Source organism: Streptomonospora nanhaiensis, assembly GCF_026642255.1.
Taxonomy (GTDB): Bacteria; Actinomycetota; Actinomycetes; order Streptosporangiales; family Streptosporangiaceae; genus Nocardiopsis; species Nocardiopsis tropica.
Genome location: NZ_CP113264.1, coordinates 400,281 through 456,242, shown reverse-complemented (window position 1 = coordinate 456,242; position 55,962 = coordinate 400,281). Strand labels below are relative to the sequence as shown.

The 55,962-nt window shown below is 73.1% G+C and carries 55 protein-coding genes (2 of these 55 running past the window's edge); 17 read left to right on the top strand and 38 right to left on the bottom strand.

Going from position 1 to position 55,962, the window contains the following annotated elements:
• The 8 genes from OUQ99_RS02065 to OUQ99_RS02030 all read right to left on the bottom strand — a co-directional run.
• Positions 1–958: the 5' end (the start) of a PEP/pyruvate-binding domain-containing protein gene (locus tag OUQ99_RS02065; protein ID WP_267947716.1), read on the bottom strand. The gene continues 1,493 nt to the left of window position 1, outside the view; the window shows 958 of its 2,451 coding nt (coding positions 1–958); it begins with the start codon at positions 956–958; its stop codon lies beyond the left edge, outside the window.
• 291 nt (positions 959–1,249) lie between these two features.
• Positions 1,250–1,582, bottom strand: coding sequence for a thioredoxin family protein (locus tag OUQ99_RS02060; protein ID WP_276567183.1), 333 nt, complete (start codon positions 1,580–1,582; stop codon positions 1,250–1,252).
• A complete protein-coding gene (locus tag OUQ99_RS02055; protein WP_267947715.1) occupies positions 1,579–1,977 on the bottom strand; it encodes a MerR family transcriptional regulator in 399 nt (132 codons plus the stop codon). Before OUQ99_RS02055 ends, OUQ99_RS02060 begins: the two co-directional genes overlap by 4 nt.
• Before the next feature lie 153 nt (positions 1,978–2,130).
• On the bottom strand, positions 2,131–2,850 hold the full coding sequence (locus OUQ99_RS02050) for a class I SAM-dependent methyltransferase (RefSeq protein ID WP_267947714.1): 720 nt from the start codon (positions 2,848–2,850) through the stop codon (positions 2,131–2,133).
• Between the two features lie 11 nt (positions 2,851–2,861).
• Positions 2,862–3,233, bottom strand: coding sequence for an STAS domain-containing protein (locus OUQ99_RS02045; protein WP_267947713.1), 372 nt, complete (start codon positions 3,231–3,233; stop codon positions 2,862–2,864).
• Positions 3,234–3,583: 350 nt separating this feature from the next.
• A complete protein-coding gene (meaB, locus tag OUQ99_RS02040) occupies positions 3,584–4,627 on the bottom strand; it encodes a methylmalonyl Co-A mutase-associated GTPase MeaB (protein ID WP_267947712.1) in 1,044 nt (347 codons plus the stop codon).
• Positions 4,628–4,689: 62 nt separating this feature from the next.
• Complete coding sequence (gene scpA / locus OUQ99_RS02035; RefSeq protein ID WP_267947711.1) at positions 4,690–6,915, bottom strand: methylmalonyl-CoA mutase; 2,226 nt, start codon at positions 6,913–6,915, stop codon at positions 4,690–4,692.
• Positions 6,912–8,837 (bottom strand): methylmalonyl-CoA mutase subunit beta, encoded by a 1,926-nt coding sequence (locus OUQ99_RS02030; protein ID WP_267947710.1) that lies wholly within the window; start codon positions 8,835–8,837, stop codon positions 6,912–6,914. The genes scpA and OUQ99_RS02030 overlap by 4 nt, the downstream gene beginning before the upstream one ends.
• Positions 8,838–9,145: 308 nt before the next feature.
• Here OUQ99_RS02030 and OUQ99_RS02025 point away from each other — a divergent pair, with 308 nt between their 5' ends.
• Together OUQ99_RS02025 and OUQ99_RS02020 are read left to right on the top strand one after the other, a co-directional pair.
• Complete coding sequence (locus tag OUQ99_RS02025; protein WP_267947709.1) at positions 9,146–9,976, top strand: transporter substrate-binding domain-containing protein; 831 nt, start codon at positions 9,146–9,148, stop codon at positions 9,974–9,976.
• Between the two features lie 136 nt (positions 9,977–10,112).
• Positions 10,113–10,901, top strand: a complete 789-nt coding sequence (locus OUQ99_RS02020) for a DUF4184 family protein (protein WP_267947708.1) — start codon at positions 10,113–10,115, stop codon at positions 10,899–10,901.
• Positions 10,902–10,955: 54 nt separating this feature from the next.
• Here OUQ99_RS02020 and OUQ99_RS02015 read toward each other — a convergent pair whose 3' ends face one another.
• Positions 10,956–11,819: a serine/threonine-protein kinase gene (locus OUQ99_RS02015; RefSeq protein ID WP_346660230.1), complete on the bottom strand. Its 864-nt coding sequence runs from the start codon at positions 11,817–11,819 to the stop codon at positions 10,956–10,958.
• Complete coding sequence (locus OUQ99_RS31555; protein ID WP_346660229.1) at positions 11,771–12,118, bottom strand: hypothetical protein; 348 nt, start codon at positions 12,116–12,118, stop codon at positions 11,771–11,773. Before OUQ99_RS31555 ends, OUQ99_RS02015 begins: the two co-directional genes overlap by 49 nt.
• A gap of 354 nt (positions 12,119–12,472) precedes the next feature.
• On the opposite strand from OUQ99_RS31555, the gene OUQ99_RS02010 reads away from it, so the two are divergent.
• Together OUQ99_RS02010 and OUQ99_RS02005 are read left to right on the top strand one after the other, a co-directional pair.
• Positions 12,473–12,664 (top strand): hypothetical protein, encoded by a 192-nt coding sequence (locus OUQ99_RS02010; RefSeq protein ID WP_267947707.1) that lies wholly within the window; start codon positions 12,473–12,475, stop codon positions 12,662–12,664.
• 261 nt (positions 12,665–12,925) lie between these two features.
• Positions 12,926–15,277, top strand: coding sequence for a protein kinase domain-containing protein (locus tag OUQ99_RS02005; protein ID WP_267947706.1), 2,352 nt, complete (start codon positions 12,926–12,928; stop codon positions 15,275–15,277).
• Between the two features lie 147 nt (positions 15,278–15,424).
• Here OUQ99_RS02005 and OUQ99_RS02000 read toward each other — a convergent pair whose 3' ends face one another.
• Entirely contained in the window at positions 15,425–15,598 is a 174-nt protein-coding gene (locus tag OUQ99_RS02000; protein ID WP_267947705.1) for a hypothetical protein, read from the bottom strand.
• A gap of 582 nt (positions 15,599–16,180) precedes the next feature.
• On the opposite strand from OUQ99_RS02000, the gene OUQ99_RS01995 reads away from it, so the two are divergent.
• The 4 genes from OUQ99_RS01995 to OUQ99_RS01980 are packed head-to-tail and all read left to right on the top strand — an operon-like array spanning position 16,181 to position 18,615.
• Positions 16,181–16,759 carry a hypothetical protein gene (locus OUQ99_RS01995; RefSeq protein ID WP_267947704.1) on the top strand — a complete coding sequence of 193 codons (579 nt, stop codon included), beginning with the start codon at positions 16,181–16,183 and terminating at the stop codon, positions 16,757–16,759.
• Positions 16,760–16,810: 51 nt separating this feature from the next.
• Entirely contained in the window at positions 16,811–17,230 is a 420-nt protein-coding gene (locus OUQ99_RS01990; RefSeq protein WP_267947703.1) for a hypothetical protein, read from the top strand.
• A gap of 14 nt (positions 17,231–17,244) precedes the next feature.
• On the top strand, positions 17,245–18,156 hold the full coding sequence (locus OUQ99_RS01985) for a hypothetical protein (protein ID WP_267947702.1): 912 nt from the start codon (positions 17,245–17,247) through the stop codon (positions 18,154–18,156).
• A 24-nt stretch (positions 18,157–18,180) separates the two neighbouring features.
• Positions 18,181–18,615, top strand: a complete 435-nt coding sequence (locus tag OUQ99_RS01980) for a hypothetical protein (protein WP_267947701.1) — start codon at positions 18,181–18,183, stop codon at positions 18,613–18,615.
• A 161-nt stretch (positions 18,616–18,776) separates the two neighbouring features.
• Here the strand turns inward: OUQ99_RS01980 and OUQ99_RS01975 are convergent, their stop codons facing one another.
• The 17 genes from OUQ99_RS01975 to OUQ99_RS01895 all read right to left on the bottom strand — a co-directional run bounded on the left by OUQ99_RS01975 (position 18,777) and on the right by OUQ99_RS01895 (position 34,795).
• Positions 18,777–19,289, bottom strand: coding sequence for a hypothetical protein (locus OUQ99_RS01975; RefSeq protein WP_267947700.1), 513 nt, complete (start codon positions 19,287–19,289; stop codon positions 18,777–18,779).
• Positions 19,267–20,058, bottom strand: coding sequence for a hypothetical protein (locus OUQ99_RS01970; protein ID WP_267947699.1), 792 nt, complete (start codon positions 20,056–20,058; stop codon positions 19,267–19,269). The genes OUQ99_RS01975 and OUQ99_RS01970 overlap by 23 nt, the downstream gene beginning before the upstream one ends.
• The gene (locus OUQ99_RS01965) at positions 20,046–20,450 is read right to left on the bottom strand and encodes a hypothetical protein (protein ID WP_267947698.1); all 405 of its coding nucleotides are present in this window, start codon (positions 20,448–20,450) and stop codon (positions 20,046–20,048) included. The genes OUQ99_RS01970 and OUQ99_RS01965 overlap by 13 nt, the downstream gene beginning before the upstream one ends.
• A complete protein-coding gene (locus OUQ99_RS01960) occupies positions 20,447–20,911 on the bottom strand; it encodes a hypothetical protein (RefSeq protein WP_267947697.1) in 465 nt (154 codons plus the stop codon). The genes OUQ99_RS01965 and OUQ99_RS01960 overlap by 4 nt, the downstream gene beginning before the upstream one ends.
• Before the next feature lie 212 nt (positions 20,912–21,123).
• Entirely contained in the window at positions 21,124–21,618 is a 495-nt protein-coding gene (locus tag OUQ99_RS01955) for a DUF4913 domain-containing protein (protein ID WP_267947696.1), read from the bottom strand.
• 83 nt (positions 21,619–21,701) lie between these two features.
• Positions 21,702–23,300 carry a hypothetical protein gene (locus OUQ99_RS01950; RefSeq protein ID WP_267947695.1) on the bottom strand — a complete coding sequence of 533 codons (1,599 nt, stop codon included), beginning with the start codon at positions 23,298–23,300 and terminating at the stop codon, positions 21,702–21,704.
• Between the two features lie 22 nt (positions 23,301–23,322).
• Positions 23,323–24,693 (bottom strand): hypothetical protein, encoded by a 1,371-nt coding sequence (locus OUQ99_RS01945; RefSeq protein WP_267947694.1) that lies wholly within the window; start codon positions 24,691–24,693, stop codon positions 23,323–23,325.
• A gap of 68 nt (positions 24,694–24,761) precedes the next feature.
• Positions 24,762–25,415 carry a hypothetical protein gene (locus tag OUQ99_RS01940; RefSeq protein WP_267947693.1) on the bottom strand — a complete coding sequence of 218 codons (654 nt, stop codon included), beginning with the start codon at positions 25,413–25,415 and terminating at the stop codon, positions 24,762–24,764.
• Positions 25,416–25,493: 78 nt separating this feature from the next.
• Positions 25,494–26,144 (bottom strand): hypothetical protein, encoded by a 651-nt coding sequence (locus OUQ99_RS01935; protein ID WP_267947692.1) that lies wholly within the window; start codon positions 26,142–26,144, stop codon positions 25,494–25,496.
• Positions 26,145–26,200: 56 nt separating this feature from the next.
• On the bottom strand, positions 26,201–28,015 hold the full coding sequence (locus OUQ99_RS01930) for a type IV secretory system conjugative DNA transfer family protein (protein ID WP_267947691.1): 1,815 nt from the start codon (positions 28,013–28,015) through the stop codon (positions 26,201–26,203).
• 8 nt (positions 28,016–28,023) lie between these two features.
• On the bottom strand, positions 28,024–29,577 hold the full coding sequence (locus OUQ99_RS01925; protein ID WP_267947690.1) for a hypothetical protein: 1,554 nt from the start codon (positions 29,575–29,577) through the stop codon (positions 28,024–28,026).
• 12 nt (positions 29,578–29,589) lie between these two features.
• Positions 29,590–31,059, bottom strand: a complete 1,470-nt coding sequence (locus OUQ99_RS01920) for an SCO6880 family protein (RefSeq protein ID WP_267947689.1) — start codon at positions 31,057–31,059, stop codon at positions 29,590–29,592.
• Positions 31,060–32,622, bottom strand: a complete 1,563-nt coding sequence (locus tag OUQ99_RS01915; protein ID WP_267947688.1) for a hypothetical protein — start codon at positions 32,620–32,622, stop codon at positions 31,060–31,062. It lies immediately after the preceding gene.
• A gap of 28 nt (positions 32,623–32,650) precedes the next feature.
• Complete coding sequence (locus OUQ99_RS01910; protein ID WP_267947687.1) at positions 32,651–33,529, bottom strand: pilin; 879 nt, start codon at positions 33,527–33,529, stop codon at positions 32,651–32,653.
• A gap of 33 nt (positions 33,530–33,562) precedes the next feature.
• Positions 33,563–33,907 (bottom strand): hypothetical protein, encoded by a 345-nt coding sequence (locus tag OUQ99_RS01905; protein WP_267947686.1) that lies wholly within the window; start codon positions 33,905–33,907, stop codon positions 33,563–33,565.
• A gap of 2 nt (positions 33,908–33,909) precedes the next feature.
• On the bottom strand, positions 33,910–34,245 hold the full coding sequence (locus OUQ99_RS01900) for a hypothetical protein (protein WP_267947685.1): 336 nt from the start codon (positions 34,243–34,245) through the stop codon (positions 33,910–33,912).
• Between the two features lie 16 nt (positions 34,246–34,261).
• Positions 34,262–34,795 (bottom strand): hypothetical protein, encoded by a 534-nt coding sequence (locus tag OUQ99_RS01895; protein ID WP_267947684.1) that lies wholly within the window; start codon positions 34,793–34,795, stop codon positions 34,262–34,264.
• Between the two features lie 602 nt (positions 34,796–35,397).
• Between OUQ99_RS01895 and OUQ99_RS01890 the strand changes: the two genes are divergently transcribed.
• From OUQ99_RS01890 to OUQ99_RS01860, 7 genes are all read left to right on the top strand, one after another.
• Positions 35,398–36,018, top strand: coding sequence for a hypothetical protein (locus OUQ99_RS01890; protein ID WP_267947683.1), 621 nt, complete (start codon positions 35,398–35,400; stop codon positions 36,016–36,018).
• Positions 36,015–37,481, top strand: coding sequence for an NlpC/P60 family protein (locus tag OUQ99_RS01885; RefSeq protein ID WP_267947682.1), 1,467 nt, complete (start codon positions 36,015–36,017; stop codon positions 37,479–37,481). Before OUQ99_RS01890 ends, OUQ99_RS01885 begins: the two co-directional genes overlap by 4 nt.
• A gap of 45 nt (positions 37,482–37,526) precedes the next feature.
• Positions 37,527–37,922 (top strand): hypothetical protein, encoded by a 396-nt coding sequence (locus OUQ99_RS01880; protein ID WP_267947681.1) that lies wholly within the window; start codon positions 37,527–37,529, stop codon positions 37,920–37,922.
• Positions 37,923–38,124: 202 nt separating this feature from the next.
• The gene (locus OUQ99_RS01875) at positions 38,125–39,138 is read left to right on the top strand and encodes an AAA family ATPase (RefSeq protein ID WP_267947680.1); all 1,014 of its coding nucleotides are present in this window, start codon (positions 38,125–38,127) and stop codon (positions 39,136–39,138) included.
• Entirely contained in the window at positions 39,138–40,265 is a 1,128-nt protein-coding gene (locus OUQ99_RS01870) for a DUF58 domain-containing protein (protein WP_267947679.1), read from the top strand. Before OUQ99_RS01875 ends, OUQ99_RS01870 begins: the two co-directional genes overlap by 1 nt.
• A complete protein-coding gene (locus OUQ99_RS01865) occupies positions 40,253–42,508 on the top strand; it encodes a transglutaminase-like domain-containing protein (protein WP_267947678.1) in 2,256 nt (751 codons plus the stop codon). The genes OUQ99_RS01870 and OUQ99_RS01865 overlap by 13 nt, the downstream gene beginning before the upstream one ends.
• Before the next feature lie 48 nt (positions 42,509–42,556).
• Positions 42,557–44,572 carry a serine/threonine protein kinase gene (locus tag OUQ99_RS01860; protein WP_267947677.1) on the top strand — a complete coding sequence of 672 codons (2,016 nt, stop codon included), beginning with the start codon at positions 42,557–42,559 and terminating at the stop codon, positions 44,570–44,572.
• Positions 44,573–44,653: 81 nt separating this feature from the next.
• Here the strand turns inward: OUQ99_RS01860 and OUQ99_RS01855 are convergent, their stop codons facing one another.
• The 5 genes from OUQ99_RS01855 to OUQ99_RS01835 form a co-directional block, all read right to left on the bottom strand.
• On the bottom strand, positions 44,654–45,091 hold the full coding sequence (locus OUQ99_RS01855) for a spore-associated protein (protein WP_267947676.1): 438 nt from the start codon (positions 45,089–45,091) through the stop codon (positions 44,654–44,656).
• Positions 45,088–47,298, bottom strand: coding sequence for a fibronectin type III domain-containing protein (locus OUQ99_RS01850; protein WP_267947675.1), 2,211 nt, complete (start codon positions 47,296–47,298; stop codon positions 45,088–45,090). The genes OUQ99_RS01855 and OUQ99_RS01850 overlap by 4 nt, the downstream gene beginning before the upstream one ends.
• Positions 47,299–47,590: 292 nt before the next feature.
• Positions 47,591–49,102: a PQQ-binding-like beta-propeller repeat protein gene (locus OUQ99_RS01845; protein ID WP_267947674.1), complete on the bottom strand. Its 1,512-nt coding sequence runs from the start codon at positions 49,100–49,102 to the stop codon at positions 47,591–47,593.
• A 116-nt stretch (positions 49,103–49,218) separates the two neighbouring features.
• Positions 49,219–49,839 carry a YigZ family protein gene (locus OUQ99_RS01840; protein ID WP_267947673.1) on the bottom strand — a complete coding sequence of 207 codons (621 nt, stop codon included), beginning with the start codon at positions 49,837–49,839 and terminating at the stop codon, positions 49,219–49,221.
• Positions 49,840–49,965: 126 nt separating this feature from the next.
• A complete protein-coding gene (locus OUQ99_RS01835) occupies positions 49,966–51,552 on the bottom strand; it encodes an SLC13 family permease (protein ID WP_267947672.1) in 1,587 nt (528 codons plus the stop codon).
• A gap of 403 nt (positions 51,553–51,955) precedes the next feature.
• Between OUQ99_RS01835 and OUQ99_RS01830 the strand changes: the two genes are divergently transcribed.
• Complete coding sequence (locus tag OUQ99_RS01830; RefSeq protein WP_267947671.1) at positions 51,956–52,573, top strand: superoxide dismutase family protein; 618 nt, start codon at positions 51,956–51,958, stop codon at positions 52,571–52,573.
• Positions 52,574–52,595: 22 nt separating this feature from the next.
• Here the strand turns inward: OUQ99_RS01830 and OUQ99_RS01825 are convergent, their stop codons facing one another.
• Positions 52,596–53,315 (bottom strand): YidC/Oxa1 family membrane protein insertase, encoded by a 720-nt coding sequence (locus OUQ99_RS01825; RefSeq protein WP_267947670.1) that lies wholly within the window; start codon positions 53,313–53,315, stop codon positions 52,596–52,598.
• A 111-nt stretch (positions 53,316–53,426) separates the two neighbouring features.
• Positions 53,427–53,717, bottom strand: coding sequence for a DUF6412 domain-containing protein (locus tag OUQ99_RS01820; protein WP_267947669.1), 291 nt, complete (start codon positions 53,715–53,717; stop codon positions 53,427–53,429).
• A gap of 225 nt (positions 53,718–53,942) precedes the next feature.
• Here OUQ99_RS01820 and OUQ99_RS01815 point away from each other — a divergent pair, with 225 nt between their 5' ends.
• The gene (locus OUQ99_RS01815; RefSeq protein ID WP_267947668.1) at positions 53,943–54,260 is read left to right on the top strand and encodes a hypothetical protein; all 318 of its coding nucleotides are present in this window, start codon (positions 53,943–53,945) and stop codon (positions 54,258–54,260) included.
• Positions 54,261–54,384: 124 nt separating this feature from the next.
• Here OUQ99_RS01815 and OUQ99_RS01810 read toward each other — a convergent pair whose 3' ends face one another.
• The 3 genes from OUQ99_RS01810 to OUQ99_RS01800 form a co-directional block, all read right to left on the bottom strand.
• Positions 54,385–54,618 carry a helix-turn-helix domain-containing protein gene (locus OUQ99_RS01810; protein ID WP_267947667.1) on the bottom strand — a complete coding sequence of 78 codons (234 nt, stop codon included), beginning with the start codon at positions 54,616–54,618 and terminating at the stop codon, positions 54,385–54,387.
• Positions 54,618–55,115, bottom strand: coding sequence for a DUF2975 domain-containing protein (locus OUQ99_RS01805; RefSeq protein ID WP_267947666.1), 498 nt, complete (start codon positions 55,113–55,115; stop codon positions 54,618–54,620). The genes OUQ99_RS01810 and OUQ99_RS01805 overlap by 1 nt, the downstream gene beginning before the upstream one ends.
• 208 nt (positions 55,116–55,323) lie before the next feature.
• Positions 55,324–55,962, bottom strand: partial view of a sugar kinase gene (locus tag OUQ99_RS01800; RefSeq protein WP_267950218.1) — the 3' portion only. 303 nt of this gene lie beyond the right edge of the window; the window shows 639 of its 942 coding nt (coding positions 304–942); the start codon falls outside the window, past its right edge — the gene reads right to left on this strand; its stop codon occupies positions 55,324–55,326.

Here is a 55,962-nt window from a genome sequence, read left to right as displayed (position 1 = left end):
CCCGGTTGCGCAGGAACGGCGTGAGGTCGAGGTAGAACCTCCCGCCCACCTCGGCGACCGACCGCTCCCACGCGCCGCCCCTCGACGCCCCCACCGCGCGGAACCACGCGAGGCCGGCCACCCGGAGCCCGGAGAACCCCATGGGGGTGAAGGGCCGCAGCATGCCCTGCATGTTGCCGGACTCGAGGTAGGCGCGCGGCCCGTCGGAGGGCGGGGGGAGGGGGAACAGGGTGGTGATCGGGCGGGACTGGAGGATCCAGGCGGTCCCGTCGTGGTCGACGGCCCACTCGACGTCCTGCGGAGCGCCGAAGTGGGCCTGGAGCCGTGTGCCCGCGGCCCGGAGCCCGTCCACCTCCCCGGGGGAGAGGCAGCCGTCCGGGGGCCCGTCGGTGCTCCCGTCGGGGCGGACGACGTAGTGGTCGGGCTCGGCCCTGCCGTCCACGACGGCCGTGCCGAGCCCCGGCACGGCGTCGAGGACCGTCTCCCCGCGGGTGCCGGTGACCGGGTTGGCGGTGAACAGCACCCCGGCCGCCCGGGGGCGCACCATGCGCTGGACGATGACGGCCATGCGCACGGAGGCGTCGTCGATGCCGAGGTCGCGCCGGTAGGCGACGGCGCGGTCCGTCCACAGGGAGTCCCGGCACCGCCTGACGGCGTCGAGCACGTCCTCGACGCCCTCGACGTCGAGGTAGGTGTCCTGCTGTCCGGCGAAGGAGGCTTCCGGCAGGTCCTCGGCGGTGGCGCTCGACCGGACGGCCACGGGCCCGCCGCCGAGTGCCGTGTAAGCGGCGGCCACCTCGTCCTCGGGCACCGCCCCGGAGGCGTGCGCCGCGGCGGTCACGCAGAAGCCGGGTGGAACCCTCTCACCCGCCCTGATCACCTCGCCGAGCCCGGCGGCCTTGCCGCCGACCGGCCCGGCCGGGTCCGCGTCGATCCGATCCAGTGGAATCACCGGCACGGCCGTCACCTCCGTCTTCCCGTCCTCCTCCATCCTTCCCCGCGGGAGGGGGGTGCACCGGGTTTTCCACAGGACGGGTTCGGGTCGTCGCCCCCTCCCCCGTCGCCGGGCGGGCCGGGACGGGAGGGGAGGGCCCCGCCCCCGGCTCCCCGGGGAGGGGGCGGCTCCGCCGCGCACGGCGAGGGGAGGGCGGCGGCCCGGAAGGCACGGCACCGCGGAATCCATGGAAGCCGCGGGAGCCGCGGACGGACCGGGGCCGCCCGTACCGGAGGGGATACGGGCGGCCCGGCCTCACCGCACGTCCTCCAGCTCCTGGAGGAGGCGGCGCCTGGAACGGGCCCCGACCATCGTCATCACGGGCGCGCCGTCGCGGAAGACGAGCATCGTGGGCGTCCCCATCACCCGGTAGGCGCGCGTGGTCCCGGGGTTGGCGCCGACGTCCAGCCTGACCACCCTGATCCGGCCGGCCGTCTCGGCGGCGACCGCGTCCAGCACGGGCACCATCTGCCTGCACGGCGGGCAGTGGTCGGAGGTGAACTCCACCAGGACCGGCCGGTCCGCCCCCAGCACCTCGTCGTCGAAGGTCGCGTCCGTGACCTCGTCCAGCCCGGTCGTACCGTTCATCCGTGTCCCCTCGTCTGGCACAGCGGCTCGGGCGCGGCGGACCTGTCCGCCTCGGCCCGGGCCAGCTGTGCGCCCACCTGGGCGCGTACCGCCCCCAGCCGTCCGATCAGCGCGTCGAGCTCGGCCAGTTTGTCGCGGTAGACGTCGAGCGAGGCGGGGCAGGAATCCCCTGTCGGGTTGCCCTCCCGCAGGCACTCCACGAACGGCCGGGTCTCCTCCAGTCCGAAGCCGAAGTCCTGGAGCGTGCGGATCTGCTCGACCAGCCGCAGGTCCTCGTCGTCGTAGACGCGGTAGCCGTTGACCGCGCGGCGGGTGGGGAGCAGCCCCCGGGACTCGTAGTACCGCAGGGTCCTCGTGCTGACCCCCGCGCGTTCCGCGAACTCTCCGATGCGCATGGACGCCACGCTAGACCTTGACGTCCGCGTCAGGGCAAGGGAGTTCGGGGCCGGTCCGCCCTGCCGCGGCCGGGGCGGGGACGGGAGGAGGACCGGGGACAGGACCGGGGCGGGCGCCGGGACGGGAGGAGGGCCGGGGGCGGGACCCCGGGTTCAGGCGGGGCGGTGGTACACCAGCGAGTACCGCCAGAACAGCAGCCTGCGCAGCCGGGCCCCGGGCAGGTGCCTGTCGACCGCCTCGGCGATCTGGCCCATGTCCATGTCGGGCTCGCGGACGGGCATCTCGGCCGTGGGCCCCACCTTGTGCAGGTCGGGCGTGCCGGTGAGGACGCGCGCCAGTCCCAGGCCGACGCCGATCGCCCACTGCGGGCCGAGCGCGGCCAGGCCCACGGCCGCGTCGGTCCCGCCGCGCTCCCGGTAGTGGCCGAGGACGGCCAGGGTCCCGCCGGGGGCGAGGGCGGACGCCATCCGTTCGAGGGACGGCCCGAACGGCATGTGGTGGATGCTGGAGACCGCGCTGACGAACCCGTACCCCGCCGGGTCCAGTTCGGCCTCCTCCAGGGAGGCCACCCTGTAGTCGACCGGCAGCCGGGGCGGTGTCAGCGTCCGTGCGAGGTCGATCATCCGGCTCGCCGGGTCGATGGCGTCCACGGCGAACCCCCGGGTCGCGAGGACCCGGGCGAACCTGCCGCCGCCGCAACCGACGTCGAGGGCCCGGGGCCGCGCGCGGAGCGCGTCGCGCGAGGGCCCCGGGGCGCCCCGGCGGCCGGCGGGCGGGCCGTGCCCGGGCACCTGGCGCAGGAGGTGATCGTGGTAGTGGCTGTTGTGGTCCCACGAGAAGTCGACGGGACCCAGGGGGAGAAACCGGCTCATGCGGCCGGAGACTACCCGGCCTGCCGCTTGGCCTCCAGTGCCTCCATGGCAGCGACGGCGGTGGCCACGGTCTGGTGGACCGGGACCTGGCGGTGCAGGCCGACCAGGCGGACGACCTTGGTGACGCGTTCGTTGAGGGCGGCCAGTGCCAGCGATCCGCCCATCTCGCGAACGGTCCGGTAGGCGTTGATGATGACGTTCAGGCCGCTCGAGTCCATGAAGTCCAGACCGGACAGGTCCAGGATCAGCCACGGACCGTGGTCCTTGACGGCGGACTGGACGTGTTCCTGGAGGTCGGCGGCGGTCGCGATGTCGAGTTCTCCCTCGATCGCGACGATGACGCTGCGGCTCTCTACCCGCGTGCTCAGCCCAAGCCTGTGCACGTTCACTCCTCCCGGCCCCACATTGAGATGGTGAGGGGTCCCTCGCTTAACCATACGCAGACAGGCGAGTCGCGCCCACCCGGCCCGGCGCCACTCCCACAGAACCGGACCACCGGGGGCAGGACGCTTGCGCGTCCGCGAGTCTGGTAGGTCGTTGGACACACACGGTATAAGCGAACCGCCCGTTCGGGAATGGCATAGGGCAAGAAATTTTCGCCTCGTGGGCACGAACCTCCCTCCGGCCAGGTGGTATCACCCGTTTACGCTGGGTCATTTCACGACATGGAGCCCCTGCGGCCGCACCCGCGTCGAGCACCGGCGCCGAGACCCCCGATCCGGTCACCGTGTGTTCACCCCTTCGGGGAAGCGTCACCCTGGGTGAAGGCCTCCAGCAGGGTGAGCGCCGCGAGGGTCGCCGTCGTCTCCCCCGAGCGCACCCCCTCCTCCGTCCCCGGGATGAGGGAACTCACCCCCGGGTCCCTCAGGAACGAGTCCATCAGCCTGTCCCGCACCTGGTCCCACATCCAGCTGACGCCCTGGTCCCGGCGGCGCTCCCCGAGGGCGCCGTCGGCCTCCAGCGTCCGGCGGTGCCGCAGGACCGCCTCCCACACCTCGTCCAACCCGTCCCCGGTGAGGCCGCTGCACGTCAGCACCGGCGGGCGCCACCCCGGGTGCACCGGCTGGAGCAGGCGCAGCGCGCGCGACAGCTCGCGGGCCGCCTTGCGGGCGTCGTCGGCGTGGGGTCCGTCGGCCTTGTTGACCGCGGCCACGTCGACCAGTTCGAGCACGCCCTTCTTGATGCCCTGGAGCTGGTCGCCCGTGCGGGCCAGGGTGAGGAAGAGGAAGCAGTCCACCATGGCGGCCACGGCCACCTCGGACTGGCCGACGCCCACCGTCTCGACGAGGACCACGTCGAACCCGGCCGCCTCCATCAGCAGCATGGTCTCCCGGGTCGCCCGGGCGACGCCGCCCAGCGTCCCCGCCGTGGGCGAGGGCCGGATGAACGCGTTCGGGTCGACCGCCAGGCGGGCCATCCGGGTCTTGTCCCCCAGGATGCTCCCGCCCGACCGCGTGGACGACGGGTCGACGGCGAGGACGGCCACGCGGTGCCCGGCGCCGGTCAGCCGGGTGCCCAGCGTGTCGACGAAGGTGGACTTGCCCACGCCCGGCACCCCGGTGATCCCCACGCGGTGGGCCTTCCCGGTGTGCGGGAGCAGCCGGACGAGGAGTTCCTGGGCGGACCGGGCGTGGTCCGGACGGCGTGACTCCACCAGGGTGATCGCCCGTGCCAGCGTCGGCCGGTGCCCGGACAGGACCCCCTCGGCGAGGGCGGCCACGTCGACCGGCCGCCTCCCGCCTCCGCGCGCCCCCGGTGCGGATCCCTCGTCGCCCACGCCTTCTCCCCTTCCGGCCCCTCGGCCCCCGTCGCCGTGCCGCCCGCGCTGCCGACGGCCCGCTACAGCTCCTCCCCGTGGCCCCCCAGCCGCTCCTCCAACTGGTCGAGCAGGTCGACGGCGGCCTCCGCGATGACCGTCCCCGGGGGGAAGATCGCCGCCGCGCCCGCCTCGCGCAGGGCCGAGAAGTCCTGCGGGGGGACGACCCCGCCGACCACGACCATGATGTCCTCCCGCTCCAGGGCGGCCAGCTCCTCGCGCAGGGCCGGCACCAGGGTCAGGTGCCCCGCCGCCAGCGAGGACACGCCGACCACGTGCACGTCGGCCTCCGCGGCCTGGGCGGCGACCTCGGCCGGGGTCTGGAACAGCGGACCGACGTCCACGTCGAAGCCCAGGTCGGCGAACGCGGTCGCGATGACCTTCTGGCCGCGGTCGTGGCCGTCCTGCCCCATCTTGGCGACCAGGATCCGGGGGCGGCGGCCCTCCGCCTCCGTGAACTCGTCCACCCTCCGGCTCACGCGCTCCATGAGCCCGGCCGCGTCCGCGCTGCCGGCGGCCTCGTTCCTGTACACACCCTGAATCGTACGGATCTGCCCCGAGTGGCGGTCGAAGACCTTCTCCATGGCGTCGGAGATCTCGCCGACGGTGGCCTTGGCGCGTGCCGCGTCCACGGCCGCGGCCAGGAGGTTGTTCGTCAGGGACTCGTCCGCCCTGGACTCGCGTCCCGCCGCCTCCGTGAGGGCGGCCAGGGCGCGGCGCACCCCGTCCTCGTCCCGCTCCTCGCGCAGGCGGCGCAGCTTGTCCAGCTGCTGGGCGCGCACGCTGGAGTTGTCGACCTTGAGGACGTCGATCTCGTCGGCCGTGTCGGGGCGGTACTTGTTGACGCCGATCACGGGCTGGCGGCCCGAGTCGATGCGCGCCTGGGTGCGTGCGGCGGCCTCCTCGATGCGCATCTTGGGCAGACCGGCGTCGATCGCGGCGGCCATGCCGCCCGCGCCCTCCACCTCGCGGATGTGCGCCCACGCCTTCGCCGCCAGCTCCTGGGTGAGGCGTTCGACGTAGTAGCTGCCGCCCCACGGGTCCACGACCCGCGTGGTGCCGGACTCCTGCTGGAGCAGCAGCTGGGTGTTGCGGGCGATCCGCGCGGAGAAGTCCGTGGGCAGGGCCAGGGCCTCGTCCAGGGCGTTGGTGTGCAGCGACTGGGTGTGCCCCTGGGTGGCGGCCATCGCCTCCACGCACGTGCGGGCCACGTTGTTGAACACGTCCTGGGCGGTGAGCGACCAGCCCGAGGTCTGGGAGTGGGTGCGCAGGCTCAGCGACTTGTCCCCGGTCGCGCCGAGGTCCCTGACCAGGCGCGCCCACAGCAGGCGCGCGGCGCGGAGCTTGGCGACCTCCATGAAGAAGTTCATGCCGATCGCCCAGAAGAACGAGAGGCGCGGGGCGAAGGCGTCCACGTCCAGCCCGGACCTCCGGCCGGCGCGGATGTACTCGACGCCGTCCGCGAGGGTGTACGCCAGTTCCAGGTCGGCCGTGGCCCCGGCCTCCTGCATGTGGTAGCCGGAGATGGAGATGGAGTTGAAGCGCGGCATCCGCTGCGACGTGAACGCGAAGATGTCGGAGATGATCCGCATCGAGGGCTGCGGCGGGTAGATGTAGGTGTTGCGGACCATGAACTCCTTGAGGATGTCGTTCTGGATGGTCCCGGACAGCTTCTCCGGGGGGACGCCCTGCTCCTCCGCGGCGACGATGTACAGCGCCAGGACGGGCAGCACCGCCCCGTTCATCGTCATGGACACGCTCATCCGGTCCAACGGGATGCCGTCGAACAGCTGGCGCATGTCGTAGATGGAGTCGATGGCCACGCCCGCCATGCCGACGTCGCCCGCCACCCGGGGGTGGTCGGAGTCGTAGCCGCGGTGGGTGGCCAGGTCGAAGGCGACGGAGAGCCCCTTCTGCCCGGCGGCGAGGTTGCGCCGGTAGAAGGCGTTGGACTCCTGGGCGGTGGAGAAGCCGGCGTACTGGCGGATGGTCCAGGGCTGGTTGACGTACATGGTCGGATACGGGCCGCGCAGGTACGGCGGGATGCCGGGGAGGCCGTCCACGAACTCCAGGCCCGCGCGGTCCGCGGAGGTGTACAGGGGTTTGACGGCGATGCCCTCGGGGGTCTCCCACTCCAGGGCGTCCGCGGCCTTGCCGGTGGCGGACTCGACGGCCTCCCGCCAGGCGGCGGGAGCGGTGGGGACGGCGCCGGACGGTTCCGGGGCGACGGCGGAGAAGTCGGGGATCATGCGTGCGCCCCCTGGGCTTTCGCGGGTGGAACGGGCGGCTCGGTGGCCAGGACGTCGACCAGGTCCGTGAGCAGGGCGACCGCGTCGCAGCCCCGGTGGGCGAAGGCGTCCACCCCGGCCTCGCGGTAGGCGTCGCGCGGCGGTCCCGCGAGCAGCACCCTGCGGGCCCCGGCGCCCTTCAGCGCCCGCGCGACCGCCTCGGCCTGCTCGCCGTACACCCTGTCCGAGGAGCAGATCACCGCGACCCTGCACCCGGAGGCGGCGAACGCCCCGGCGGCGGCGTCGGCGTCGGCCAGCGGTCCGGGTTCATGCACCCCCACGCCGCCCGCGGCGAGGAGGTTCGCGGTGAACGACGCGCGGGCCGTGTGCGCCGCGACGGGCCCGAGCGTGGCCAGGAACGCCGTCGGACGCGTCCCCGTCCTCGCCTCCTGGGCATCGCCGCGGTCCCGCAGCGCCTCGAAGTCCGCGGCGTACCGGCGGACCGGGAACCAGGTCCCGGCCACCGCGGCCGGGTCGGGCTCGCGGACCAGGCGCTTCTCGGCCGGGTCGGGGTACTCGCTGACCCCTGTCAGCGGCGCCCTCCGGTGCGCGAGGTCGCGGCGGCGGCGCTCCCACACCTGGTCGACGCGCTCGCGCAGCGAGCCGTCCGCGACGGCCTCGGCCGCGCCGCCCGCCGCCTCGAGCTCCTGGAAGAACTCCCAGCCCGTCCGGTACAGGTCTCCGGTCAGGGCCTCCACGTAGAACGAGCCCCCGGCCGGGTCGATCACCCGCGCCAGGTGCGACTCCTCGATCAGGAGCGACTGGGTGTTGCGGGCGATGCGGCGGGCGAAGTCGTCCGGCAGGCCCACGGCCGAGTCGAACGGGGCGACGGTGACCGCGTCCGCGCCGCCGACCCCGGCCGCGAAACACGCCACGGTGGTGCGCAGCATGTTCACGTGCGCGTCGCGGCGGGTCATCATCGCCGCGGACGTGGCGGCGTGCAGGCTCATGGAGCGCCGGCCGGCGGGCACCCCGCTGGCGGCGAGCACCTGGTTCCACATGCCGCGGACCGCCCTCAGCTTGGCGATGACGCTGAACTGGTCGGCGTTCGCAGCCAGGCGGAAGCCGATCCGGGAGGCCGCCTCGGCGACGTCCAGCCCGGCCGCGTGCAGGGCCCGCAGGTAGGCGGTGCCCGCGGCGATCGCGAACCCCAGCTCCTGCGCGTCCGAGCCGCCCGCGTTGTGGACGAGGGTGCCGTCCGCGACGAACAGGCCCAGGCCGGGACGCTCCCGGGAGAGTTCGGCGGCGAGGCGGGCCGGGTCCATGACGTCGGGCCGCTCGCCCGCGCGCGCCGCCACGGTCAGGGGGTCGATACCGAGGTGGGAGACGATCCGGCCGTCGGGCACCCCCGCGTCCGCGTGCGCGCCGAGCAGCGCCGCCGCGGCGTCGGCGTGGTCGGCGCCGGGTTCCAGGACGACGGGCGCGAGGTCGAGGTGGACGTCGGCGAGGGCCTCCCCGAGCGCCGGGGGCGGCAGGCCCGCGCCGCCGACGGCGATCCACAGCGAGCCGACACCGTTCATGAGGTCGGCGTGCAGCCGGCGGCGGAGGACGGCCGGGTCGGCGTCGGTGTGGCGGGCGCGGATGTCCCAGCCGTCGGGCCCACTGCCGCCGGGCCGGTAGCCGCGGGTGAAGGGGGGCAGTCCCGGGAAGCCCGGGTCCGCGGCCGGGGGCTCCGAGGTGTAGAGGGGCTCGATGTCGAACCCGTCGTAGGTGTGCGTGGCCAGCGCCGACTCGGGTGCGTCGGCGAGCTTCTCCTCGGGGACACCGCTCTTGCGCAGCACCCCCGCGACGAGTTCCCGCCACCTTTGTGGGGTGGCGTCGGGAAACCCTTCGGCCAGGTTCGGGGCGCCGGTTCCGGCGGCCCCGCTCTCAGGGACGTCCATACACCGGATGGTAGAGAACCGCGTTCGGTCGCGGGGCCCCGGGGCCCGTGCCGGGCGTGTCCGCGCGGCGGCCGGGTGCTGTGCCCGCGCCCGCACAGCTGGCGGGCGAGGAAGCGCCCGGCCCCGCGGCGGAACGCACCCCTGTTCGCGGGGCCGACGGCGGCGCCCCCTCGGGGGCCGAATGCCCGGCGCGGGCTCCGCGGGCGGGCGGCCGGGAGGAGACCGCCGTCGGTAGCATGACGCGCGTCACACGGCGTCCCGCGCGGCCGCCCCCCGCGGTCCGCGGGACGGAACACGGAGGAGACCCAGTGAAGACCCGCGCCACCACCCTCACCGCCCTCGCGGCCGTCGCACTCGCCACGGGATGCTCCGCCGCCGACACCGGCGGCGCCGGGAACGCCCCCGACGGGGAACAGGTCTCCGGTAGCCGGCTCGACGAGATCCTGGAGAGCGGCACGCTGCGCGTGTGCACCACCGGCGACTACCGGCCCTTCACCTACCTCGACCCCGCGACGGACGATTTCACCGGGATCGACGTCGACATGGCACGCGATCTCGCCGACGACATGGGCGTGGAGGTCGAGTGGGTCCGGACCAGCTGGGACGACCTGATGGGCGACTTCCTCAGCTCCTGCGACATCGCCGCGGGCGGCATCTCGATCAGCACAGAACGCGCCCGGCAGGTGTACTTCTCCGCGGCGCTCATGGAGGACGGCAAGACGCCCATCACCCTGTGCGAGAACGTCGACGACTACCGGACGATCGAGCAGATCAACCAGCCGGGCGTCCGCTCGATCATGCCCAGCGGGGGGACCAACGAGGTCTTCGCCGAGGAGCACTACCCCGAGGGGGAGCTCATCCGCCACGACAACAACACCGTCTTCGAGGAGATCATCGCGGGCAACGCCGACGTCATGACCACCGACGCGTCCGAGACGCTCTGGGCGGCCAACGAGCACGAGGAACTGTGCGCGGTCCACCCGGACGAGCCCTTCGACTACTTCGAGAAGGCCTTCATGCTGCCCCTCGGCGACGAGGTCCTGAAGCACTACGTCGACCAGTGGCTGAACATCGCCCTCAACGACGGCACCTGGGACGGGATCGTCGAACCGTGGTTCGGCGAGGACGTGGAGCTCTGACCCCGGCGGCCGGGGCAGCGCGCCCGCGCCCGGCCCCAGGGGCGCCGGAACGCCGGGTCCCACGCCCTCGGCCGCCCCTCCGGAGGCCCGGTCGTCCCGCCCCGGACCCTGTGCGGGAGCCCGGTAGCCTACCCCCGTGCCCTTCACCCTCAGCCACGTCGCGGCCGTGCTGCCCCTGGCCCGCACCCGGCTCCCCCCGGCCGCGCTGGTGGTCGGTTCGGTCGTGCCCGACCTGCCCTACTACCTGCCGCTGCCCCTTGCCGCGACGACCACGCACGCGCCCGCCGGGCTGTGGCTGGACGTCCTGCTCGGCGGCGCCGTGCTGGCGGTGTACACGTATGCCCTCCGGCCCCCTCTGCACGCCCTGGCGGGCCGGGGACCCGCGCCGGGGCCCGGCGGGACCGGAGCCGGGCGGCCGGTACACGCGGCGGCCCTCGCCGCGGCCGCCCTCGCCGTGGGCACGGCCACCCACATGGCCTGGGACTCCTTCACCCAGACCGGGGGCGCCCTCGTCCGGGCCTGGCCGGTGCTGAGCGCACAGGTCGTGGGTCCGCACCTGCTCTACAACGTGCTCATGTACGCGAGTTCCGCCCTGGGCCTGGCGGTCCTGGCGTGGTGGGCGTGGCGGAGGCGCGGTCGGGTCGGGAAGGGGGACGCCTCCCCCGGAGCGTGCGGCCCCGGCACGGAACGCACACGTGGCCTTCCCGCACCGCGGGTGCGCACTGCCGCGCTCGCCGCCGTCGCCGTGTGCGCGGTGGCGTGCGCCGCACTGAACGGCCTGTCCGAGCGGGCGGCGGTGAGCGGCTACGACCTGGTGCGCTGTCTGCTCGTCGGCGCGGTCACGGGCACCGCGCTCGGTCTCACCGCGTGGACGGCCGCGTGGTGGGGGCGGTTCGTCCCGGCGACACGGGCGGGAGGCCCCTGACACGGGAACCGCCCCTCGTGCGGAAGCCCGTTCGGGGGAGCCGCCGTGCCGGGGTCAGCCGCAGTTGGTGCCGGTGCGGACGCCCCAGCTCCCGGTCGCCTCCGCCGCACCGCCGTCGAACCAGACCGCGACGGGCAGCGAGTCCCGGTTGCCCGCCACGGCGGCGCCTCCGACGGCCGCCCCCGCGAGCAGGAACAGGGCCGCGGCGACGGCGAGCACGGACCACGCCCCGGAACGCCGTCCCCGGGAGGTCCTGCGGGAAACCGTGACCTCGCGCTCCTGCGGCATGTGCACACCGTGCCAGCCCGCGTGGAGCGTGGTGGCCACGGCGTCACCCGCCCCCTGCGGCCGGGTGACCGGGGTTCCGCCCAGGTTCGCCGCCGCCATCACCCCGGTCACGAGGGCCAGGGCTCCGGGCCTGCGCCCGGCGTCCTTGGACAGGGCCCGCCGGGCCAGGTCCGCGAGCGGCCCGGAGAAGCCCTCCATGTCGGGTTCCCCGCTCAGCACCCGGTGCGCGACGGCCGCCGGGTCGCCGCCGCCGAACGGGGGACGGCCGGTCGCCGCGTAGGCCACCGGGGCGCCCCAGGCGAAGATGTCGTCCGCGGTGCTGATCGGCTCGCCCCGGTAGTGGGCCGGGCTGATCCAGCCCGCCGACCCCAGCAGCGAACCGGTGCGGGTGAGCGCCGTCTGGTCCAGTGCCCGGGCGATGCCGAATTCCAGGACCCTCGGGCCCCCGGGGGACAGGATGATGTTGGCGGGCTTGAGGTCGCGGTGCACCACCCCGGAGGCGTGGATCTGCGCGAGCGCCTCGGCGATGCCGACGGCCAGGCCGTATCGGAGGCCCTCCGGCAGCGGCCCCCTGTTCTCCTTCAGGTACGCGGAGAGGGTGAGGCCGCGGATGAGCGGCGGGCCAGCCACGGCTGCTCCCCGCGGGTGTCGGCGGCGAGCAGGGGGACCGCGCAGGCGCCGCCGACCCGCGAGAGCATCTCCACCTCGCGGGCGAAACGATCCCGGAACTCCGGATCCGCCGCGTACTCGGGGTGGACGACCTTGACCGCGACGAGCTCGCCGTCGTCGGCGCGGGCCGCGTACACCACACCCATGCCCCCGGCGCCCAGCCTCTTGAGCGGCGTGTAGGGACCGACCGAGGCGGGGTCCTGGGGCAGCAGGTTCGTGGCCGTCGCCGGAAGCGACGCGGAGGGGCGTGCGGGAGACATGGTGGCTCACAGGTGAGGGTGCGTGGGGCCGGGATCGACGCTTCGGAGGCAGGGGGCGTCGGAGAATCAACCGGACAAGGCATCTTGGCGCCGCGCCCGGAGCGGCGGTACGGCAGGGCGTTTCCACCTGCGAGAAGAGTCCTGTGACCGGGGCCGACCGGGCCGCAGGGCGCGGGGCGGTCCAGGGCCCGTACGTCGCACGGCGCCCTTTCGGCCGGTCCTGGCGCCGTGTTAACATCCCGCCCGTCTCGAAGGCCGGTACCGTCTCCCGGACCGGTCGCAGAGCCGCCTGCTCTCCCTGCTCCGTTGAGCGCCTGACGCACATCGACGACTTCGCAACAGGAGAAACCCGGCATGGCCACACGCAAAGAGATCAAGGACGAGCTGAAGAGAATCCAGGAGCAGAACGCGCCCACCTCCCTGGCCGCGCACCTCAAACGCTCCGTGAAGTCCGTCGGGCAGAGCGACCTGGGCAGCAGCGGGGCGAGTGCGAGCAGGAGCCAGAAGTCCGGCAGGCTGTCCCGTAAGAAGGGCAAGAGCGCATAAACGCCCGTCGGGCCTGAACGGCGCGGGCCCGGCGGGGAAACGCCCCGCCCAGGCCCGCGTACGCTCGCTTCCGGGTGAACAGGCCATGCACTAGGCTCACCCACGCACCACCGGGGCTCACAGGGCGCGTCCTCGCCCCGTCCCGCCCCCTCTCCCTGCTCCCGTCGGACGGGCCGGTGGTGTTCCGCCGTGCCCCCTCCCCAGGTCCCCGTGACGCCGGGGCGGAGACCGGAGGTCACGGGCTCCACCAGGAGGGACGCCATGAGTAGGACCAGCCGCCGCGAACCACCGCCGCCGTTCCCGGGCATGCGCGACCTGACGACGCTGTACTGCGGCAGGAGCGCACTCCTCTACCGCGCCGAACGCGAGTCCGACCGTGCCCCGGTGGTGGTCAAGCTGCTGGGGCGGGGTCCCGGCACGGCCGGGCCCGACGAGGCCGGGCTCTGGGACCGGCTCACCCCCGTGCCCGGTGTCCAGCCGCTCCTGTCCTCGGGAGTCACCGGGGCGGGCCGTGCGTTCGCCGTGACGGAGTACCGCGGTGAGGGCGACTACGCCCGCGCCCTGGCCGAGGACGGGCCGCTCGCGGTGGACGAGGTCCTCACCGTCGGCCGGACCGTGGCGCGGGCTCTGGAGGGCATGCACGAGCTCGGCCTGCTCCACCACGCGGTGACCCCGGCCAACATCCTCCGCGGGGCGTCCGGGCCGACCCTGACGGACTTCGGCTCGACCCTGCCCCTGGACCACCCGTTCCCGCCCGTGTACTACACGCGGGCGACCCTGGACCACGCCCCTCCCGAGGAGGTCGCCGGTTCCCGCCCCACCCCCGCGTCGGACGTGTACCGGCTGGCCTCGACCCTCTGGACCCTCCTGGCCGGGCACGCCCCGTTCGCCGGTCCGGGGCAGGAGGAGGCCGGCCCGCGGGAGTACCGCTCCCGGCTGCTGTCGGGCACGCCGCCTGAGATGGACCGCGAGGACGTCCCGGACCGGCTGCGCGCCGCCCTCCTCCGGGCGCTGGCGACCGATCCCGGGCAGCGGACGCCGACAGCCGCCGACTTCGGAGAGGCTCTGGAGCCGGGGCCGGCCGAGCAGGGCATCCCCGACGCGGACCTGGACCGGGCCGCCGCCGCTGCGGGGTCCGCGGACGACGGGCCCGAGGCGTCGGCGGTCGAGTCCGTCCCCCTCGCGGCGGCAGCGCTTCCCGCAGAGGCGGGCACCGGGGCGAGCGCGGACCCGGCCTCGGACGACGCCGGGGCGGAAGAGGTCGAACCGGAGACCGCGACCGGGACGACCGAACCGGAGTCCGGTGCGGAAGGGACGGCGAACGGGTCGGAGGTCTTCACCGAGGAGACCGTCGAACCCGACGAGGACACCGGCCACGGCCCGGACGACGACGGGTACACCGACGGCGCCTGGTACGACGACGATGACGAGGACGGCGCCTGGTACGAGGTCGACGACGTCCTGGGCGAACACGGGGACGGCGAGGCCCCGGACGGCGCCGGGGAACCGTCGTCGGCGGACAGCGGACCCGAGGCGGACGCACCCCTCGCGGCGGACAGCCCCTCCGGGACGCACGGGGCGGCCCCGGCCCCGGCGGCCGGACCGGGGGAGACCGGAGAGCCGGTTGCGGCGGCCGACCCGGGCGACGAGCTCCCGGACGGTTCCGAGGTGCACGAGGCGGCCCCGACCGTCCCCCCTGAACCGGTCGCGTCCTCCACGACCGGGCCCCCGTCCCACACCTCCTCGCCACCGGTTCCCGACCGCGACGAGCCGTCCTCGGACGCGGGGACCGGGGGCCCGGCGTCCGTCCTCCTCGACTCGTCCGCCCTTTCCGCTCCCACCCCGGTCCTCGGCCCCGGACGCGTCGGGGAGGCCAGCGGGGACCCGCACCCGGGCAGCCGTCCGCCGTCGGCGGAGAGGACCGCCCCCTCTCCCTTCTCCTTCGAGGCCATCACACGCGGGGCGGAGCCGCTGACCAACCGGTCCGCGCCCCCGGAGCGGACGTGGAGCGCCCCGAGCGCTCCCCGGACGTCACCCCGGACCGCCGACGCCGGCTCCGCCTGGACCGACGAGCGGCACGCGCCCGCGAACGCCACGGCGTGGGCCCCGCCCTCTCAGCCGGAGCGCCACCGCACTGCGGTGCTCCTCCCCGTCCTGATCGGCCTCGTCCTGGTCACGGTCGTGGCCGTCGGCGCGCTCCTGATCACCGGCCGGGACTCCGGCGCCCCCTCCGCGGAGACGCCTGCTCCGGCCGGGGGCGGAGGGGCCGCTCCGGAGGTTCCCGGGGGCGCCGCGGGAGGGGACGGGCCCGCGGAGGAGGCGGACCCGTCGGCCATCGCCCCGACGGGGGTGGAGGTCGCCGACGACCTCGTGGGCGTCTCGCTGTCCTGGACGGACAACACCGGCGGCTCCGCCCCGCACTTCGTGGTCGGCGGTCCTGTCGGGGCCCGCACCACGTCGATGGCGAACGTCCCGGCCGGGGCCTCCACCGTCGATGTCAGCGGCCTCAACCCCGAGGTCGAGTACTGCTTCCGGGTCGTCGCCGTCCGGTCCACGGACGTCATGGCCCCCTCGGAGGAGGTCTGCACCGACCGGGGCGCGGCGGGCGGCTGACCCCTCCCCGGGCCCTTCGGGGTGGGGACCGACGGCCCGCGCACGAGCCGTCCGCGCGGGCGCTTCTCACGTTCGGCCTGCGGGGCGGGGGTCTGCTGTCTTCGGCGACGCTTCTTCTCCAGGCGGGATCGGGCGGCGTCGGGGGCACTACGCTGCGGCCACCGCCTCGGTGACACGGGGCACGGCGGAGGCCTCGCGGTCGACGTGCTCCCACGCGGCCTCCCGCTCCGCCGGTCCGGCTCGCCGGGCGCGCCTCGCGTACCCGGCACCCAACGCGTCCGCCGTCTCCGCGAGCACGTAGTGCAGGACACCGTCCGGCACGGCCGCGTGGAGCTTGTGGGGACGTGCGGTCCGAGGAAGGTGACCACGTGGACCTCCGGGTGAGGGTGAGGAGGGATGCCGAGGGGCACCGACATCTCGGCGGTACGCCGACGCGGCTGGGCCGAAGGGGGCCCGACGCTGATGCGTCTTCTCCTCGCACCGCCAGAAGGACAACGGAAGACGAATACTTTGGTGCATTGATTCACCTTCATGCACTATTGACCGCACCCCTTCGCGTGAAGGACGGCGCGGCCCTCTCTGCCCCATGCCATCGAAGCAAAGCTGGGATTTCCGACACGCCATAGCGAACACGACTCGCGCACATCGCTGCCAGTGGCCGAGCGGAACACTTTCGCAACAACGGCTGCCACTGCGCGTGCGCGACCCATGACAACACGCCATGCCTCCATGCTCCACCCAAGTTCGCCCCCCGGCGCCACCCAATACCAGAACACAGAGACCAGGAAGGTGATTCGATCCCACCCAGCCCCTTGGAGTTATAAAAAAGTTACATTCGCCTTCTGTCCTTCTCTGCGGCGGGGGCCTAATCTGGTCCCCGACAACCACAGGCACAACATTTATTTGACCAAGAATGCGAGGACCCACGTGGGGGGCGGATGGTTTCTCGGGGCACTTCCCATCGCTTTACAGCTCATCGTCTGGTCGCATACCGTTTTTGGAGGAACCGCACTCACTCTCAGGTTCGCCATTACCTCGATGATCGACACGGCGACCACTCTCACCGACCGCGCCCTGCAAGACGTTCTGAAACCAAAGGATGCCGATAGGTTCTGGCCCGGAACAAAAACAAAAATAAAAGATATCGGCATCGTCCCCAAGAGCAAGCTGCATAAACTCGATATCGAGAAGGCCGAACTGGAGAACGGCCTCAAACCACTTCGGGGAGAGGCTGCAGAAATTAAGCTCCACGCCGATAATGCCAAGATTGAAGAATCACTCATCGAAACCACTTCCAAAAGATACACCAAAGCCCTCGGCGACATAGACAAGATCTCAAAGGGCTTGGGGTGGGAACCCATTGGCGGGAATAAGGAAACCACGACTCCACCCGCAACAAGGGCCCCCCGAAATCCGAATACAACGAGAGTGACTCGGGGAAATAGAAGATACCCCCTCCAAAGAGGAGGAAGAAGGCCCTGATCTCCCCCAAGGCACGAGAAGGGCACCCACACTTCTACAAGAAAAGACCTCATGGACTTCGGTGCGGAAATAATTATCCCTGCTGTCGCGATTTCAACCCTGGCAATTCAGGGCGCCATCCACTTCTTCGCCATGCGATTCGGAATCTATCTGCCAAGTCGAGATCGTCTTGAGAAGGAACCTGATTCCGACGAAGTTCTCCAGGCCCTCCTGCGTTGCAGGTCCCTCCTCCGAGAGAGGGAAGCAACCACTCGGCCCGAGCGCTCACACAATCCTGAAGGAGAATCTGAATCCATTCGACACGGACCATCGGAGGCCGAGAGGTCCAAGAAGTCGAAAACAGTTGAATCCAAGGCTGCAATAGCTGATTTCGCGACCATGACGCCCCCCGCGAAGAGGGAATACAGAGAAACCGCAGTCTGGCCATTTCTCATTCTCGCCATCACCGTTTCCGCCGCCCTCGGATTGTAGTAAGGATGCAACCCATGGTTTTGATCCTGGTCACCACCCTCCTGACCGTGGCGATTTCCCTACTCATTTGGGCTATTTCAGTCCAAGTGATAAACGCCCGCAGGAGGGCAGAGGTCAAGGAAAGAGATAATCTCCTCACGGCCAAGATGAGCCCCCTGAGGGCGGCCACGCTCCGGACTGACATAGCGGAACTCAAGAATGAGCCTCACGTACTGGCCTCCACCAACAAGAAAAACATCGCCGACCAGTTCCTCTCAAGCCAAAAAGGGAAATTGCATGCAAATGAAATCAAGCGAACACAAAGCACTTTGGATCCCGAGATCCAACGCTACGAGAAAGCCGGGATCATCTCCACAAATTTCATCATAAACACGAGCTTGGACTCCACGGAGGAGCAGCGAGCGGCCGCCAGTAGGTGGATCGCCGAAAAAACACGTCTGAGCAATTCCGGAGAAAGCACCCTCCCGGCCGACAATGAACTCAGGAAACTTGCCGAGGCCGGAATCGTCATCAAGCAGCACAGCGAGGGGCCGAACGCAGACCTGGTCGGCGCAAATAAACCAATCCTCGCGATATTCATCGCCACAGTAAACGATATGAACACCTTCGTCTCAGCCATGCTGAAAAAAGCACTGACAGATCGACCAAAACAATTGGAAGATATCGCCGAGAAGCACGGCATCACGCTTCCTTTCCAGCTGGCCCCGAACCAAAATACCCCCGAAGCGACCAAGAAGGAGGGCAAAATTACGGCCCTTGCGGTCGATCCTCAGCAAGCACTCCCGTCATCCGTTCCCTCTTATCTGGCTCCCGCCATAGGGGTCTCCGAGGCCGTGCAATCCCGATCGGCTCAGGAATCGGAGAGGCCCGCCCGGGGTCGACCGGCTTCCCCTGCCAAGACCAGGCCGACCAACGGCCAGACCTGAAGTCCCAGACAGGAACGGACCACCATGGTTCTCATTCTCTGCTTCCTCGCCGGTGCGTTCGTCTTCACCACCTCGTTCCGCAGAGTCGTGGAGTACAGACTGGACGCCCCTTATATCGTGGCCCGCCTCTCAGAGGATCGCGAGCGCACTCGCGTCGCGTTGGTCGGTCTCCGTCGGATGGACGCCCTGCTGGACGAGTGGAACGCTCCTGGGACGGGCCGGAACGACGCCACCGCGGCTCCAGAACGGCCGACGGCCGAGGAAAGGGTGAATCGGATCGAGGCGGAACTCTCCGACAGCCTCGCGGAGGCGGAACGGGCCGCCGACACCGTCCTGGCCACTCTGCCCCTTCGGGAACGTGTGAGGCCGTTCGTGCTGGTGGCGGACGTCTTGTTCCTCGTCATCGGGGCGGTACTGATGGTCGTCAGCCCGATCCTCGGTATCTCCACGATCCTCTGACCGGCCAGGCTGCGACCGGGCCCCGCCTCGCGGTGCTCGATCAGGGCCGGGTCGGGGGCAGAGGCCGCAGCCGGAGCCCCTGGTCCAGAATCTGCCCCAACAGGACCTCACACCCCGCAGCCCTCTCGCCCGGAGCGGCGGAGGAAGTCGGCACCGGACCGTCAGAGCAGCACCGCGACGGCCCCGCCCACGGCCACCCCCGCAAGGAGCACGGCGGCTCCCGCGCACGCGACATCCAGCCGCAGCGCCGAGGCCCGCGCCCGGTCCGAGCGCTCCCGACGGCCGGTGAACGCGGCACTCACCATCTCGACCCGCCGCGCCTCCTCTGCGTCCAGGTGCGCGAGGTCGCGGTCCAGGGCCGCGACGACCGCCACAGGGTCGGGGAGGTCGCCGTCCGCTGCCGTCCGTGCGCCGCCCGGGACGGGCGCTCCCGGACGGGCACCACCGCGTACGCCGCCCCAGGCAGCTTCCACCAGGGAGTACCGGCGCTCCAGCACTCCCCGCCGGAGTGCGAGAACCTCCTCCTGCTCCTCCGTGCCGAGCAGAGCCGCCGAGCGGTCGAACCGGTGGCCCAGCAACCGTCGGACCGACTCCCCGCCGACCCACGCGCACACCGCCACCACGGCGACAGCGACCATCAGGACGACCCCGTCACCCGCTTCCAGCGAGCCCATGACCGTTCCCTTCCTCTCGTCGCACCGCTTCCCGCCGGGCGTCGGCCCCACGGTCCCCTGCCGCGCCGGTGCGGCGCTGCAGGCCCTTGCGCCCCCGCACCGCCTCGGCCATGCTCCTCGGGCTGTCGGTGAGCAAGTTCCGACCGGACACCGCTCCCCGGGTGCGCTCGCGGATCCACGTCTCGTCGACGCGTCCGGCACGGTCCAGGCCCTCCCGGAGAGCCGTGGCCCGTTCCTCCGTGAACGCCGGGGCACGCAGGGGGCCGCTGATCCCGTCCTCGTGCCCGTTGACCCGGTACCACTCCAGTTCCTGGAGGTGACGCCCCACGACCGCGGCCTCCGCCCGCGCCGCGGCGGGAGAGCGGGAGGCGTCCACCACCGGGCCCGCGGCGGTGTCGCGGAGCAGACCGGTCTCCCGGAGGGCGCGGAGGAGTTCTCCCTCCCGGTCCAAGGCGGTGTTGAAGGACTGCGCCGCGCGCCGGGCCCTCTCCTCCGCCGCCGACTGCCGCGCCCGGAGGTCGTCCGCGGTCCGGTGCAGCGTCCCCGCCCTCCGAGCGCTCTCGACCTCGACACGAAGCCGGGGCAGCAGGGTCTCGGCCTCGCGCAGCCTCCGGTTGGCGGCGGCCCGGATACGCTCCGCCTCCGCCTCGACGTGCGCGACTCTTGCCTGTCCGCCCCGACGTGCCTTCTCCAGGCTCCTGCGGAACACGACGGCAGCGGTCGTGAGGACGGACCCGAGGACCGTCCCCGCCGCGATCAGCCACTCCACGGGCCGCTCCCCCCGGAATCCACACCTGCCGTCCCGGCCTCCCGGCTCTCCGCGAGGGGGGAGAGCGCGCTCCGGAGCCGTTGCTCGGCGGAGTCGGGTTCACGCCGACGGTCATCCTCGGCCTCGGCCGTACCGCCCCCCGGTGGCTCCGTGTCCGCGCCCGACAACGCCGCTGCGGTGTCGGACAATAAGTCGCGCCAGGCCCAGAGGTGCCCTTCGAACGCACCGAACTCCGCCGCACGTTCCAGCGAACGCCCGGCATCGGCCGTCAGCGCCTCCTCGGCAGTCCCTCCCGGCGAGTGCACGCCGCGATCCGGGTGCCGTCCGTTCAGGAACAGGCGCGCGGCGGCCAGGAGCGCGGCCGCGACGGCGAGTACCGCGGCGGCGGTCACACGCCCGCCCCCCGGCCCGCCGTCTTCGGGGGAGCGAGGCGCTGCCCACCCCGGAACGGCCTCGCCACTCCGCGGCGCACGCTCCGCAGGGCCCCGCGCACACCCCCGGGCCGGTCGAGCAGCACGAGCCGCCCGACGGCCCGCTCGGCATCGCCCAGTTTCTCGTAGTGCGCCTGGACCCTCTTCTCACGGGTGGCGGCCTCGTTCTCGGAACGGCTGACCCCCTGCGCGGCCGCGTCGAGCTCCTTGCTCACGGGGATGTCCGCGGAGCGGTAGGCGTCCAGAGCCGCCTGGAGGGCCGTCGCCTCGACCACACGGGGGTCCTGGGAAACCGCTAGGTCGTAGCGCTTGGCCTCCGCGAGCTGTTGATCCGCCTCGCCCCTCCCCTCCCAGCGGGCGCCGAGCGCTACCGAGGCGATGAGCAGGCCGGTCGCGCCGATGAAGGCGCTGCCGATCGTCAAAGCCGCTTGCAAGGGGTCCACCAGCACGCCTCCCGGTCCCGCCCCGCCGGTCCGTCGGGACAGGACCTGTCTACCGGCGCGGCCGGACGGGCCCGGCCTGTGCGGACGTCCGGGCGGTGACGCCGGGGTGAACTCTCCCCCGGACAGGAGGGAGGGGGCTCGCCGCAGGTGTGGGCGGGTCCCCCCGTTCCGTCACCGTGTTCGGGCGGCGGTCACCACTCGTCCTCGAACCAGCCCTCGGGGGACGGGTCGGCGGGGAGGGGGCGCGGGTCCTGGTGGCGGCGCGAGGTGCACTCTCGGAACGGCCCGTTGTCCCCGAGGATGATGCTCATCTGGAAGTCGAGGTGGTCCCGGTACCAGACCGCCATCCCGGTGCCGGCCTCCCACCGCAGGACCTCCCACGCGTGCCACAGCGCCTGGAAGCGCGACACCGCCTCGGCGTGCCGCCACCACTCCTTGCACCAGCGGAACTGTCCGCCCTCGGGGCGGACGTAGACCGGCAGGAAGCGCAGCCGCACGAACTCCTCGACGTTCTTGAACACGGGTTCCGGCGCGGGCTCGCCGTCGTCCTCCGCTCCGTCGTCCACCCCGGCGACGGCCGAGGTGACGTTCGGGGCCTCGCTGGTGAGGCCCCCGCCGACAGGCGCGGCATCCCGGGACTCCTCCTCCAGGAGGTCCGCTGCGTGGTCGTGGGGTTCGGTGCTCATCGTCGGGGCCCTCTTCGCGTTCGTGGTGGTGTCGGCGCCGTAGTGCCGTCGGGGTCAGGAGAGCGGGCGGGCCGCTCCGCCGGTCACCTGGCCGTGGTGGTCCGGGTGTGCGTGGTGGTGACGGAGTGGCGCCTGCGCTGTCCCTCGTGCACGGCGGTCAGCCTCCCCGCCGCGCGTTTCTGCTGGGCCCGGTTCGTGGGAAGGCTCGGTGAGTCGCCGGCCGCGGCGCGGGCCGCCTCGCCCCGCCTGTAGAGGACGCCCTGCGCGCGGGTTCGCGCGACACGGTCGCGCTTGTCCCGGCTCTCGCGCCGCTCGGCCACCCGGGCCTCCGGGTGGCGGGCCCCGTGACTCCCGGCCCCGCGACCGCTGGCTCGGGCCTCGCCCTCCCCGTTCTGGGCCCCGAGGGCACGCGCCTCGTCGGGGCGCAGGACGGCACTCCCGTTCTCACGCTGGGCCCGTCCCAGCTGGGCGCTGGTCACGGGGAGGCGGGAGTCTCCGAGGACCAGGTGCGGCCCCAGTGGCTCTGCGGCGTCGTGCGCCCGCAGGCCCCCCTTGGCCGCGTTGCCCGCGGCGACGGTCTCGGCCCGGTCGGGAAGGCTGTTCGTCGGATACCCGCGCGCCTGGTCCAGGGTGTCGAGCAGAGCGTCCCCCTGGGGGAAGGTGTTCACCGCGCCCGCGGACTCGCGTGCCCGCGCCACCTCCAGGTTCTTCCTGAGGTTCTCGCCCACCCCGGGCAGGTTCTTGTTGGCGGCCAGGTTGGCGTACATGTCACCCATGGCGGACTCCGGCAGCGCGCCGTTCAGTACGGCGACGGACACCGACTCTGCGTCGTCCCGGAGCTTGTTCAGGTCGGCACGGTTGTCCTTGAACCAGGGGACGGCCTTCGCCCAGTACTGCTCCATCGACTCCAGCGGACGGCCGTCGGCCTGCGGTGACGCTCCCGCCATGACGGAGTTGGCGTCGGCTCGGGAGCCCTGCTCGTGCCGATCCACGGAGTCCGCGAGCTGGGGATGCTCCTGGGCCAGCTTCTCGCGGAACCTGTTCTCGGCCTCCCTCGCCCCGGGCTCGTTGGAGTTGGCGGCGCTCAGCTGGTGCAGCGCCAGCTCACGGGGGTTCATCCGGTCCAGGTCCAGGGTCTCGTCGAGCCCGCGCCGCCACAGGTGCTCCGGGGGCGTGTCGGGATCGGGCCCCTGGTCCTGCATGCTGACGCGCGCGGCCTGCTCGATCCGCCCGGAGTGGTAGTCGGCGCGCAGCATCTCGTCCACGTCCTGGGGGCGCGTGTTCGCCTGGACCTCGCGGACCCTCTGGACGTCGACGCCCAGGACGTCCGCGACCAGGCGGGCGTCGGCCTGGCGGAGGAGGCCGAGGCCGCCCATCGCGACCTCGGGCAGGTACCCGACGTGCTCCTCCGCGAAGAACTGCTCACCCCTGCTCTGGCTGCTGCGCTTGCGCAGGAAGTGGAACACGCTGCCCCTGGCGAGCGCCCCCGCGTTGCTGATCCCGCCGGGGCCGACGGAGGAGCTGATCGCCGCGAGGAACAGGGCCTCGGCGATGTCCTTGTCCCCGCCTCCGCCGGACTCCGGGCCCGAGGGCGTGAGGAGTTCGGTGAGCCGCGCGCGGTTGCGGCGCAGCTCGTCGGCCTTCTTTCCGCTGATCTGGCCCTTGGGCCGCTGGGGGCTCATACGGTCCTCCTGTCGGGTGGGGTCACGGGGTCGCTGTGCCCTTCCGGCCGACCGTGCGGCCGCTCTGGACGTGGTGGGGCGCGGGGGCGGTGGCCGGGCGGGCACGCCTGGCGCCCACGTTCCCGATCCTGCGGGAGCGCAGAGAGGGCCTGGTGTTCTGCGTCGGCCCGGAGGAGGAGGGGAGACGCCCCACGCGGGTGCTCTGGGCCGGTTTCATCCGGGAGGACCGCAGATCCGGGCTCGCGGGGTCCGCCGCCTTCATCTCCCTCTCGAACTGCTTCCGCTGGCCGGACGCCTTCGCGGCGTCCCAACGCAGGATCTCCTTCGCGTCCTTCTTCGGCACCTTCCGGTCCTTGGCCAGGCTCTGGAGGTCCTTCACACGGTCGGCGATCCCGTTGGTGTACGCGTCGTGGGCCGTTGTCGCGGCGTCGACGGCGCGGTCTCTGCGGTCCACGGCCGCTCGCACCTGCCCGTCCCGTTGCTGTTCGGCCGCGTGCGTCAGGACGGTGCTGTGCCGCGATGCGGCGAGGACCCGCACGACGCCGGCCTGCACCGCCGCCCGCACGTCCGCGTCCCCCCGGCTCATCGCCTCGGCGACGGCCTTCCTGCCCAGGATCCTCGCCCGTTCCACCTTCTGGGAGTTCCGATCCTTGGCCTTCTGCACGAGCGCCTCACCCTGGGCACTCGCGTCCCTGACAGCGACGGAACCCTTGCCGGCGGCGTCCGCGACCAGCTTGTCGCGCTGAGACTCCGCCCTGCGGATGTTCGCGGAGCCGGTTCGCCGGACCTGCGCCTTCAGACGTTCGGTGCGCTGCCGGGCGTTCGTGATCCGAGCGTTCCGCCTCTCCTGCGCCGCCGCCACGTCCTCCTTGGCCCGGGTCATCGCCTGATGCACCATGAGGGTCCCCGTCTGCTTCGCGGATCGCACCATGCCCTCGCCTCGGGCCCGTGCTCGGGCCACGTGCGCGTCGGCTCGGTGGACGACCTGCCTGAGACGTTCGTCCGCCCTGGCCTGGGCCTTCTTGGCCTGCCGGAGACGGGACCTGGTCCGCATCCGGGTGGGGATGAGCCCGTTGCGGATGCGCCAGCGGACGAAGCGGAAGGCGAGCCGTGCGAGCGGGCGGACGACGAGCATCATGGCCAGGCCTGTGACGGCCCGGAAGAGGGCCTGGGCAATCCGCACGAGGTAGTCCAGCACCCATGCGTTGAACCTGGTGATGGAGGAGAGCGCGGCCCCGGTCTCCGACGCCACGTCTCCGGCCCCGCCGGCGCTCTGGGGCGCGTCCGGGGCCGCGAAGGCCTTGTTCCGGTCGTGGGTCGTGGGCTGCTTGGCGGCGGGCTCGTTCCCCACCTGGGGAGGGGGCGGTTCAGCGGTGGCTGTCGGGGAGGCCATGGTCCCGCTCCTTGCCGGTCGGTGCTGCTGGGTCGAAGGTTCCGGTGCGCGCGGCGGAGGGCGTGTGCTCAGGCACCCGTTCCCCTCCCGCGCCGTCCCGCCGGACCCCGTCGTCGTGCCGCGGGCTGGACGGTGGTTTTGCCGGTGGCGGCCCCGGGCGCCCTCCCGGGCCGGTCGTGCAACGCGGGGCGGGGGTCCGGCACGGGACCGGTCACCGCGCGCGCTCCCGGCACGTCCGCCGCACGGGGCACGAAGGGGTCCCCCGTTCTCTGGCCGGGATCCAGGTGCACACGGCTCTTCAGGGCGCTCATCCGAGCTTCGTACTTGCGCCAGGCTTCATCCGAGGCATCCCTGTCCTTCCGGATGAACGTGTTGGCGTCCTGCGCCGAGGACCATCCCGGCTTGCCCCAAGTGCGCGCGAGCTCCGCGACATTCCTCTCGCGGTTCTCGATACCTGTGCGATGCCCTCTGTGCACCGCTTCTGCCTCCCTGACCACCTCGGCGCTCAGGACCTCGGCCTCGGGCGCTGACAGGGGGTTCTGCCTCCGCACGGCCTCCACGAAGCTCTCGGCGGAGATCCGGACGTCGTCAAGCATCTCTGTCGACCTCAGCAGCTCTCTCCGGATCACCAGCAGCCGCCTCTCGAGGACCTCGTTGAGGGGGGTGAGACTCCGCGGTAACAGCGAGTTCAGCGCTTTCGTCCTGCGATTGATGTCCGCCATGGTCCTTCTCCTCGTCCGCGCCGTTCAGGTCGGGCGCGTCGGTCGTCGACGCCTGTTCACACGGCGGGAGGCGTGTGCTCAGGCACTCGTCCCCTTCCGGCGCCGTTCCGTCGGATTCCGTCGTGCCGCGGGCTGGACGGTGGTTTTGCCGGTGGCGGCCCCGGGCGCCCTCCCGGGCCGGTCGTGCAACGCGGGGCGGGGGTCCGGCACGGGACCGGTCACCGCGCGCGCTCCCGGCACGTCCGCCGCACGGGGCACGAAGGGGTCCCCCGTTCTCTGGCCGGGATCCAGGTGCACACGGCTCTTCAGGACGTTCATCCAAGCTCGGTACACATGCCGGGCCTCCCTCGTGCCGGCCCAGTCAGTCAGGATGAAATCGTAGGCCTTGTCCGCCGACGGCATGCCCGGCTTCCCCCATGTGAACGCGAGCATCTCGAACTCCTCCCTGCGTTTCTCGATGCCTGAGCGATAGAGCCCGTACACCGCCTCCGCGTCCCCGACCACATCGGCGCTCAGGGCCTCGGCCTCGGCTGCCGACAGGGGGCTCTGATTCCGCACGGCCTCCAGGAATCTCGTGGCAGAGTCCCGGACCCGCTCGATCTCGACTTGCGCCAGTCGAAGATCGACCTCGATCCCCGACAGCCGCCTCCTGATGACCTCGTGGAGGGGGGTGGCCTCCCGCGGTAACAGCGAGTTCTGCACTCTCGTCCAGAGACTGATGTCCGCCATGGTCCTTCTCCTCGTTCTCGCCGATCAGGTCGGGCGCGTCGGTCGCCGACTCCTGTTCATGCGCCCCGGGGCGCGTCGTACCTCGCACGGGCCCCGGTGGTGATCAGCTCCTCGGCGTCCTTGATCGCCGCGGTGACCAGCCTGGCCCTGTCGGTCCTGTACCAGGGGCGCATGCGCAGGATCGTGGGCCGGGCGGCCGTGGCGAAGAGCAGGCACTCGCCCTTGTCGATCTGGCGGATGTCGGACCCCTGCATGATCTCCTGCCTGCGGAGCTGCACGGAGTGGTTGCCCTTGCCCTCCCCGTAGCTGAACGACGTGGTGGACACGTCGTGCTGGCCGATCAGTTTGGACAGGGCGTCCACGATCTTGTGGTCGTCGAGGCCGGCGCCGAACACCTTCACCGTGGCCGCGGACCACATCGCCTCCATGCCGTTCTCGGTCCAGACGCGCACGCCCTGCCGGTAGCTCTGGAGGATGGTGACCGGGACGATGCCGCGGGACCCCAGGTGGGAGTACATGTCGGGGAGGTCCGCGATCTTGCAGATGTTCGCGGCCTCGTCCAGGACGGCCACCAGGGGCGGGTCGAGCCGCCCGCCCTGCGCCTCGGAGGCCTCCTCCCCCGCCAGGAAGATCGCGTCGGTCAGGGCCGCGATGAGCGGCGCGGAGGCAGCGCGTGACTTGCTGAGGAGATGGAGCGTCTGCTTGCTGGTGACGAACGACCGCGGCTCGAACTCGGGGAGCGGCCGGTCCCCCGGAGGGGTCACCCACTCCATGATCCGGGGGTCGTCGAGGCAGCGCGCGGCCGTGCGGGCCGTGGTGTAGATGCCGTCACGGGTCTCCGCGACGATGTTCTGGGTCTCGCGCAGGGCCTCGGCGTAGGCGGTGAAGCCGTGCTCGAAGAGGACGTCCACCGGCTGCGGGAGCTTGGTGTCGTGCAGCCACTCCCCGACCGTGGACAGCGACCTGCCCGAGAGCGCGGCGGCGAGGATGAGCTGGGAGAGGAGCGCGCGGGCCGCGGGGCCCCACATGTCCTTCTTCGAGTCGTCGTCGATGGTGAGGACGAAGTGCCCGGCGAGGCGGTAGGCCTCCTCGACGCCGCGGACGTCGGTGAGGGGGTTCCACCAGAACTCCTGGCCCTGGTGGGTGACCTGCTGGGGGTCGAACAGCCACACGCGCTCGCCGGTCGTGTGCTCGCGGATCCGCGCGGTGGCCGACCACACGTCGGCCTTGTTGCTCGTGGCCAGCGCCGGTCCGGGCGCGTCCAGGACGTAGGGGATGGCCATCGCGGTGGTCTTGCCCGCGCGGGGGGCCATGAAGGCCAGGACGGTGTCCTCCCACGACGCGAAGAGTCTGGCGCCCGTCCGGTTCCCGTCGCCGCGCATGTCGCCGATGGTGAGGCCCACGTCCGCGTCCTTGAGCCCCCTGCCCCTGCGTCCGGCCAGCGAGGTCCTGCGCAGCCGCACCGCCTTGTCGGCGGCCTCGGGCCGGGCCAGCTCCGCGACCGTCTCGTTGTCCTTGTTGAGTGCGCCGATCGCGTCCGGCTGCCCGTACAGGGCGTTCCGGACACGGTGGAGGACCCACCAGAGGAGCGCCGCCGACAGCGCGGCGAAGACGCCGAACAGCAGGACGACGGGGAGGGTCGGCGTACCCGGCCAGACCGTGCCGGTGTCCCAGACGACCAGGGAGACGACCCACTCCATGCCGAACCCGCCGACGGTCCCGCCGGTCAGGGAGGCGACGATCCGCGCCGCCAGCCAGAAGAGGAAGAAGAGCCCCACCGTGCCCCAGAGGGCGATCAGTACCAGCAGGGGCGGCGCCCCCGCGGCGGCGGCCCCGCCCTTCACCTGGTACTTCGGGCGTTCACGTGACATGGTCGTCCTCACTCCCTCCGGATGGCCTGGTCCGTGTCGTACAGGGTGAGTTCGTCACGGGTGAGCGTCATCTGCACCGGGATGCCGAGCCGCTCGGCGCCGGTCTTGATCAGGTACTTGCCGCGTCCGGGGTGGCGTGCGCCCGGCTGCCAGGAGTCGGGGGAGGACCACGAGGCGACCAGTCCCTGTTCGGGGCCGGTCATCGGGGTGATCCGGTTGACCGAGGCCAGTTCGCGCGGAGGGAGCCCGGCGAGGACGGTGATCGCGGAGCGGTCCACGAACCCCCGGGCCTTGGCCCGGTCCTCCTCGGTGGCCAGGGCCTCCAGGTCGCCGAGGGAGTGCGTCACCATGACCGAAGCCATGCCCTTGGAGCGGTTGAGCCGGGTGAGGGAGTCGGCGAACTCCACCAGGCCGGGGGCCCCGCGCAGGGCCCGCCACAGCTCGTCCATCACGCCGATGTAGGACCGGCGACGGATGAGGCCGTGTTCGGCGAGCACGGCCGCGGCGTCGACCATCCCGAAGCCGTAGCTCCACGTGCACAGCATCGCCGCGGTCAGCAGCTTGTCGCCGGCGGCTCCCACACGGGAGATGTCGACGCTGATCCCCGGCGCCTCCATGTCGAGCGGGCTCGTGGTCTCGCCGTCGAAGACCCCGGCCAGGGAGCCGGTGCACAGCAGGCGCAGGGTGAAGACGAGGTCGTCGACGCGCTTGTCGTACTGGTCCCTGGTGTCGGCACGGGCGAACGACCGCAGGGACTCGGGCCCCTCCTCGACGACCTGGAGGACGTCGATGACGTTGGGCTGGCGCGTCCCGGCCAGCCGCTCGTCCAGGAGGTCGACCGCGGCGCCGAGGACGACCTCCTCGGCGTTGGCGATCCTGTCCTCGCGGACCAGCGTGCACAGGGCCATCAGCAGGGAGATGCGGCGGGAGCGCACCTCCCAGCGCAGCTTCTCCCGCTCCACCTCGGTGAGCCGGCCCATGACCCCGCCCAGGGGTCCCGCGTCGAGCGGGTTGATCCGGTCCAGCCCGCGCCCGATCCGCACGACCTGCCCGCCGAGGTGGCCGATCAGGTCGGTGTAGTCGGGCTTGGTGTCGCCGAGGATGATGGCCTGCGACCCGAAGGCCACCGCCCCGGTGACGAGGCGCTTGACGAACGTGGACTTGCCCGTACCCGGCTGTCCCAGCACGAAGCACCCGGGGTTGGTGATCAGCCCCGCGCGCAGCCAGGCCATCGGGTCGAGGCAGACGACCTCTCCCGACAGCAGGTCGCGTCCGATCGGGGTGCCGATCGAGGGCGGCTTGCTGCTGGTGACGAACGGGAACAGGCCGCACGCCTGGGCGGTGGTGGCCTGGTACTCGACCGCGTTGGGGATGTTCGGCGAGGCGCCGCCGCCCCGGTGCCGCCAGCCGAGCAGGGGGGCGATGACCTCCCTGTCCCTCTCCGCCGACCGGTCCGGCCGCTCCGCCTTCTCCTTCTGCTCCTGCCTCTGCTTGAGGCGTTTGCGCTCCGCCCGCTGCTGGCGGCGCTCCTCGCGCCGGCTCTGCCGGTCCACGATCGCCATCGGTGCCCCCTTCTAACCCATACCGCGTTGGACGAGGAACGGCGGGCACACGCCGAGGGGCAGGGTCGTGGCGAACGCGACGTCCTGGCTGCCCCAGGCCCTGCGCAGCCGGATCCGGGAGGTCTCGGCCGCCGACTCGGTGTGCGCGACGGCCTGCTTGAGCCTCTGCTCGTCGTCGACGGTGGCCGTCGTGTACAGGCTCACCTGCACCAGTCCGGCCCCGCGCGTCTCCTCCTGGGCCGCCTGCCGGGCGTAGGCGAGGTCCTGGCTGTCCCTCGCGCTCACCCGGTGGCGGACCCGCCAGGACAGCTCGCTCTTGTACTGGGCCGCCGAGTTCTGGCTCTCCAGCGCACGCGCCGCCGCGGCCGCCGGCCAGGGCCGGAACAGCAGCGTGGTCCGCTTGGCCCAGCGGGTCGGGGAGAGGAGCTCGGCGAGCACCGTGCTCGTGACGTGGGTCCTCGGCGCCTCCTGCCAGATCCAGGAGACACTGGTGCCGCTGTCGTGGGTGTAGCGGTCGTGGTGCGCCTCGGCCTCGACGGGGGTCGCGTCCGTCCAGTCGAGCGTCCCGATGTCCTCGGGCGTCGAGTGCAGCAGGGAGCTGAGGTCGTTGAGCGCCGTCGGGTCGTAGGCGGTGCGCACCATGGCGACGAGCTGCTCGGGCGTCGCTCGCCCCAGCACGGACACCCCCGTGGTGGCGAGGCTCGACTCGATCTGGTTGAGGTAGCCGCTGATCTCCACGGCCGCCTGCATGCGGTCCTTGGGGGCCACCGGGAACTTGCGGGGGTCGTAGGTGATGCTGATCCGCGTCTCGACCTGGGCGCTCACCGTGGGGGCGCTCAGCACGAGGTCGCGCATGATCTTGCGGGCCGCCGCCGGGGACTTCGGGTCGATGTCCGCCTCGACGTTGGTGCGCAGCGCGCTCCCGGGGTCGGGGCGCGACTCGACGGTGACCGTGACCCACTGGACCCACGGCATGTAGCCGAGGGAGGCCAGCCACTGGTGCCAGCTCGCCACCCAGGTGTCGACGTCGGCCGGCTCGGCGAGCCACACCGAGTTGGACGAGACCAGGACCGTCGCGGTCATGTGTCCCAGCCGCCGGTTCCAGGCGAGGCCGAACCGCCCTCCCTTGCCGTCCTCGCAGGAGAGCAGGGTGACGGGGGCGAGGATGCCGGGCAGCTGGAAGGCCCGCGGGTGCTCCACCATGACGCCCGCGCGGTAGCGGGTGTGCCCGAGCACCTTGGCCCACCACCACCGCAGGCGGGTGAGCAGGAAGCTCAGCAGCGACTCCCCCTGGACCGGCACCGCGGCGAACACGAAGGCCACCGCCATGACGGGCAGGAGGTAGAGGGCGAGGCCGGGCGCGAACATGCCCGCCAGCATCAGGACGATCAGGCCTCCGAGGAGGACGAGCGTCGCGGTGAGGCCGAGCCCGAACAGCCCGATGCTGCGCCGGCGGCGCCACCCTCCGTACGTGCGGACCACTTAGACCATCCTTCCGTCGGCTCCGTCGGCGAACTGCGCCCCGGACGCGCCTTCCGGCGACACCGCTCCGGCGCCGCCCGGGTACCCGCCGCCGGAGGCGCCGCCCGACACGGCTCCGGTGTCGGCCGCTCCAGCGCCCGCGGGGGCGTCCCCGACCGCGCCGGGGTCGGAGCCGCCGTCACCGCCCGCGCCCGACGCAACCGTCTGGCTGTACCCCTGCTCCGAACCGCTGACGGTCGTGGAGCTGACCGACTCCGTCGCGCCCGCGGCGGCCGCGGCCCCGCCGTCCTGCGCGCCGCCGCCCTCGGGACCGCCCATGGCGCCGTCCACGCTCGCGGTCCCGTCCGCGCCGCCCAGGGGGCCGCCCGCACCGGTGCCGAGCCCGCCCTGCGTGCCCATGGTGCCGGTGTCGACGGCGCCCGTGCCGGCCGCACTCGCCGCCACCGCCGAGGACCCGCCGCCGGCGGGCTGTCCTGCGCCGCCCTCGTCGAGGTTGCGCGCCACTCCGGCGGCGCGCTCGTTGGCTCCGGCTGCGGCGGCCTGGGCCCCGCCGTCGGCGGACGGGGCGCTGCCCGCGGAAGGGGAACCGGACGCCGACGAGGGGGACGCGTCGGCACCGCTGCCGTTCCCTCCTCCGCCCCCGCCGCCCCCTCCGCCGATGGAGCTGATGCCGCCCGCCGCGAGGGCCATCATCCAGACGCTGCCCGAGCTCATGAGCTTCATCAGGACGGGGAGGGCGCCGGTGGCCATGAGCATGACCGCCGCCCCCAGGAGGTACCTGGACAGGCCGCCCTCGGCCTCGGGTTCGGTGGTCGCGATGAGGACGAGGCCGGACAGGTAGACCAACAGCAACAACGGTTTGTACAGGAGGCAGGCGAACAGCCAGCCGATGACCTTCGGAAAGATCTTCAGACCGGGGACCAGCGAACTCGCGGCGGCCAGCGGCAGAAGGCAGGAGAGCAGGTAGACGATCGACTTGAGCATCGCCAGGACGATCATCTGCGCGATGAGGCCGAGAGTCACCGCGAGGCTGATCAGATAGGTGACGGCCTCGCGCGCGGAGTCCTCGGTGAAACCGAGGTCGTTGCCGCCGACGCCCACCCGCATGATGCTCGGATAGACGGTCTTCGCCGCTTCGAGGAAATTGACCTGTTTTGTCCCGGGCGCGCCGTTCTCCAGAGGCGCGCGATAGGACCCGGTCTCCAGGATCATCTGGGTGAGGCCGCTGCTGAACCCCGACAGGACGTAGACGAAGAAGAGTCCGGCGAACGTGGTGATGATGACCGTCAGAAGGCCCCGGACCAGGTCCATCATGGGATCGAGCCGACGGGTCCAGAGCAGGCGGACGGCCGCCAGCAGGATGCCCAGCGTGGCCAGGAACAGGATCAGCGGGTTGAAGACGTTCTGGAGCTGCAGCACGCCCTGATCGACGACGAGCTGGTTGCTCCCGTACTCCCGCTGGAGGGGTGCCCCGCTTCCGCTGTTGATCAGCAGCGTGAACATCCGCTCGATGATGCCCTGAAGGCTTTCCGTGATCCAGTTCGCCGTTTCCTCGTTCTCCATTCAATCACCCCGATCCCCGGCTGTATTGCTAATCTTCATCCGGAGTGTTTCCCACCCCGGGGCAGAAATTGATTCTGATGCCGCCTCTTCCCTCGTTGGCCGCGGCCCACGCGGGGAATTCCTCACAGATGTACTGCCAGCGCCACGGCTCCACCGGCGGGGGATTCCTGCCGCCGGGGCGATATTTCTCCGGGAGATCGTCCGTGCCGTCCGCCAGGTTATCGCCCTTGCAGGCGTCGATTTCCTCGATCATGTCCCTGTTGAGCTGGGGGCAGTGGTACGCGGCCCAGGGCCAGCCACTCTCGGACATGAGGTCCCGGAGCTCCCGTTCCGGCGTACACGGAGACAAGGCGTGATTGGTGGGACCGCCCGCGTACATCGAATCCTGGAAACAGTACTCGTAGCAGTCCTCCTTGCCGTCGTACGTGCACCGCTCGTCGTCGCGTCCGGTCAGCGGCACGGTGTGGGAGAGCCGGTCCCACCCGTCGGCGCCGGGGCAGAGGACATTCCGGGTCTCGGGGTCCCGGAGGGCCCCGTCGCAACCGGCCGCCTCCCGCTCGATCTCGTCCTGCTCGGCCGCGACCCCCTGGAAGAGGGTCCCGAGGTCGTTCTCGGTCTCGTGGTAAGAGCCCTGGAGCAGCGTCCCGGCGAGGGATCCGGAGGCGATGAGCAGGACCACCCCGAGGACCACCCAGGGGAGTTCGGCCATGCCGCGCGCGGCGATCCAGGGGTCGCCGGTGAAGTTGGCGTGGATCATGCGCCCGCCGATGATGATGAGCGCGAGGACGCCGACCACGGCCCCGGCCCACGCGACGTAGCCCAGCACCTCGTTGCCGGTCTGCTGGAACTGCGCCATCGCCAGCGTTGTCTGCGCCGCGTCAGCGACGGGGATTCGCTCGTACGCCATTCCGCTCTGCCCCCCGACCTCTCACGATCCGGTTCACGACCCGACGAGTGTGGTGACCACGGAAACGGCGACCAGCATCAGCGAGACGCCCATGACGGTCCACAGCACTCCGCCGACACCGTCGGCCGCCACCTCGGAGCGGCCCAGCTTGCCGATGGCCATCTTCGCGGCCGAGTACAGGATGCCGATGACCCCGATCACGACGACGACGCCCTGGGCGATGTTGAGGAACCGCCCGATCGGGTCCCCGTCGGGGTCCTGCGTCCCCCCGACCCCCCAGTCCGGCATCCGCGGCCGCACCTCCCACGTCACCTCCGCGGGAAGGGCCGCGGCCAGGTGCGCCGCGTCCGCCGCCGCCGACAGGAGTTCCAGCGGCATCGTCAGCCGCCCGCGACGTCGGCGACCGCCAGGATGACCGGGATGGCGACGAGCATCAGGGAGATCCCCATGACCGTCCAGACCAGTCCGCCGACACCGTCGGCGGCGAGGTCGGAGCGGCCGAACTTGCCGATGGCCATCTTGCCGGCGGCGAAGAGGATGCCGATGATGCCGATCACGACGATGATGCCCTGGCCCCAGCTGAACACCTGCTGGATCGGATCGTGTCCGTCCTCGAAGGCGGGCAGGTCCGGGTTGGTGTCCCAGCCGAAGGCGCCGTCCATCGGGACGGCGGCCATGTGGGCGACAAGGTCGTTGGTGGCGTTCAGAACATCCATGCGTATCCAGTTCTCCTTACCCTGAGGCCTGGCGCGCCAGGGTCTCGGTCGCCGCTGCGAGGCACGCGTTCCTGATCTGCTCCAGGGCCCGCCGCGCCCTCGCGGGAAGTTTCACCCGGTCCGCCTCGACGGCGTCCACGTAGCGCAGGGCCGGGACGAACGGGAAGCGGACGAGGAGGCCGACCCGGTCGCGCACCAGGCCCAGGCGCGCCGCGGACTCCGCGGGCTCGGGCCCGGAGCCGTCCGCCGCGACCACCAGCGCGGCGGGCCGGAGGCCGTCGGCCTCCAGGACGTTGATGACCTCGGCGGCGCGGGCCGTCGAGGCGACGCTGTTCCGGGAGACCAGGACCAGGGGCCGTCCGAAGGCGCCGATACCGCCGCGGTCGGAGGAGTAGGCACCGAGGTCCCAGGGGGTGTTCAGCAGCACGCGCAGCGTGGTGGTGCCCGCTCCGCCGTGGCAGCCGAGCACGACGGCCTCCCCTGCCCAGTCGGGCAGGGGCGGGCCAGCCGGTTCGCCCTGGTCCGTGCCGCCGGCCTGTCGCCTCCCCATGTGGTCCCCCCGTCCGTGTCGTGAAGGCGCCGCCTCCCCGGCGGGGTCGGCGCTCCCCGCGCGGCCCGTGTTCCGGGACGCCGCGCCGGGCTGGGGCACCGGGGACCGGAGAGCGGTCGTCCGCCCTCGGATGCCTCCGGCAATCCCGCCGCACCGGGGGGTTTCGCATGACGACGCGAGAATGCGGTGACGCCGTCGAACCGGGTTCGGGGGCCGAACAGCAGGCTATATATACCGCACCGAATCGAATCCGATCAAGTGACCGTTTTCATTCCTACTACTTTGCGTGACCGGTCGGACATTGGAAACACTGGAAAGTGAACGAGGCCGATCTTCTTTCACGAACGCAAAAGAGCCGATCCACTCTTCTGAGTGATAAGCCTTGATCAATGCCATTGCTGCGCACCGCCGCCTCGGAGATCTCGACCTTTTTCCACGGGAGAACCCGCAGGTCTCCGGCCGAAACGTTATCGAATATCACCCTTCGTGACCCCCCTGTCGCACCAACCCCATTGCGCTCCCGGTGCGCTCCCTGTACGCATGGGTGCATCTGTCCGCCCTCACGACTGGTGGGTACCCATGATCAGAACAGCGTGGCCGTCATGAGCGACTTCGCCGGCGGCTCGCGGGAGAAGACGATCGTGTTCGGGATCCTCGCCGTCCTGGTCGTCGTCCTGGTCGTCCTCGCACAGCAGCTGCTCTCCGGTCAGGACGACGGGGAGGCCGCGTCCCCGGCGGAGGCGTCCGCCGGGTCCGGGGGGAACGGGGGCGGAGGAGAGCCCGTCGGCGACGTCATGGCGCTGATGCCGTACTCGGAGGCCGAACTGGAGGCCGCGGCGGAGACCGCCCGTGCCTTCGTCGCCGCCTACAGCGAGGTCGACCCCGGGGAGAGCGACGACGAGCGCCTCGCCCGCCTCTCCCCCCTGCTCTCCGAGGACTTCTTCGGCGCCGTCGAGGAGTTCGTCCTCAGCACGCCCAACAGCGGGGCCTCCCGGGGGACCCCGCGGCGCGTCACCGCGGAGGCGACGGCCACGGCGATCCGCAACGTCGGCTCCGGGTCGGTCATCGTCGAGGTGGAGGCGCGGTTCATGACGGAGACCGGCGACGACGGCGGGACCGAGCCGGCGTCGTACGCGGTCACCGTGGTACCCGGGGGCGAGGGCTGGGCGGTCTACGCCTTCCAGGACGCGGCGGTCGGGAACATCGCCGAGGAGGGCGCGTGACGGGCGCCTCCGGCGGCGCCGCCGGGGTCCTGTGGGCGCGGGCCCGCGCCTTCCTCCTCCCCCGGCGGGGACGCGGCGGGGACCGGGGCAGCGCGACCGCGCGCGTGGGCGGGGGCGTCACGGCGCTCGCGGTCATGGGGGGCATCGCCTACGCCGCCACCGTGTGCGGCCCGGCGGGCGGGGCCGCTCCGAGCAGCGCCGACGGGGGCGGCTCGTCGGGGGGCGTCGTCCAGGCGTCCGCGAACACGTCGAGCGAGACGATCAGCATCAGCGCGCACGGGGAGCCGGGTTCCTCGCAGAAGTCCGTCCGGGTCGACATCCCCGACAACGTCCTCCGTGCGCACCGCATGGCGGCCGAGGCCTACGGCCTGCCCTGGGAGCTCATGGCCGCGATCGGCGCGATCGAGACCCAGAACGGCCAGTACGTCTCGACGGACCCGAACTGGCACTCCGGCCTCCGGGAGGGTGAGCGCAACCCCTACGGCGCCGCCGGGATCGTCCAGTTCGGCGTCCAGGACCTGCGGACGGGACAGGTCGGCGGCCGGCTCGGCAGCGCGGGCAACTCGTGGGGCGGGAAGCCGAAGGAGTCGGTCGAGGACCGCCGCTTCCACTACGAGGTGGGCGAGATGCCGGGCAATCCGACCTACTTCGGCATCGACGGCAACGACGACGGCGTGGTCAACGTCTGGGATCCCTGGGACAACGTCACGTCGGGGGCCTTCCGGATCGCCTACTACGCCAACCAGGCGGAGGAGCGGGGGTCGGGTTCGGTCTGCGGGAGCGGGCGCTCGGACCTGAGCCCGATCGAGTGCACGGTCTACAAGCACAACCCCGCCCGGTGGTACGTCGCGCAGGTGCTGGAGGTGGCCGAGTACTACAGCGGCTCCGGCCTCGCCCCGACGTCCCCGTCCCTCGAACTCCAGCAGGCCTCCTCGACCTCGGGGCAGGGGCGGGACTGCGAGGAGCAGGGCGGCAGCGCGACGCAGGCCGCGTTCCTGGGCGACGTCGGCGAGGAGCACCGGACCGCCGTGGAGTTCGCCCGGCGACAGATCGGCAAGCCCTACGTGTGGGGCGCCCGGGGGCCCGACTCCTACGACTGCTCGGGACTCACCCAGGCCGCGTGGCGCGCGGCGGGGGTGACGATCCCCTGGGTGACGACGACGCAGTGGGACCCCGACAACGCCGAGTACCGAGGGGGGACGGCCCGGCGCGTTCTGGAGGGGGACCTGGACATCTCCGTCCTCCAGCCCGGCGACCTCCTCCTCTTCCACACCAGCCCGAGGTACGCGAGCCCGTCGCACGTCGGCATCTACTCCGGCGGAGGCCGCATGATCCACGCCGCGAACCCGAGCAAGCCGATCGAGGAGGTGTCGATCGACTCCGGGTACTACCGTTCCTCCTTCGTGGGGGCGGTCCGGATCAGCCCCGACTCCTCGGGCGGCGAGGACACGGCGCAGGTGTGACCGGACTCTTCCACGAACCACGAACCGACAGAGAGGATGATTCGCATGGTCGCACCCATCATCGCGGTCCTCGGGGGCACCGCGCTCCGCGCGGGAATCTCGAGGATCGCCGCCACCCGGGGCGGAACCTGGCTCGCTTCGAAGGGCTCGGCCTGGCTCGCCGCGCGAGGCGGCTGGACGGGGCTCGGCTGGGGCACCGCCAAGGGCGCGACCAAGCTAGCGGGAAAGGGCCTGTTCAACGGCGCCAAAGCCCTCGGCGGCCTGGCCATGAGCGCCGGCGGGGCCGTCCTGGCCGCCGCCGCCAACAACCCCACCGGGCTGCTGGGAGTGATCGCCGCGGCCGCCGAAGGCGCCGTCAGCGCGTCCCAGGCCTACGGGATGGGAGCCCCGAGCGTGGGGTTGCGGAAGACGGTCAAGGGTGGGCAGGCCTTACCCGCCTGACTCCGGCTCCCCCCGGACCGCTCGCGAAGCGGCCGGGGGGAGCGTTCCGCCCGATCAGTGCCCACTCATGCGGTTTCTCCGCGATCGCGCTATCTTCACGCCGGTGAGCGCCTGCCCCGAGTGCTCCCGCCCCGCCTCCCCGCCGCCGTGAACGGCGGTGGCGCTCCACCCCCAGCACTTCACGCGGAAAGACGCCCTCTCCATGAACACCCACGTCTCTCCCCCCTCGGACGCCCCCCTGTCCTCTGACGACGCGGTCATCCGCGCCGACGAGTTCGACGGCGTCGCCGCCTCCGTCGAGGCGGCGGTCCTGGGCAAGTCCGACGTCGTACGCCTGGCCCTGGTCGCGATGCTCACCCAGGGCCACATCCTGCTGGAGGACGTCCCCGGCACCGGAAAGACCACCCTGGCCCGCGCCATCGCCGCGAGTGCGGACGGCGTCTGGCGGCGCATCCAGTTCACCCCGGACCTCCTGCCCTCCGACATCAGCGGCGTCACGATCTTCCACCAGGGGACCCGCGAGTTCGAGTTCCGTCCCGGCCCCGTGTTCGCCAACGTCGTCATCGCCGACGAGATCAACCGGGCCTCGCCCAAGACCCAGTCGGCCCTGCTGGAGGTCATGGAGGAGCGGGCGGTCACCGTGGACGGCGTCCGGCACGGCGTCCCCTCGCCCTTCCTCGTCGTGGCGACGCAGAACCCCGTGGAGATGTCGGGCACGTACCGCCTGCCCGAGGCCCAGCTGGACCGGTTCCTGATGCGCCTCACCCTCGGCTACGCCGACCCGGCGTCCGAGCTCGCGATCATCCGGGGCGACCGGCTCGTCACGCCCGAGGACCTGGAGCCGACCGTCGACGCCGAGCGGATGGCCGCCATGCGGCGCGACGCCCGGCGGGTGTTCGTCCACGACTCCGTCTACGAGTACGTGCTCAGGGTCGCCCACGCCACACGAGACCACCCGGAGCTCAGCGTGGGCCTGTCGACCAGGTCGACGGTGGCCATGGCGAGGACGGCCCGGATGCTCGCGCTCGTCTCGGGCCGGCCCTTCGTGGAGCCCGAGGACGTCAAGCTCCTGGCCCAGCCGGTCTGGGCCCACCGCCTGGTGCTGTCCCCGGAGGCCTCGGTCGGCGGGCGCACCGGGGCCGACGTCCTGGACGGGATCCTCCGTGAGACCCCCGCGCCGTCCCCGGGCGCGGCCGGGGTCCCGGCGGTCCGCTGATGCCGACCGTCCGGGGGTGGCTCGTCGCCGGGGCGGGCCTGGTGCTCCTCACGGTGGGCGTGGTGTCCCAGTACCAGGAGCTGGCGCTGCTCGGCGGCGTGGCCGTGACCGCGGTCGCCGCGGCGTCGCTCGTGGTGGGGCGTCCGGCCGCCGTGGCGGTCCGGCGCTCGCTCCCCTCCCCGCGCACCTCGCCGGGGTCCGCCCTGCGCGTGCGCCTGGAGATGCGCAACCCCGGCCGGCGCTCCGTCGGCGTGGTCGAGCCCGTGCGCGGTCACGGGGGCGAGCGGCCGGTCCGGCTGCCGTCCCTGGGAGCGCGTGCCGCGGGCGGGGCCGAGTACCGCGTCCTGGCGGCCCGGCGCGGGGTGGTCTCCCTCGGCCCCCTCCGGGTCGGGCGCGCGGACCCGCTGGGGCTCGCCGCGGTGTACCGGGAGTCCGGCGGCGCCGACCGGGTGTGGGTCCATCCCCGGTGGGAGCGCCTGCGCACCGTCCCGGTCGGCCGGGTGGCCGACCCGGAGGGCACGGCCGACGGCGCCCCGGCTGGCGCGCAGACCTTCCACTCGCTGCGCGACTACGTGCCCGGCGACGACCTGCGGCTGGTCCACTGGCGCAGCTCCGCACGGCTGGACAAGCTCGTCGTGCGCGAGTACATCGACACCTCGCAGCCGCGCCTCCACGTCATCGTCGACGACCGGCCGACGGCCGGGGGCGAGGACCGGCTGGACGAGGTGGCGAGCGCGGCCGCCTCGGTACTGGCGACCGGGGTGCAGGCGTCGCTCCACTGCGAGGTGAGCCTGGTGAGCGGTCGGGGGCGCGACAGCACCGGAGGACTGCCCCCGCTGCTCGACCTCCTGGCCGAGGCGCGTCCGGCGCCGGACGCCGACCTCCCGCAGGCCCTCCGCCTGGCCCGGACCCGGCCCTCAGGGGACACGGCCGTCCTGGTGAGCGGTGCGCTCACCACCGCCGACCTGCGGTCCTTCGGAGAGCTCGGACACCACTACTCGGCCCTGGTCGCAGTGACCGTCGGCGCGGAGGACCGGCCGAGCGCCCCCGCTCCGGTCACCCTGCTCGCCGCCGGAGACGCGGCGGGGTTCGTCGAACGCTGGAACGAGACGTCATGGCCACGCTGACCCCGCCGCGCCCCCCGGAGACCGTGCCCGCCCCCGGGCGGGGGCCCGGTACTCCGCTCCGCGCCGTCCTGGCCCCCGTCGGGCTGGTCATGGCCGCCGCGGCGGGGGGAGTCGCCCTCGCGCCCGGTTACGCCGCCCCGGCGCCGGTCTACGCGGTGCTGCCGCTCTGCGCCCTGCTCTCCGTCGCCGTGACCCTGGCGGCGCGGGCCCGGCTGTCCCCGCTCGCCGGGATCCTCGTCGGCCTCCCCCTGCCCCTGGCTGGCGTGGTGGTGTGCGCGGCCCGGATACCCGGCCAGGGAACGGGCGTGCTGGGAGGGACGGTGGAGGCCCTCCTCCACTCCGGGGCGCGCATCCTGACGAGCGCGGCGCCCACCCCCCTGAACGCGGACACCCTGACGCTGCCGATCCTGGCCACGTGGCTCACCGGTGTGGCCTCGGTGCTGCTCTGGCAGGGGAGCCGGCCCGCGCTGGCCGTCCTCCCCGGCCTCCTGGCACTCGTCGGCGCCGTCGTCCTGAACGGCCCGGTGGCCCCGCCGGGGTTCCCCTCCATCGGCCTGGTCGCGGTCGCCGCGGTCCTGCTCATGGCGGCGTCCTCCGACGTCCGGACGGCCGCGCGGGCGCGCGCCGGGTCGGAGGACCTGCGGATCGAGGTCGACGCACCGGAGACACAGACCCTCGGGCGGCTCGGGCGGATCCTGGTGACCGCGGTCGCGGCGGCGCTGGCTGCCGCCGCCACGGTGTTCGGCGGCCCCGTCCTCCTCGCCTCCTGGGAGGCGGACCCGGGCGACCCGCGCGAGGCCGTGCGTCCGCCCCTCGCGCCGGAGGCCGCCCTCAACCCGCTCGGCTACCTCGCGGCCTGGGCCGCCGAACCGGACGACCCGCTGCTCACGGTGCGCTCCGAGGAACCGGTGGACCTGCGGTGGGTCGCCCTCGCGGAGTTCACCGGGACCACGTGGCTGCCCGAGGGCGGCTACCGCGCCGCCGGGGAGGTGCTCCCCGACCCGGTGCCGCCGCCCCCGCACGCCACCGGCGTCCGCGCGGAGATCTCCGTCGGCGACGACCTTCCGGGCGGCTGGGCGCCGGTGGTCGGGGTTCCGCGGCGGGTCGGGCTCCAGCCCCTGGGCTACGACGCCGTCTCGGGGACGGTGGTGAGCGCGGACGGCGGCATCGCGGGCGCCCGCTACGAGGTCGCCGGCGACGTGGCGGACTGGAGGGCGGCCGAACTCGCGGACGCGTCCGTTCCGGCCGACGCGGTCTTCGACCGCTACCGCGAGCTGCCCCCGGGGGCGCCGCCGGTCCTGAACGACGTGGCGGCGGCCGTCGCCGGGCAGGGGTCGCCGTACGAGCGCGCCGTCCTCCTCTCCGAGTACCTGCGGGAGTCCCACTACTTCTCGGCGGAAACCCCCGGCGGCCACGGCTACGCCAACGTCGCGGACATGCTGGCCCCGCCGGGGCAGCAGGGCGGCGGCGGGACCTCCGAGCAGTTCGCGAGCGCCTTCGCCATGCTCGCCCGTGCGGCGGGCCTGCCGAGCCGCGTCGTCGTGGGGTTCGGCTCCGGCCACGACGGGGGCGACGGCGTGCGCACGGTGCGGACCGGCGACGCGCTGGCATGGGGCGAGGTGTACTTCAACGGAGCCGGGTGGGTGCCGTTCTCCGTCACTCCCGGGGAGGAAGGGGAGGACGAGGCCGAGGAGACGTCCTCCGCCGCCGCCGAGGCGCAGACCCCCGAGGACGGCGACGAGGCGAACAGCCTGGAGGACGACGCCGCTCCTTCCCCGCCGAACCGCGAGTCGACGCCGCTGTGGCCGTTCCTGACTGTCGGCGGCGTGCTTCTCGCCGCGGTGGGCGCGGTGCCCGCGCTGCGGCTGGCGCGGAGCCGGTGGCGGCTGAGGCCGGGGGTACCCGAGCGTCGTGTGCTGGGCGCCTGGCGGGAACTGCGCGACCACCTGCGCCAGCGCGCGGACGCGCCGAAGCCGGGGGACACCGTGGGCGACACCGTGGCGCTCGTCCAGGGCCTCCTGCCCGAGGAGGGCCGGGAGTGGGCGCGGATCGACCTGCGGCGCCTCGGCGGGGCGGTCAACCGGGTCGGCTTCGCCCCGGGCTCCGGGGTGTCCGAGACGGAAGCGGCGCACATCGCCGACGGGGTCCGCCGGCAGTCCCGGGCCCTGCGGCGCACGCTCGGCCGCGGCAGGCGGCTGGCCTGGTGGTTCGATCCCCGTCCCCTGTTCTGGCGGGCGCCGTGACGCCCGCCTCCGACCGTCACCCGCCGCACGGCGGGGAAGGGGCGTTCCATGAGTAGCACCGGGTCCGCGAGCGACACGGGGACCGGCGGCAGCCTCGTCCCGGGGTTCCACTCCCTGGAGGTGCTGCACCGCGGCACCGCCTCGACCGTCTACCGGGCCGTGCCGGACGACGGCGGCGACCCGGTCGCCGTCAAGGTCCTGCGCGGCCCGGACGGCGGGGCCGAGTCCGAGCGCCTGCGCCGGATGTCGGACGTGCCCGGTGCGGTGCGGGTCGTCGGCCACGGCTCGACCACGTCGGGCCGCCCTTTCGTGGCCATGGCGCACCACGCGGGCAGGGACTACGGGCGCGTCCTGCGGGACCGCCACCCGCTGCCGGTGGAGGAGGTCGTGCGCGTCGGCCTGGACGTGGCCGGCGCGCTGGCGGGGGTGCACGCCCTGGGTCTGCTCCACCACGCCGTGGAGCCCTCCAACATCCTGGTGGGAGCGGAGGGGGCGGTGCTCGCGGACGCGGGCGCGTTGCTGCCGGAGGGCGTCCTGCCCCCGTCGGCGGGGCCGCGTACCGACGCTCTGCTGCACGCCCCGCCGGAGGCGGTCCGGGGCGAGTCGCCGAGCGCCGCCTCCGACGTCTACCGCCTGGCCGCCACACTGTGGGAACTGCTGGCGGGGCGTCCTCCGTTCGGCGGCGAGGCGGAGGCTTCCGCCGACCCCTTCGGCTACCGGGAACGCGTGCTCGGCGGCGGAGCGCCCGGGCCGCCGCGTCCCGGCCTGCCCGCTCCGCTGGTCGCGGCGCTCGCGCGGGCGCTCGACGGGGATCCCGGGGTCCGCTTCGCCGACGCGGAGGGCTTCGCCGCAGCCCTGGCCTCGGTGGACCGCGAGGAGGGGACCGCGTCCGCCGCCGCGGCTTCGGCGAGCGGTGACGCCACCGTTGCGGCCGACACGGACCCCGCGCTGCCCCCTGTACCCCGCGGGCCGGAGGGGCCGGACCCGTCGGCGGCCGGGGACCTGACACGGCCCGGGGAGACGGCAGGAGCCGAGCCGGTGGCAGCGCGGGACGCGCCCGGCGCGCCCGCCACAGCCGGCGGATCCACCGCACCCCCCGAGGACCGGACGCGGGAGGTCGATCCTCCGACGCCGCCCGCACAGGCTCCGGGCAACCCGGTCGCCGCTCGGGAGGACGGCGCGCCTCCGGCGGACCCGGTGCGCGCCCACGACCCCGTCCCCCACCACCCGCGGGGCGGCGGGGCCGCCGGGTCTCGCTCCGGCGGATCGGAGCCGGGAGGAATCGCGGACGCCTCACCCGATGCGCCCCCGGTCGACGCCGGGGACCCCTGGCGGGGGCTGGTGGAGTGGGATCCGCCCCGGACCGCCTCCGCGCCTCCCGCACCGGCTACGACGTCGCTCCCGCCCCCGCCGCCCGCTCCGGCGTTCGGCGCGGGCACGCCCTACCCGACCCCCGCCGGGCACGAGGCGCACCGCCCGGCCTCCGCCGAACGCGCTCCGTACCGGTCCGCCCCCAGCCGACAGGCGCCGGTCCGCGGGTCCGTGCCCCCGCCGCACGCCGACGACGCCGAGGAGGCGCGCTCGCGACGGCTCCGCCTGGTGCAGGTGATCGTCTCCGCGACGGCGATCGTCGTCATCGCCCTGGGGCTGGTGGCGTTCGTGTACCCGGGGCCGGTCGCCTCCCTCCTGGCGGCGGTCGGACTCGCCGAGCCGCCCGCGGACGTGCCGGCCGAGGACGGGCCCCCTCCTGCCGACCCGTCCTCGGCACCGCACGCCGCGATCTCCCGGGAGGCGGCCCCCTCGGACGTCGCGATGGAGGACTCCGGTGACACCGTGGTCCTCACGTGGACGGACAACGCCGGGGAGGGCACGCCGCACCACGTGGTGGGCGGACCGGCGGGCGGGGCCTACGCCGCGCTCGCCGAGGTGGAGCCCGGCGCGGCGGAGGCGCGGGTGACCGGCCTCGACGCCGCCGGGGAGTACTGCTTCGTCGTCATCGCCGTGCTGAGCGCGGACGAGGTCGCCCCCTCGGAGGAGGCGTGCACGGAGCGCGGAGCGGGGTAACCGGACGGCCCGCGGGAGCGGGCGCGCCGGGGTCCACGGGAGCGGCCCCCTCCCGGGGGCCGACCCCCGGGAGGGGTCCGGTCAGGCCCCGCAGTTGGTGCCGAGCCAGGTGGCCGACCTGTCCCCGGCGGCCCCCGACACATCGACGCACACACCCTGCGCCTGCACGTAGACCGGCCCGGCGGTGCCGGTGCCCGTCCGCCACTGCGCGCCGCCCGCGCCGTCGGAGCGCCGGAGGCCGACGTCCGCGTAGCCGTTGTTACTGATCGTCACCGCGCAGTTGTACCCGGTCTGGTGGTCGTAGTAGAGGTAGACGCTGCCCTGCCCGTTCGGAAGGGGCTTGGGCCAACCGTCGGCGTCCCTGGTGTACTCCAGACCGCCGCCCGGCTTGGACGCGTTGCACAGCGCCATGGGGTCGGCCCCCTGGGCGGCGGTGGCCGAGGACATCACCAGGACCGCGGCGGCCACGACCGCCGCGCCCGCCCAGGTCCTGCGGGCCCGCTTCCGGCGGAGGGTCATCTGAACTCCTGTTCGCACCTGGACTGGCTGCTGGTACTGGACTCGGCTGCGGTCCCGTCCGCCCCCACGGCGACCACGGTGAAGGAGTAGCAGCGTCCCGTCCCCCCGCGCCCGAGGGTGTGGGAGAGCTGCCCGCCCCCGGCGGAGGACCCGGTCACCGTCACGGCCCCGAGCCCCCCGTCGCCGCGCGGCGTGATCGTGTACTCGGCCGCGCCGTCGACCTGGGCCCAGGTCACGGTCACGTTGTCTCCGGAGACCGTGTGCGAGACGCCGGACGGGGCGCCCAGCTGCACCTCGGGCATCGTGAGCGGGGCGCTGTCGGTCGACCCCCCGCTCACCATGCCCTCCGTGCGGGCGGTGACCGTGAACGTGTAGGTCTCACCGGGCGAGAGGCCCGCGACGTCCACGGACGTCTGGCCCGAGGTGCGGTCGCTGGGGTTCTCGCCGGATGCGGCCCTGGTGGCGACCAGGTAGTCGTTGGCGCCCTCGACCGCGCTCCAGGAGACGGTGGCCGTGCCGCTGCCCGACGCCGTGGCCGTCACGTCGGCCGGGGCGTCCGGGACCTGCGGGCCCGGCACGATCTCGGAGGTCTGGGCGGCCGGGCCGGTGCCGTGGGAGTTCACCGCGCGGACCATGAACCGGTAGGTGGTTCCGTTGGTGAGGCCGGTCACCTCGGCGTCCAGCTCGTCCCCGCCGACGGTGACCCTGCCGTCCTCCCAGGTGATCCGGTACTCGTCCACGGGTGCGTCCGGGGAGTAGGCCTCGGGCCAGCTCAGGAACGCGGAGCCGTCCCCGGCGGTGACGGACACGGGCGTGGGCGCGCCGGGCGCCTCCCCGGCGTCGGGTTCCCCGTCCGGAGCGGGGTCCGGCTCGTCCGTCCCCGCGGGGGCGGGCTCCGACTCCGGCGCGGACGGCTCCTCGGAGGCCGGGGTCCCGGGGCCCGGGTCGGGGGCGGCGCCTCCGGTCTCCGGCTGCTCTCCCACGTTCCCGCCCGGCAAGGGCTGCGGTGCGGGGGCCCCGCCGTCCGCGTCGCCCGGACCGGGCGGCGGATCGGCCTTGTCGACGACGGTCGCCCCGCCGTCCGGGTCGACGATCGCGGCCACCCCGGTGTGGGGGGAGTTGATGTACAGGCGCCCCTCCCGTACCTCCAGCTCCAGGGGGCCCTCGGCCCCGGGCAGGGAGACGGGGTTGAGCTCGGCGCCCTGCGCGTCGAACACGCGGACCGTCCCCTCCTCGGGGAACGGCACGTAGACGCGGCCCTCGTAGGCGGTCGCCGTGCCCCCGCCGTCGCCCGCCGGGAAGTGCCCGATCCCGGCGGATCCGGCCGGGTCGGAGACGGTGAGGACCTCGCCGGTCCCGGGGAGCGTCACGGCGACGACGTCGCCGTGGGTGCGGACGGGCATCTCGGCACCCTCCAGCTCCACGGGGACGTCCGTGGCCACGGGGTCGCCGTCGCCGCGCACGGCCACCACCCGCCCTCCCCCGGGGTCGGTCACGAGGGCGCCGTCGTCGAGGACGGTCATGGCGATCTCGGTCCCGGGCTCCGCCACCGCCAGCGTCTCCGTGATGGCGGCGTCCTCGCCCTGGATCCGCACGCCGACGGCCGTGCCCTGCGTGGGCACGCCGAGCCAGAGGGTGTCGGAGTCGTCGAACGCACCGCCGGTCAGGGGCGCCGGGACGTTGAGGGTGGCCCCGGTGGGCTGGAGGGTGGCCGGATCGACGGCCTTGACCTCGCCCGTGGCGCGGTCGATCACCGCTGCGGTCTCCTCCCCCAGGACGAGTCCGAAGTCGCCCCCGCTCCCGAGCTCCAGCACGCCGGAGTACCCCATGCGCCGGAGGTCGACCGAGGTCACCTTGCCGCTGGCGGGGTCGTAGAGCAGGAGGTACTCGTCGTTCTGGACGACCTGGACGTCCACGCCTGCGGCCTCGGGCAGGGACGCCACGAGGTCGACCGCGGCGTTGTTCCCGTTGACCCGCACGGCCTCGCCGACGGGGCTCGTCCACAGCCAGACTGTGCCGTCGGACATCTCGTCGGCGCGACCGACTGCCCCGGTCCCGAGGACGGAGCTGACGACGGCCGCCGCCAGGAGCGTGACGGTGATCCCGGAGGCGTGGGAGCGGGTGCGCTCGCCGGCCGCCCGCGCCCAGCGCCGCAGGAGGGCGGGGCGGGGAGCCGGCGGCGCCGGGTCGGAGGAGGGGTCCACCATGCTTGGCTCCCGTTTGCGAGTGGCTCACCATCCCGTCGGCCGGCGGGGGCCGGAGCGTCGACGGGGGGTTCGGCGCGGATCAGGGGCCGGGGAGAGGATGAAGGCACAGAATGTCTACCAGGGCGCCGATAGCAGAGTCAATGTCGTTACTGTGCTGTTCTGTACGGTCACCGGTGCCGGAGCCCCTCCCGGGCGCGCGCCCCCGGGACGCGCTCCTGCGGGCGGCCTCCGGGGCGGCGGGCGGCCTCCTGCCGCACGCGCCCCTCCCCTCCGGCCGGTGCGCCCGGCCCGGTCAGCCCCCGTCGCCGGGGGACCCGGACGGGTCGCCGCCCCGCTCCGGGTCGCCCGCCGGCGCCTCCGAGGGGCCCTCCTCCGGCGGGGGGCCGTACACGAAGCGCTGCCGGTCGTGGACGAGGATCGCGTACCCGTCCTCGGTGACCGCCTCCACGTACGCCGACAGGTCGTCGCCCACCACGTCCATGGTGACGGCGTCGAGCACCAGCTGCTCGTCCGCGCCGGTGCTGCCCCGGGAGTCGCCGTAGACGAGGCCGTCGAAGGCGAAGGCGGGGGAGATCGATCCGGCCTCCTCCTCCAGCCCCCAGAGGACCTCTCCCCCGGCGAGGTCGACGGCGACCGTCGTGGCCTCCCCGCTCGCCTGGGGCAGCAGGAGGACGCCGGTGGAGGCGTCGTACAGGTTGCCGACGGTTCCGGCCGGGTCGAACGCGCCCGCGGTGGGGTTGGCGCCCGGCTCCTCCAGGGTCCACAGCAGGTCCCCGGTGGCGGGGTCGTGGGCGGAGAGCGTGGAGGGGGCCTCGGGCTGGGCCCAGCGCAGGAGCACGACCGCCTCGTCCGCGCCGTCCTCGTCCGCGCCGTCCTCGTCCGCACCGTCCTCCTCCCCGGCTTCCCCGTCCGCGGGGTCGGCCCCGCCGCCCTCCTCCTGGCCGGGCAGCGGGTAGACGCCCATCACCTGCGGTGAAAGGACGGGCCCGGAGGCGTCCAGGCCGGCGTCCTCCCCGTCGACCGTCCACAGCTCCTCGCCCGCCGTGTCGGCGGCCACGGAGCGCGCCTGGAGCGAGGGGCCGCCGGACGCGAGCACCACCATGTCGCCGCGGGCGGCCACGGGCACGCCCAGCACGGGTTCCCCCGCGCCACCGTCCCCGTCGGCGCCGTCCCCGCCCTCGACGGACTCCTCGGGCTCCTCGGACTCCTCGGACTCCTCCGGTTCGGCGAACTCGTACGACCACAGCTCGCCGCCGTCGGCGTCGAGCAGCGTGAACTCCCCGTGGGGCTCCTCCGCGCTCCACCCCTCCGGGCGCCGCACCGCCAGCCCGTCGAGGTAGGCGTCGCCCTCCTCCTGCGGCTCCCACACCGGTTCGCCGCGGGAGTCCAGGACGAACGGGACCCCGTCGGCGTCCGCCATCGACAGGACCCGGGCGCCGTCGGCGGCGGAGTCGAAGCCGCGGAAGCGCGCCTCGCCCTCCCACAGGGTGTCGCCGGTCGCGGCGTCGTGCAGGAGGTGGCGGTCCTCGCCGCCGGAGCTGATGAGGAAGGACTCGCCGACCGGGCTGATCCGCACGCCGAGGGGGTCGTCGAGGATGTCGTGGGCCTGCGCGGAGTCGCCGTGCAGGTACCGCAGGACCTCGCCCTCGACCCCTGGCGGTGCCTCACCCGCGAACGAGGTCGGGAGCGGGGCGGGCTCCGCATCGGGGGAGGGCGCGGAAGGTTCCGGGTCGCCGGTGCAGCCGGCCGCCAGCAGCGCCGCGAGGCCGCAGGTGAGGGCCTGGGGCACCCGTGAGCTGCGCATGGACGGTTTCTCCCCGGGAACGACGACGTATACGGCAAATCCTAAGCTGCCCCGTCGTCCGCCGATACACGTGGACCGCCACTGTTACAGCCACGTGAACGTGGCGTCCGGCGGGATCAGGGCTCGACCTCGACGACGGTGGCGCCTCTCACCTCGAACTCGGCCCGGCCCCCGGTCATCTCGGCCAGGCGGAGCCCGAAGCCGTCCAGGTCGGACTCGGGGAGGGCCACCTCGATGCGGACCCGGTCCTCGTAGGCGACCCCGCGCACGGTCAGCGACGAGTCGCGCAGGTCGCTCTCCAGCCGTCCGCCGAGCACGTAGTCGGCGAACACGTCCACGAGGAGGAGGCGCCGGCGTTCCAGGACCCCCACCCGGTCCACCGCGGCGGACACGGCGCCGCCGTAGGCCCGGATGAGCCCCCCGGCGCCGAGCTTGGTCCCGCCGAAGTAGCGGGTGACCACGGCCACTGTGTCGGTGAGCCCGCGGTGGCGGAGCACCTCCAGCATGGGCACGCCCGCGGTGCCCGCGGGTTCGCCGTCGTCGCTGGAGCGCTGCACGCCGCCGTCCTCGCCGAGCACGTACGCGGTGCAGTTGTGGGAGGCGTTCCAGTGCTCCTTGCGCCGCTCGGCGATGAAGGCGCGGGCGGCGTCCTCGCCGTCCGCCCTGGCCAGGGCGCAGACGAACCGGGACCTCTTGATCTCCAGCTCGTGCTCGCCGCCGCGTCTGATCGTTCGCATGTCGCCTGTTCGGCAGGGGTCGTGGTCTGCGACCAGTGTCCCATCCCGCCGCGGCCCCGCCCGCCCGGAGGGCGGGGGGCCGCGGCGGAGGCCGGGGGCCGGCCGCGCCGGACCCCGGCGACCCCGTCAGGAGCCGAAGACCCACATGACGGTCGTGTACATGCTCAGCATGATCATGACCAGTGCGACGACGTTGAGCAGGACGCCCGCCTTCACCATCTGGCCGATCCGGATGTGGCCGGTGCCGAACACGATGGCGTTGGGCGGTGTGGCCACCGGCAGCATGAACGCCATGGACGCGGCGAGGGCGGCCGGGACGACCAGGGTCATGATGGGCAGCCCCAGTCCCAGCGCGACGCCGGCCATCACGGGGATGAAGATGGAGGCGGTGGCGGTGTTGCTCGTGAGTTCGGTGAGCAGCAGCACGATGGCGGCCACGATCAGCACGAACACCCAGCCGGGCACGTCACCGAGGTCCGCGACCAGGTCGCCGATCCACAGGCTCAGGCCGCTGGAGCCGAACTGGCCCGAGAGGCTGAGCCCGCCCCCGAACAGCAGCAGCACGCCCCAGGGCAGCTTGCTCGCCTGGTCCCAGTCGACGGCGCGGACCCCGCGGGCCCCGTCCACGGGCACGATGAACAGCACGATGGCGGCGGCGATGGCGATCCCGCCGTCGGTGACGGAGGCGAGCCACGGCAGCGCGGCGCTCACCGCCGCGCTGTCCGCGAGGAACGGCACCGTGACCCAGGCGACGGCGGTGACGACGAACACGGCCAGCACGGTCCACTCGCCGCGCGACATGGGCCCCATCTCGCGCAGCTCCCGGCGGATGTGCTCCCTGGCCTCGCCCATGTCCCCGGCGGCCGGCGGGTAGACGACCTTGGTGAGCAGGAGCCAGCAGACGACGAGGAAGACGGCGGCGAGCGGCGCTCCGACCAGCATCCACTGGCCGAAGCCGATGTGGATGTCGTGCTCCTGCGCCAGGTACCCGGCCATCAGGGCGTTGGGCGGGGTCCCGATCAGGGTGGCCACCGAGCCGATGGACGAGGCGTAGGCGATGCCGAGCATGAGCGCGGTGGCGAAGTTCGGGTCGGCCTTGCCGCCGCGCAGCTGGGCGACCAGGCCGATGACCGCGAGGCCGATGGGCAGCATCATCATGGCGGTCGCGGTGTTGGAGACCCACATGGTGATGAAGCCGGTGGCGAGCATGAACCCGCCGATGATGGTGACGGGTCCGCTGCCGACGGCGGCCACGATCGCCAGGGCCACGCGCCGGTGCAGGTTCCAGCGCTGCATGGCCAGGGCGATGATGAACCCGCCCATGAACAGGAAGATGATCTCGTTGGCGTAGGGGGCGGTGACGTCCCCGATCGGGACGCCGTCCAGGAGCACCGGGAAGAGTGCGAGGGGGAGGAGGGCCGTGGCGGGGAGGGGCAGCGCCTCGGTCATCCACCAGACGGCCATGACGACGGCCACGGCGGCGACGATCGCGGCGTTGGAGGAGACCTCGCCCTCGGGGACCATGACGCCGTCGCCCCCGTCGACGGGAAGGGCGATGCCGGGCATGGCGAGGTAGGCGGCGAAGCCGAGGACGGGGCCCATGAGGAGGCCGACGACCTTGCGGACGACGGTGCGCCGGCTGTCGGTCGTGTTCTCGTCGACGGTGGGGGATTCTGGCGACGTCCGGGGGGACGCGCCGGTTTCACTGCTCACAAATCAGTCCTCCGATAATGGCTCTCATTGTGACGACAGTCTCATACTGTCCATTTCGGGACAAACAAACCCGACTCCGACCTGCACCGGCGCACGCCGGGCGCGGGCCGGGGTGCGCCCCGATCCGCGGCGCACCGCCCGCGCGGGACACCCGGTGCGCCGGGTCGCCCACCCCGGGTGGGCGCTCCTGGTTCCGCGGCGGCCTCCCGGCGGTACGATCCCCACTGTCAGGGGACCGGAAGGCGTCTCGACCTGGTGCGCGAGAACAGCCCCTCCCCCGCGGCCCTCACACCCAGGACGGCCTTCCCGCCTCCGACGCATCACGTTCCGCACAGCTGGTCATACCTTTGTCACCTTGGGTAATGTTGCGGACGACCGTCGAGAACACACCGGGAGTTCCGTCATGCGCACGTCACCGCTCACCATCGGCCTGGCCCTGACCGCGATCCTCGCCACCGGGTGTGCGCAGGAGGAGTCCGGGACCAACGGCGGATCGGCCGCCTCGGAGCCGCCCGTCGCCCAGCCGACCGCCTCCCCCAGCGTGACCGCGTCCATCTTCATGCTGCCGGCAGAGGGGGTGGGGGCCGTCACCTACGACGAGACCGCCGTGCCCGAGGGGGCGACCTCCGACGTGCAGGTCCGCGTCCAGGACGGCCAGACGCACGTGCAGTTCACGGGCACCAGCCTGGAGGCCGACCGCGAGTTCGGCGCCCACGTGCACACCCGGCCCTGCGGCGAGCGGCCCGAGGACGCGGGTCCGCACTACCAGAACGAGCCCGACCCGGCGGCGACCGAGGACGAGCCCTCCTCCGACCCCGCCTACGCCAACCCCGAGAACGAGGTCTGGCTCGACTTCACCACCGACGAGGGCGGCAGCGCCCAGTCCACCGCCACCGTCGACTGGGAGTTCCGCGACGGGGAGGCCCGGTCCCTGGTCCTGCACGAGCAGCACACCATGACCGGGCACGGCGAGGCGGGCACCGCCGGGGACCGCCTCGCCTGCGTCACCGTCGAGTTCTGACCCGCGGGACGCGGGCCGGCCGTCAGTCCGGGAGCAGACGGCGCAGCAGGAGCCGCTCCCCCAGGGCCCACGTCGTGGAGGTCAGCAGGTAGAGGACCGCGGCGAGCGGCACGAACGCGGCGATCACGACGGTCGTGTACTGCATGTAGGTGAGCGGGCCGGTGATCTGCGGCATCCCGGGGTCGGCCGCCGCGTTCGCCCGCATCACGGGAAGCATCAGGTAGCGGCGGTTCGCCCACGCCACGAGCGCGATGAGACCGACCAGGACCGCGAACACCGGGGCCACCATGAGCCCGTCGGCGCTCGACGCCATCGTCGCGCCCAGCCCGACGCCGCCGAACGTGTGCGCCAGCATCGGGTCCTCCGTTCCCCCCGCCCCGATGAACACCCCGTAGAGGGCGATGACCACGGGCATCTGGGCGAGGGCGGGCAGGCAGCCCGCGAACGGCGAGGTGCCCTCCTCGCCGTACACCCTGCGCTGCTCGGCGACGAGCTTCTCGGGGTCGTTCCGGTGCTTGGCGGTGATCTCCGCCAGGCGCGGGGCGATCCGCGCCCGCGTCTTCTCCGCGCGGACCTGCATCACCCCCAGCGGGACGAGCAGGAGGCGGACGACGACGGTCAGCGCCACCACCGCGAGCCCGGTGGCCAGGCCCCCGGTGAGCGGGGTGAGCAGGGTGGTGAACGTGGCGAGGATCGCCGAGAGCAGGGTCATGCCGGCCGCGATCGGCCCGAAGCTGTACAAGGTGGGTCGGCCCTTCGTCTGGGGTGGAAGACAGACGTCAGGCCGCTCGGACCGCGCCCGGGGGCGCGGGCACACGCGTGGAACGGTTGTCGTACGGGTGTGCCGTGACGGTCAGCGAGCGGCCGGAAGGGCCGCGCCGGGAGCCCTGGGACGGGGCCGTCCGGCCGCGTCGGGGTCCCGGAAGGTGAGCACGGGAAGGCGTGCCGACCTGCGGCGCATCGCGTGCGCGGCGCCCGTGGCGGTGTCGCCGACGGGCCACAGCGCGGTGCCGTGGAGGACGAACAGGGCGATGGCCGCGCCGACGGCGGCGACCAGCAGCGCCAGGGAGCCGGGCGCGGGCAGGAGCTCGGAGGGCACGAAGCCGACCATGAGGAACTCGAAGAACGCGAGCACGAGCCCCATACCGGCCTCCTTCCCCGTTTTCTCCGCACATGCCGGTCGGGACGCATCCTATCCGCGGCGGTACGGTCCGACAACGCCCCGGACCGGGCCCGAGAAATCCGCCGACACTCCGCCGGGGCTCCTCACCTTTCGCGGGGCCCTGTAGCTAAATGACACGGAGTAACCATCTCCGCACTCGCCAGGCGCCGTCGTGCCCGTGCGAACCCGGTCGAAAAGGGGAGTCCCGTGCCGATCCGCCCTGCGAACCTCGCCACCATGTCCGCCACCATCGCCGGAGCGATCGCCGGGCTGTCGAGCAGGGACGACCAGGCGCCCCCGGTCAGAGTCACCTTCGAGTCGGGCTACCAGCAGACCGTGGAGAACGGCGGGTGCCGCACCCTCAAGACGGGGCAGGGCGGCGTCACCGAGGTCTCGACCGAGGCGAAGGTCAAGTTCGCGCTGTTCTCGGGGACGAGCTGCCAGGGGAGCCGCGCCCTGGCCTCGGGCCACGGCACGGTCACCTTCGGCGACCCGGTCCTGGCCGGGGCGATCGTCATCGGCTGAGGACGCCGCGCCGGCGGCCGGCCGCCCCCGGCGGGAGGGTCCGCGTGCGGCCGGCCGCCTCTCACAGGGCGGGTGACGGGGGCCGCCCCGGAAGGGGGCGTCGCGGGGCCCGCGAAGGGCCCCGCTACCCCTGGCCCGCCTCCCGCCCCCCGTCGTCGGGCACCCAGCGCAGGACGTCGCCGGGCTGGCACTCCAGCGTGCGGCAGATCGCGTCGAGGGTGGTGAACCGCACCGCCTTGGCACGGCCGTTCTTCAGCACGGCGATGTTGGCCGGCGTGATCCCGACGGCCTCGGCGAACTCCCCGACCGACATGCCGCGCCGGACGAGCAGGAGGTCCAGGTCGACGACGATCGCCATCAGACCACCGCGGAGAGCTCGGTCCGCAGGTCCGTCGCCTTGCGCAGGAGGCCGCGCATGAGGACGAGCACCATCGAGAACACGGTGCCCGCGCACGTGGTCACGAACGCCGCGCCCAGGGCGGCGAACAGGTCCATGCCGTCGTCCGGCGAGGGGATCTCGGCCACGAACAGGTGCACGGTCACCCCCGCCGTGAGCAGCGTCGCCACCACGGTGGCCCCGATGACGACGTCCACCCGGACGAAGGCCCTCCCGTCGAAGATCGCGTCGCGCTCGACCATGCCCAGGAGGGTCCACACCGCGATGAGCGCGACCTGGACGCAGGCGACCCCGAGGATCGCCACCGTCACGTAGGGCACCTGGAGCGGTGCGTAGGGCGGGAAGTACGCGACCTCGTCGGCCGCCGCCCCGGGGATGACCACGAACTGTCCGAAGAGTCCGAGCAGGAGGACCATGGCGATCGCGGCGCGGAGGAGGAAGGTGAGATACCTGTGCATGTATCGATAATCGATTGTTTTCTATCGCAAGTCAATACCTTCCTGCCATCTCGAAGGTCCGGGACCGGAGGCGCAGCCGCACCGCCCGCGCCCGGACGGCCGGACCCGGGCCGGCCTTCGCCGCCCGCCCTGCGGGAGAGGACCCGGCGACCGCTCCCGGAGACCGGCGCGAGCGCCGAGCCCGCCGAAGGCACCCGCGGACCGCGTCCTAGTCCCCCGGGGCCTCCACGGCGCGTCCGCGGATCCCCGCGAGGCCCTCGGGCAGGGTGTCCAGCGTGTCCCCGTGGGAGCGCAGGACCGCCCCTGCGACCGCGTGGCCGAGCCGCAGCCGCCGTTCGGCGGACAGCCCGTCGATCAGCCCGGACAGGAACCCGGCGGCGAAGGCGTCACCCGCGCCGACCGCCTCCACCACCTCGACCTCCGGGGACGGCTCGAAGACCGCTCCCGTGCCCTCGAAACACGTCGCGCCGTGCTCCGCGTCCTTGACCACCAGCGTCCCGACCTCGGGCATCACCGCGCGCACGTCCTCGGCGGTCGGTGTGCCCCAGAGCCGCTCGGCCTCGTCCCGGCCCACGAACACCACGTCCGCGCGCCGGGCGAGGTCGAGGAGCACGGGCGCGGCCACCCTCGCGGGCCACAGCGCGGGCCGGTGGTTGACGTCGAAGGACCTCAGCGCCCCGTCGCCCGCCCGCCGGTCCAGCAGGCGCTCGACCAGGGCCGAGGCGCGGGCGGACAGGGCCGGGGTGATGCCCGACAGGTGCACGGTCCGCGCGCCCCGCGACCACACCCGGTCGGCGTCGGCGGCCGAGAGCGCGGACGCCGCCGACCCCGAGCGGTAGTAGAGGAC

What these genes read in the sequence shown, in the direction of transcription:
- OUQ99_RS02060 (WP_276567183.1), bottom strand. Translation starts at nt 1,582, where the DNA reads ATGAACGGTACGACCGGGCTGGACGAGGTCACGGACGCGACCTTCGAC.
- OUQ99_RS02055 (WP_267947715.1), bottom strand. Translation starts at nt 1,977, where the DNA reads ATGCGCATCGGAGAGTTCGCGGAACGCGCGGGGGTCAGCACGAGGACC.
- OUQ99_RS02050 (WP_267947714.1), bottom strand. Translation starts at nt 2,850, where the DNA reads ATGAGCCGGTTTCTCCCCCTGGGTCCCGTCGACTTCTCGTGGGACCAC.
- scpA (WP_267947711.1), bottom strand. Translation starts at nt 6,915, where the DNA reads ATGATCCCCGACTTCTCCGCCGTCGCCCCGGAACCGTCCGGCGCCGTC.
- OUQ99_RS02030 (WP_267947710.1), bottom strand. Translation starts at nt 8,837, where the DNA reads ATGGACGTCCCTGAGAGCGGGGCCGCCGGAACCGGCGCCCCGAACCTG.
- OUQ99_RS31555 (WP_346660229.1), bottom strand. Translation starts at nt 12,118, where the DNA reads ATGTCTCCCGCACGCCCCTCCGCGTCGCTTCCGGCGACGGCCACGAAC.
- OUQ99_RS02010 (WP_267947707.1), top strand. Translation starts at nt 12,473, where the DNA reads ATGGCCACACGCAAAGAGATCAAGGACGAGCTGAAGAGAATCCAGGAG.
- OUQ99_RS02005 (WP_267947706.1), top strand. Translation starts at nt 12,926, where the DNA reads ATGAGTAGGACCAGCCGCCGCGAACCACCGCCGCCGTTCCCGGGCATG.
- OUQ99_RS01990 (WP_267947703.1), top strand. Translation starts at nt 16,811, where the DNA reads ATGGACTTCGGTGCGGAAATAATTATCCCTGCTGTCGCGATTTCAACC.
- OUQ99_RS01985 (WP_267947702.1), top strand. Translation starts at nt 17,245, where the DNA reads ATGGTTTTGATCCTGGTCACCACCCTCCTGACCGTGGCGATTTCCCTA.
- OUQ99_RS01980 (WP_267947701.1), top strand. Translation starts at nt 18,181, where the DNA reads ATGGTTCTCATTCTCTGCTTCCTCGCCGGTGCGTTCGTCTTCACCACC.
- OUQ99_RS01975 (WP_267947700.1), bottom strand. Translation starts at nt 19,289, where the DNA reads ATGGGCTCGCTGGAAGCGGGTGACGGGGTCGTCCTGATGGTCGCTGTC.
- OUQ99_RS01955 (WP_267947696.1), bottom strand. Translation starts at nt 21,618, where the DNA reads ATGAGCACCGAACCCCACGACCACGCAGCGGACCTCCTGGAGGAGGAG.
- OUQ99_RS01950 (WP_267947695.1), bottom strand. Translation starts at nt 23,300, where the DNA reads ATGAGCCCCCAGCGGCCCAAGGGCCAGATCAGCGGAAAGAAGGCCGAC.
- OUQ99_RS01945 (WP_267947694.1), bottom strand. Translation starts at nt 24,693, where the DNA reads ATGGCCTCCCCGACAGCCACCGCTGAACCGCCCCCTCCCCAGGTGGGG.
- OUQ99_RS01940 (WP_267947693.1), bottom strand. Translation starts at nt 25,415, where the DNA reads ATGGCGGACATCAATCGCAGGACGAAAGCGCTGAACTCGCTGTTACCG.
- OUQ99_RS01935 (WP_267947692.1), bottom strand. Translation starts at nt 26,144, where the DNA reads ATGGCGGACATCAGTCTCTGGACGAGAGTGCAGAACTCGCTGTTACCG.
- OUQ99_RS01930 (WP_267947691.1), bottom strand. Translation starts at nt 28,015, where the DNA reads ATGTCACGTGAACGCCCGAAGTACCAGGTGAAGGGCGGGGCCGCCGCC.
- OUQ99_RS01925 (WP_267947690.1), bottom strand. Translation starts at nt 29,577, where the DNA reads ATGGCGATCGTGGACCGGCAGAGCCGGCGCGAGGAGCGCCGCCAGCAG.
- OUQ99_RS01915 (WP_267947688.1), bottom strand. Translation starts at nt 32,622, where the DNA reads ATGGAGAACGAGGAAACGGCGAACTGGATCACGGAAAGCCTTCAGGGC.
- OUQ99_RS01910 (WP_267947687.1), bottom strand. Translation starts at nt 33,529, where the DNA reads ATGGCGTACGAGCGAATCCCCGTCGCTGACGCGGCGCAGACAACGCTG.
- OUQ99_RS01905 (WP_267947686.1), bottom strand. Translation starts at nt 33,907, where the DNA reads ATGCCGCTGGAACTCCTGTCGGCGGCGGCGGACGCGGCGCACCTGGCC.
- OUQ99_RS01900 (WP_267947685.1), bottom strand. Translation starts at nt 34,245, where the DNA reads ATGGATGTTCTGAACGCCACCAACGACCTTGTCGCCCACATGGCCGCC.
- OUQ99_RS01895 (WP_267947684.1), bottom strand. Translation starts at nt 34,795, where the DNA reads ATGGGGAGGCGACAGGCCGGCGGCACGGACCAGGGCGAACCGGCTGGC.
- OUQ99_RS01890 (WP_267947683.1), top strand. Translation starts at nt 35,398, where the DNA reads ATGAGCGACTTCGCCGGCGGCTCGCGGGAGAAGACGATCGTGTTCGGG.
- OUQ99_RS01880 (WP_267947681.1), top strand. Translation starts at nt 37,527, where the DNA reads ATGGTCGCACCCATCATCGCGGTCCTCGGGGGCACCGCGCTCCGCGCG.
- OUQ99_RS01875 (WP_267947680.1), top strand. Translation starts at nt 38,125, where the DNA reads ATGAACACCCACGTCTCTCCCCCCTCGGACGCCCCCCTGTCCTCTGAC.
- OUQ99_RS01870 (WP_267947679.1), top strand. Translation starts at nt 39,138, where the DNA reads ATGCCGACCGTCCGGGGGTGGCTCGTCGCCGGGGCGGGCCTGGTGCTC.
- OUQ99_RS01865 (WP_267947678.1), top strand. Translation starts at nt 40,253, where the DNA reads ATGGCCACGCTGACCCCGCCGCGCCCCCCGGAGACCGTGCCCGCCCCC.
- OUQ99_RS01860 (WP_267947677.1), top strand. Translation starts at nt 42,557, where the DNA reads ATGAGTAGCACCGGGTCCGCGAGCGACACGGGGACCGGCGGCAGCCTC.
- OUQ99_RS01855 (WP_267947676.1), bottom strand. Translation starts at nt 45,091, where the DNA reads ATGACCCTCCGCCGGAAGCGGGCCCGCAGGACCTGGGCGGGCGCGGCG.
- OUQ99_RS01850 (WP_267947675.1), bottom strand. Translation starts at nt 47,298, where the DNA reads ATGGTGGACCCCTCCTCCGACCCGGCGCCGCCGGCTCCCCGCCCCGCC.
- OUQ99_RS01845 (WP_267947674.1), bottom strand. Translation starts at nt 49,102, where the DNA reads ATGCGCAGCTCACGGGTGCCCCAGGCCCTCACCTGCGGCCTCGCGGCG.
- OUQ99_RS01840 (WP_267947673.1), bottom strand. Translation starts at nt 49,839, where the DNA reads ATGCGAACGATCAGACGCGGCGGCGAGCACGAGCTGGAGATCAAGAGG.
- OUQ99_RS01830 (WP_267947671.1), top strand. Translation starts at nt 51,956, where the DNA reads ATGCGCACGTCACCGCTCACCATCGGCCTGGCCCTGACCGCGATCCTC.
- OUQ99_RS01820 (WP_267947669.1), bottom strand. Translation starts at nt 53,717, where the DNA reads ATGGGGCTCGTGCTCGCGTTCTTCGAGTTCCTCATGGTCGGCTTCGTG.
- OUQ99_RS01810 (WP_267947667.1), bottom strand. Translation starts at nt 54,618, where the DNA reads ATGGCGATCGTCGTCGACCTGGACCTCCTGCTCGTCCGGCGCGGCATG.
- OUQ99_RS01805 (WP_267947666.1), bottom strand. Translation starts at nt 55,115, where the DNA reads ATGCACAGGTATCTCACCTTCCTCCTCCGCGCCGCGATCGCCATGGTC.